Origin of the sequence: Pseudomonas sp. IPO3774 (assembly GCF_013386835.1) — a bacterium.
Lineage (GTDB): Bacteria > Pseudomonadota > Gammaproteobacteria > Pseudomonadales > Pseudomonadaceae > Aquipseudomonas.
Genome location: NZ_JACAQY010000029.1, coordinates 113,378 through 154,406, shown reverse-complemented (window position 1 = coordinate 154,406; position 41,029 = coordinate 113,378). Strand labels below are relative to the sequence as shown.

The following is a 41,029-nucleotide window of genomic DNA, read 5'->3' as shown; positions in this document are numbered from 1 at the left end:
CTTGAGGACCGTGTCAGCGCTTGAGTTTGCGCTTGTTGCGATATTGGTCGATCACCACCGCCACCACGATGATCAGGCCCTTGATGATGTCTTGGATGTACGCATCCACGCCGACGAAGGTAAACCCGCTGGCCATCACGCCGAGAATCAACGCGCCGATCACGGTGCCGGTGATGCGCCCTACCCCGCCCGCCAGGCTGGTACCGCCGATCACCGCAGCGGCAATCGCGTCCAGCTCATAGGACATGCCCATGCCCGCCTGCCCGGTGGCCGCCCGTGCCGACGCCACTACACCGGCCAGGCCCGCCAGCAGGCCGGCGATGCTGTAGACGATGATCAGGTGGCGCTTGACGTTGATGCCCGAGGTGCGCGCCGCCTGCATGTTGCCGCCGATGGCGTAGGTGTACTTGCCGTACTTGGTGTAGCGCAGGGCGATATGGAAGATCACCGCCACCACCAGGAAGATCACCACCGGCATCGCGCCGTGGCCGATGGCCGTGTAGGAGTCCGAGAGCATGCTCACCGGCTGGCCTTCGGTGTAGTAACGCGCCAGGCCACGGGCCGAGACCATCATGCCGAGGGTCGCAATAAACGGTGGAATCCCGGTGACCGCAATGATACTGCCGTTGATCGCCCCCGCCAGCAGCCCCACGCCCAGGCCCATCGCCACCGGTATCCACACCGGCAGGTCAGTCAATGACGGAAACACCGCACGGGAAAAGTCGGAAGTCTGCGCCAGGCTGGCGGCGATCATCGCCGACAACGCCAGCACCGAGCCCGAGGACAAATCGATACCGGTGGTGATGATCACCTGGGTCACGCCAATCGCCAGCAGGCCGATGATCGACACTTGCAGGATCATCAATACAAGGCGCTGGGAGTTCATCAGGAAGCTCTGGTCGCGCACGATCCAGCCGAACAACTCAAACACCAGGCCGATGCCAATCAGCACCAGCAGGATGCTCAGCTCGGTGGGCATGCGTCGACGGTGCTTGACCGGCGCCGCAGCGGGCTTCTTTTCCTCGGGTTTGCTTTCCAGTATCGCGTTCATAACCACTCACCTTTTTTATCGCGTTGCGCCGGCCACAACGGGCCGGCGCCGTCTGTTCGTTAGTGGACCGCCGTCATACCGGAAGCCAGTTGCATGACTTTTTCCTGGGTCGCATCCGCGCGGTCCAGGGTGCCCATCAGGTCGCCTTCGTGCATCACCATCACCCGGTCGCTCATGCCCAGCACCTCGGGCAGCTCCGAGGAAATCATGATCACCGCCATGCCTTCGCTGGCCAGGTAGGAAATCAGCCGGTAGATCTCGGCCTTGGCGCCCACGTCGATACCGCGAGTGGGTTCGTCGAGGATCAGCAGCCGTGGGTTGGTCATCAGCCAGCGGGCCAACAGGGCTTTTTGCTGGTTGCCACCGGACAAGGTGTCGATGCATTGCTCCAGCGACGGGGTTTTCACCCGCAGCTTGGTGCACATGTCTTCACACAGGGCACGCAGGGCTTTTTGCTGGATAAAGCCATTGCCGGAGTAATGCGGCAGCACAGCCATCTCCATGTTTTCCAGCACCGACAGGCAGGGGAACAGGCCGCTGAGCTTGCGGTCTTCGGTCAGCAGCGCGAAGCCCTTCTCGATGGCCATGTGCGGGTCGGTGATGCGCACGGTCTTGCCGTCCAACTGGATCTCGCCGCCGGAGCTTGGGGTGATGCCGAAAATGGTTTCGGCCACATTGGTCCGCCCGGAGCCCATCAGCCCGGCGATACCGAGAATTTCGCCGGCGTGCAGGTCGAACGACACGCCCTGGAATACCCCATCCAGGCGCAGGTCGCGCACCGACAGCAGCAGATTGCCGATGGGCTTGTCGCGCACCGGGAACAGCTGGCTCAGCTCACGCCCCACCATCATCGAGATCAGGCTGTCGCTGTCCATGCTGTCGGCCCGCTGCAGGCCGATATAGGCGCCATCGCGGAACACCGCCACTTCATCGGCGATGGCGAACACTTCGTTCATTTTATGGGTGATGTAGATGATGCCTTTGCCCTGGGACTTGAGGTCGGCAATGATCGAGAACAGGTGGGCCACTTCCTTGTCGGTAATGGCGGAGGTCGGTTCATCCATGATCAGGATGTCGGAGTCATAGGACACCGCCTTGGCAATCTCGACCATCTGCCGCTCGGCAATGCTCAGGTTACCGACGTGTTCCTCCGGGTCGAGATTGATCCGCAGCCGCGCCAGCAGTTCGGCGGTGCAGCGGTGCATTTCCCGATGGTTGACCATGTGCAGGCCGTTGAGCTGTTCGCGGCCGATCCAGATGTTCTCGGCGATGCTCATGTGCGGCATCAGGTTGAGTTCCTGGTGGATCATCGCGATCCCGGCCTTCTGCGCTGCCAGCGGTGTTTCGAATTTGATCGGCTTGCCACGCAAGCGGATTTCACCGGCGTCGGGCTGATAGATGCCGGCGATGATCTTCATCAGTGTCGACTTGCCCGCGCCGTTCTCGCCCATCAGCGCCAGCACCGAGCCGGGGCGCACCCGCAGCTGCACATCGGCCAGGGCCACGACGCCGGGAAAGCCTTTGCTGATGTTGGAGATCTCCAGCAGATAGGGTTCTTCCAGTACCAAGGGCTGGATACCGGGAGGCTGGGAAGCAGTCGCTTGAGCAAACATATCGGGTACTCCGTCAGCAGGGCCGCCGTGGCTGCCCTGCCGGTTTATTGTTGTTATTAAGGGCTACTTGAAGTCTTTGACGTTGTCCGGGGTGATCAGCTTGAACGGGATCACCACGTTCTGCTCGACCGGCTCGTGCCTGGCCATCTTGCGCGCCGCTTCCACCGAACCCACGGCCTGGCCATTGGCGTCCTGGAACGCCGACGCGGCCATGTCGCCCTTGGTAATCGCGTTCAAACCGTCCGGTGTGCCATCCACCCCGGCGATCAACACGGTGCCCGGCTTGGTGCCCGCCGACTTCAACGCCATGGACGCACCGATGGCCATCTCGTCGTTGTTGGCCAGCACCGCGTTGAATTCACGGCCTTGGGTCAGCCAGTCGTTGACCAGGGTCATGCCCTTGTCACGCAGCCAGATGCCGGTCTGTTCCTGCTCGATGGTGATGCCTGGGTATTTGGCCAGGACTTCCTTCACCCCCTTGGTGCGGTTGGTGGTGGAGTTGTTCGCCAGGTCACCCAGCAGGATCACGATCTTGCCCTTGCCGTCGAGCTTTTCGGCGATGTACTGCATTTGCAGGCGACCCGCCTCGACGTCATTGGAGGTCACGGCCACGATGCCTTTGGGCAGATCCGTCTGGTCGGGACGACGGTTGACGTACACCAGCGGAATGCCCGCTGCGAGGGCCGCTTTACTGATATTGGCGGTAGACGCCGTGTCGACCGGGTTGACGATGATGGCGTCGACTTTCTGGCTGATAAAGTTCTCGACCTGGCTCAGTTGCTTGACCACATCGGCGCGGGCGTCTTCGAACTGCAGCTGCACGCCGTCACCCTTGGGGTAGGACTTGGCTTGCTTGTCCATGTCCTCGCGCAGGTAAGTCAGGAAGGTGTCATCGAACGCCGACATGCTCACGCCCACCTTGATATCGGCCGCCGTGGCAAAACCACTGGCGAGCATCATGGACAGGGCCAGCGCGGTAAAACGGATCGGGGTCTTCATGAACGGTCTGTCTCCAATTTCTTGTTGGTTTTGTGGACGTTGCGTTTTTCAGAGCGAAGCGGTCGGCAGTCGAACGATCGGCGCCCCCGGAATGCAGCACACCAGGGAACCCTTGCTTTCGACGCACAGGACATTCAGGAGGGAAAAGTAAAACGGCCGGGCGCGGGGCAGACCGCGTGGCTGGAGGGCAGGACGTAAAACTCGCAGTACAGCGTTGAAGATTTTCATCTGACGGTACCTGGTTGTTTTGATCTTGTTTTTGTCGAGTCGCCCGAATCGAGTCCGAACGTACTTTATGCAACCTGGAATGACTTTATTGGAAAATAATTTCCATATCAACCTGTTTTAGAATTTTATTCTATTTTTCATCCATGAGGCTCCATAGCCGCCATTTCCACTACCTGCTGGCGCTCTGAACTCAGGCGCGCGGCGTCCAGTACGCGGGTGGTTGCCAGCGCATCCAGGACGTTCACCGGCAACTCGCCGTGGCCTTCCACCGCGCTTTGCAGCTGACTGTAGAACTGATTCCAACGGCCCTTTTCCGACGGCACCCGCTCACGATCCGGCCCCTGCTCGAACCAGCCCCAGCGTCGATGTTCTTCAGCGCCCCAGTGCTCGCCTTCGGTTTTCGGGGTCTTGCCGGCCAGCAGCGCCTCTTCCTGGCCGTCCAGCCCTTCGATGGTGTAGCAACCGGCCGTGCCATTCACCCGAAACCGCGGGGCCTGGCTGTTTTGCAGGGCGCTGCCCCACAGGTGTGAAATCACCCCGTTGGCGTGGGTCAGCGATACAAAGAAGCCGTGGTCCACGCTCCGCTCATCGGCGGTGTAGTGCAACTGCGCGAACACCCGGTCCACCGGGCCGAACAGTTGCATGGCCTGGTCCACCAAGTGGCTGCCCAAGTCCCGCAGGAAGCCGCCGCCGCTGGCATTGCCCACCGAGCCCGGGTTGTAGCGCTCCACCCGGGATTCAAAGCGGGTGACGGAGCCCAGGGCTCCGGCGTCGATCAGCTTGCGCAGGGTCAGGAAGTCCGAATCCCAGCGCCGGTTCTGGTAGACGCTGAGCAGCACGCCCTGGCGCTCGGCGGCGGTGATCAAGGCCTGGGCCTGTTCGGCATTGCTGGCAAAGGGTTTGTCGCTGACCACCGCCACACCGTGTTCGATGGCCTCCAGCACCAGGGCCGGACGGCCCTTGAGGGTGGTGGAGATCACCAGCACGTCGACACCGGCCTCGGTGATCTGCCCGATACTGTCGAAGGCCTTCACTCCGGGGTGATCCGTCGCCAGTTGCTGGCGACGTTCGGGTGACCGCGTCACCACGCCGACAAAGGTCGCCCCCGGCAGGCTGGCTATCAGGGGTGCATGAAATACACGGCCGCCTTTGCCGTATCCAACCAGTCCGATTCGCATACAAATACTCCTTGGTTAATTGTGGCGAGGGAGCTTGCTCCCGCTCGACTGCGTAGCAGTCGCAAGCTTTTCGGGGCAGCAAGCTCCCTCGCCACAGGGCAAGCCACAACGGTCTAACAGCACAACTCGCGGGTCACCCGCTCCAGCATCATCCGGTTGGACTCATCCGGCCGGTCTTCCCAGGCAAACACCGACACCGTGGCAATGCCGTCGAACTTGATTTCCCGCAGAGTGCCGAAAAACGCCTCCCAGTTCACCTCGCCCTGGCCGATGTCCAGGTGCTGGTGCACGGTGGCGGTGACGCCCGGCGGGTTGACGATGTAGCGCAGGTTGGACGAAGCGCGGTGGTTGTAGGTGTCGGCGATGATCAAGTGGCTGAGTTTGGAGCCTGCGTACTTGAGCATCGAGGCGATATCGCCCTTGCCGTCGTCATAGAAGAACGTGTGCGGCGCGGCGTAGAGGTAGTTGATCCAGTCGCGGTCGAGGCCGCGAATGATGTCCACCGACTCGTTGTTGCGCTCGCAGAAGTCGTACGGATGCGCCTGGATATCCAGCTTGATGCCTTCGCGCTCGAACTCCGGCATCAGCTCGTCCATGGAGCGCATGAACTGGTTTTCGCACACCAGCGGGTTGTCGGACTGGCCGGTGAATTCGGTGTTGACCAGCTCGCAGTCCATTTCCACGGCGATCTGGATCGCGCGCTTCCAGTTGCGCACGGCGGCAACCCGCAGGCCTTCGTCGGCGGCGGCCCAGTGGTACATGGGCAGCAGGGATGAGAGTTGCACGCCGGCGTCGCTCAGGGCCTTGCGAAATTCCTTGATGCGCGCGCGGTCGACCCGGGGGGCCTTGTAGAACGGCAGGAAGTCTTCCCGGGGCGAGAGTTCGATGTGCTGGTAGCCGAGCTCGGCGGCCTTGTCGACCATTTGGCCGAGGGGCAGGTGGCGGTACATGTAGGGGTCTAATGCGATGCGCATGCTTGAGATCTCCCGAATTTGAGGTAGGAACTCGGTCAAATGTGGGAGCGGGCTTGCTCGCGAATGCGGTGGGTCAGTCGATGCAAATGTTGACTGAAAGGCCGCATTCGCGAGCAAGCCCGCTCCCACACTGACTGCGTTACATCAGTGAGGATTGTGGTTAGCCGTAGAAATGCGGACGGGGTGGCAGGCCCACTTTCACAATCTGCCCACTGTTCTGCGCCTCAATACACGCATCCGCCGCCACCGCCGCTGCAAAACCATCCCACGCCGACGGCCCCCCCACTTGCCCTGCCCTTACACCGTCGATAAACGCCTGCAGCTCAACGTCATACGCCGCGATGAACCGGTCTTTCCAATCCATCAGGATCGCATTCGACAACTTGGCCCCGCTGCGCATCTGCACCTGGGACGGCTCCGGCAATTTCGCAATACCGGTCTCCCCCACCACTTCGCACTGGATGTCGTAGCCGTACTGGCAGTTCACAAACACTTCCACATCGATGCGCGTACCCTTGGCGGTTTCCAGCAGCACGATCTGCGGGTCACGCAGATGGGCCAGCGCCTTGCTCGATTTACGCGGGAACACCACCTGCACCGACACGTAGTCATCGGCCAGCAACCAGCGCAACACATCCAGCTCGTGGATCAGGGTGTCGGTGATCGCCATGTCGGTCTTGTAGTTCTCACCCACCCTCGGATTGCGGTGGGCACAGTGCAGCATCAGCGGCTCGCCGATCTGGCCGCTGTCGATCACGGCTTTCAAGGCGCGATAGCCTTGGTCATACGGACGCATGAAACCCACCTGCACCAGGCGCTTGCCGTGGGCCACTTCGGCCTCGACGATCTTGCGGCAGCCTTCGGCAGTCACTGCCAAGGGTTTCTCGCAGAACACGGGTTTGCCGGCCGCAATCGCCGCCAACACAAATTCTTCGTGGCTCGGGCCCCATGAGGTCACCAGGATCGCCTCGACCTGCGGCGAGTTGATCAGCGCATGGCCGTCCGGGTACACCTCGGCGGTGAGTTTCAGGTCAGCGACAACCTTGGCAGCTTGCTCAAGGTTGATGTCGGTCACGGCGACTACCTGGCTGTTGAGCAAGGTCTGGCTGCAGCGACGAATGTGATCCTGGCCGATGGCGCCAGTACCGATAACACCCAACTTCAAAGACATGAAAACACTCCTCTTGTTATTAGTACTGCCGGGCCTTGGCCAGGCGTTCATTGAGTTGTTTGGCCACCGCATCGGTGCGCGCGCTGGTGGACACCTGCGCCACACCGACGCGCCACCACGACAGGTATTTGTGGATCATGGTTTTCGGCAGGACCTTGATATCAATCAGCGTCGACACGGTTTGCGTGCGCGCATCGGCCAGCGCCGCCTGCAACTGCTCCACGGTGTTGACCTTGTAGGTCTTGCAACCATAGGCCGCCGCACTCATGGCGAAGTCCACCGGCACAAAACCGCCGTCGAGCTTGCCGGTCTCGGGGTTGCGGAAGCGGAACTCGGTGCCGAAGCTGTCCATGCCGTGTTCCATCTGCAAATTGTTGATGCAGCCGAAGGTCATGTTGTCCAGCAGCACCACGTTGATCTTGCGCCGCTCCTGGATCGAGGTGGCCAGCTCCGAGTGCAGCATCATGTACGAGCCGTCGCCCACCAGTGCGTACACCTCGCGCTCGGGCTCGGCCAGCTTCACGCCCAATGCGGCGTTGACCTCGTAGCCCATGCACGAATAACCGTATTCGACGTGGTAGGTGTTGACGCCCTTGCTGCGCCAGCTGCGCTGCAAGTCACCCGGCAGGCTGCCGGCAGCGGCGACGATGATTGCGTCGTCGGCCAGGGCTTCGTTGAGCTCACCGAGTACGCGGCTTTGGGTCAGGCAGGAACCGGTCAGCTCGATAAACTCACGCAGCACCGCCGGGTCCATGTGGTCGTTGATTTCAGGGACGAAGTTTTCAGTCTGGTATTCCGCCTGGTAGATCCGGTCGACCTCGACGTCCAGTTGCGCCTTGGCATCCCGTGGTTGATCGCCCCAGCTGGAACGATAGTCGCCCAGGGCTTCAGCCAGAGCTTCCAGGCCGACCTTGGCATCCGCCAGCAGCTGCACGCCATCGAGTTTCAGTGCATCGCAAGGGCTGATATTGAGGTTGAGAAACTGCACCTCGGGATGCTTGAACAGTGACTTCGACGAGGTGGTGAAATCGGTATAGCGCGTGCCGATACCAATGATCAGGTCGGCTTCCGGTGCCAGCAGGTTTGCCGCCAGGCAGCCGGTTTCACCGAGGCCGCCGAGGTTCAGCGGATGGCTTGAAACCACCGCACTCTTGCCCGCCTGGGTTTCCGCGAACGGAATATCGAAGCGCTCGGCGAAGGCTTGCAGCGCGGCATTCGCCCCGGAGTATTTGACCCCGCCACCACACACGATCAGCGGTTTGCGCTTGCCCTTGAACGCCGCCACGGCATCCCCCAGCATCGCCTCGGTCGCCGGGCGACGGTCGATACGGTGCACGCGTTTTTGCAGGAAGTAATCCGGGTAATCCCAGGCTTCGCCCTGTACATCCTGCGGCAGGGCCAGGGTCACGGCGCCGGTTTCCGCCGGGTCGGTGAGCACGCGCATGGCGTGGATCGCCGCCGTCATCAGCTGTTCCGGGCGGTTGATGCGGTCCCAGTATTTGCTGACCGCACGAAACGCGTCGTTGGTGCTGATGCTCAAGTCGTGGAACTGTTCGATTTGTTGCAGTACCGGATCGGGCTGGCGACTGGCGTAGACATCACCGGGCAACAGCAGCAACGGAATCCGGTTGGCGGTCGCGGTCGCCGCGGCGGTCAACATATTCGCCGCACCCGGCCCCACCGAGGAGGAGCACGCGTAGATCTTGCGGCGCAAATGCTGCTTGGCAAAACCAATCGCCGCGTGGGCCATGCCTTGTTCGTTGCGGCCCTGATGCACCACCAGGTCGCCGCTGTCCTGCTCCAGGGCCTGGCCCAGGCCCAGCACATTGCCGTGGCCGAAAATCGTGAAGATGCCCGCGACAAATTTGCTCTGCACACCGTCGACTTCGATGTACTGGTTATCCAGAAACTTCACCAGGGCCTGGGCCATGGTCAATCGGGTTGTGGTCATGAGGTGCCCCTTATCGTTTCTGCAGGTGGGCGATACTCGCCCCCAACGCCTGCTTGATATCTGCCAGGCCGTGCACGCTTTCGGCGAACGGTTCGAATGACAGGTGGCCGCTGTAGCCGGTGCTGAGCAGCGTGTCGATCTGCGCGGCATTGCCGAGGATGTCAGCCTCGCCCACCAGCACGCGGTGGCCGTCGCGGATCGAGTTCAGCGGTGCGTCGGCATCTTCCACACCGGAGATATGCACCAGCCCGGTCAGTTCGGGGAAGAACTCATCTTCACTGGCCAGGTGGTGGTGGAAGGTGTCATGCACCACGCGGAACACATCCAGCCCGCCGATGGCCTTGATCGCATCCACTGCCACGCGCTTGCGGCGCAGGGAGCATTCTTCAAACCCCAGGGGTTCGACAAAACCGAGAATCCCGTATTCCCGCAGGATCGGCGCCAGTTCACTCAAGGCGGTGCGCAAACCGGCCGCGCGCTGGGCTTCGTTGCGCGAGTCGGCGCGGTCGTTCAACGGGCACATCACCAACGCCTGCGCGCCGCATTCGCGGGCATAGGCCGCCAGCTTGATGGCCTGGGCGCGGCGTTCGTCATTCCACACATCGAAGGGGTACAGCGCGTTGATCGACAGCACCGTGATGCCATGCACCGCGCACAATTCGCGCACGCGGCTGGCAGGGGTGCCGTCTTCAATCTCGACGCCCTTGAGGTCGTTGCGGATCTCGATGGCGTCGCATTTCAGGGTCACCGCCAGCTGGATAAAATCCGCCAGGGAAAGGCTGGGGGCGACCATGCGGTTCAGGGCAAAACGTAGAGGCGACTTCATTATTGTTGTGCTCCACACTCGAAAACGTTACTTGGCAGTTGGCATGCTGAATTCAGGGCCCTTGGCGATGCTGTCGGGCCAGCGTTGCATGACGCTCTTGTAGCGGCTGTAGAAACGAATGCCTTCTTCGCCATAGGCGTGGTGGTCGCCGAACAGCGAGCGCTTCCAGCCACCGAACGAATGCCAGGCCATCGGCACCGGAATCGGCACGTTGATGCCGACCATCCCGACCTTGATGGTGCGGGCAAAGGCACGGGCAATGCCGCCGTCGCTGGTAAAGCACGACACGCCGTTGCCGAACTCATGGGCGTTGATCAAAGCCACGGCGCTGGCAAAATCCGCCACCCGCACGATGCCCAGCACCGGCCCGAAAATCTCTTGCTGGTAGATGCTCATTTCGGTGGTGACGTTATCGAACAAGGTCGCACCGACGAAGAAACCACCCTCCGCGCCCGGCACCTTGAAGCCACGACCGTCGACGATCAGCTTCGCGCCCTGGGCCACGCCCTGGTCGATAAACCCTTCGACCTTGGCCTTGTGTTCGGCGGTAACCAGCGGGCCCATCTCGCTGTCTTTTTGCATACCGTTGCCGACCTTCAACTGGTCGATACGCGGCAGCAGTTTTTCGATCAGCCTGTCGCCGACATCGCCCACCACCACGGCAATCGAGATCGCCATGCAGCGCTCGCCGGCCGAGCCATAAGCCGCGCCGATCAAGGCGTCAGCCGCCTGATCCAGGTCGGCGTCGGGCATCACGATCATATGGTTCTTCGCCCCGCCCAATGCCTGCACACGCTTGCCGCGCTGGGTGGCCTGCTGGTGGATGTACTCGGCAATCGGGGTGGAACCGACGAACGAAATCGCCTCGATATCCGGGTGCTGCAACAGGCCGTCTACCGCGCTCTTGTCACCCTGCACCACGTTGAACACACCGTCGGGCAGCCCGGCTTCGGTCAGCAGGCGGGCCATCAGCAAACTGGCGGACGGGTCGCGCTCCGACGGCTTGAGGATGAAGCAGTTACCGGTGGCCAGCGCCAACGGGATCATCCACAGCGGCACCATCACCGGGAAGTTGAACGGGGTGATGCCGGCGCACACGCCCAGTGGCTGACGCAGGTTCCAGTTGTCGATGCCGCCGCCGATGTTGTCGCTGAAATCGGTTTTCAACAGGTTTGGCGCACCGCAGGCGAACTCGACGATCTCGATACCACGGGTGACTTCGCCCTTGGCGTCGGAGAACACTTTGCCGTGTTCGCGGCTGATGATTTCAGCCAGCTCATCGTGGTGCTGGTCGAGCAATTCCTTGAACTTGAACAGCACCCGCGAACGGCGCAGGGATGATTGCTCGGACCACGCCGGGAAGGCTTTCAGCGCCGACGCCACGGCCTCATCGACGGTCTTCTGGCTGGCCAGCCCGACGCGGGCCTGGACTTCGCCGGTGGCCGGGTTGAACACATTGCTGAAACGCTCACTGGCGCTGTCGTGCACCTGGCCGTTGATGTAATGGCCGATTACCGGGGCGTTGCTCATTATTGTTCTCCGTCGAAAGTGCTTAAAGATCCAGCAGCCAGCTGTGCTGCGGGTCGTTATGGAAATGCCAGGCGCGCTTGGGGCCGGCCATCACGTTCAGGTAGTAGGACTCGTAGCCATACGGCACGCTGACGGGGTGATACCCCTTGGGCACCACCACCAGGTCGCTGTTTTCCACGGCCATGGCCTGGTCGATGCTGCGGTCGTCGGTGTAGACGCGCTGGAACACAAAGCCCTGGGGCGGGTTGATCTGGTGGTAGTAGGTTTCTTCGAGAAAGCTCTGGTGCGGCAGATCGTCGGTGTCGTGCTTGTGGGGCGGGTAGCTCGACGAGTGACCGGACGGCGTGCGCACTTCCACCACCAGCAGCGAATGGGCAGGCTCGCTGTCGGGCAGGATGTCGCACACATAGCGGGTATTGGCGCCCTTGCCGCGTACGCTGCGCTTGCATTGCTCGGGGCGGATCAGGCGTGGTGCCAGGCCGGCGTCAGTCGAGCCGGGAGCGGCGCAGACGGCAATTTGCACGTCGCTCAGCGCAGTGACCTGAGCGTCGGTGCCTGGCGGCAAATAAGCGGCAAAGGGCGACTTGTCTTCGAACACCGAGTGGCGATCACCGAGGTTTTCCCAGTTGAAGCCTTCGCCCTGAATCGTCACCCGGCCGCTGAGCAGCACCAGGCACAGTTCCTTGTCGCCGGCGGTGACTGGCAAGGTTTCGCCCAGGCTCAGGCGGTAGGCGGCGAACCCCACGTATTCCAGGCGCCCTTCGTCCAGGGCGACCATGGTTTGCCCGCGCTTGCTGCTTTTGACCAACAGGCTCATTGTCCAGTCCTCTCGCTCAACAGTGCGCGCAGGGTGTCGTAACCCTTCTTCGCATAGATGTAGCTCGGCGCCACGGCAGGATCCTGCTCGGCCTCCACTACCAGCCAACCCTGGTAATTGGCGGCCAGCAGCACGTCCAGCAGCGCGGCGAAGTCGATATCGCCGTCGCCGGGCACGGTGAAGGTGCCGTTGACGATGCAATCCGGGAAGCTCCACATCTGGTTGCGTGCCAGTTGCACCACCGGCTTGCGCACATCCTTGAAGTGCACGTGGCAGATGCGGGCGATGTGTTTGCGCAGCACCTCGATAGGCTCGCCGCCACCCATGTAGCAGTGGCCCGAATCAAACAGCAGGCCGACTTCCGGGCCGGTGCGGCGCATCAGTTGGTCGATGTCTTCCGGGGATTCGACGTAGGCGCCCATATGGTGGTGGTACGCCAGGCGCACGCCCTGGGACAGGGTGAAACGCGCCAGTTCGGTGAGTTTGTCGGCGTATTCCTGCCAGGCCTGTTCGCTGTGGAAGCGCGGGCGTTCGATCAGGCGCACCGGCGAACCCTGGATCGAGTCGGCGACTTCTCCATACACCAACACGCTGGCGCCGTTTTCACGCAGCAGTTCGACGTGGCTGGCGATGGCTTCGATTTCTTCCGCCACCGAGCGCCGGGCCAGGCGACTGGAGTACCAGCCGGAGACCAGTGCCAGGTCGTAGGGGCGCAATACATCGCCGACACCTTTGGCGTCCTTGGGGAATTTGCCGTTGAGTTCAAAGCCTTCGTAGCCGATGTCCTTGCCTTCGCTGAGGGCCGTGCTCAACGGCGTTTCACCGCCCAGGGCCGGCAGGTCGTCGTTGCTCCAGGAGATCGGGTTGATGCCAATTCGGATAGCGGGCATGGCTGCACCTATTATTGTTTTTTCAGAGTTGCCTGAGATCTGCTTTATGTGGGAGCGGGCTTGCTCGCGAAGGCGGTGGTTCAGTTGGTGTATCAGTCGACTGACACTCCGCTTTCGCGAGCAAGCCCGCTCCCACATTTGACCGTGTTTAACTTCGAGAACTGCGCCAAGCATTAATCAACTGCTCAAAGATGCACTGCACCTGCTCAATCAAGGCTTGATCGTCAATCTCCCCCGCCAGCCAGGCTCGGCTCGGTTCCTGGAAGATCGTGCGACCCACGGCGAAACCGCGGCAGGTCTGGCTTTGGCTGGCTTGCTGGAAGCCATCGGCCAGGCATTCGGCGGAAGCGTTCAGGCCCAGCAGCACCACGCCCCGGCAGTAGGGATCGCGCTCCTGGATCAGCTCGTCGAGCTTTTTCCAGTCTGCGGCCGACTGCGCCTCGATCTTCCACCACGCCGGGTAGATGCCCAGGTTGTACAGGCGCTTGAGGCTGCGATAGAGCACGTCCGGATAGGTGGACGGGTGATCCTTGGGGGGCACGACTTCCAGCAGCAGCTCATGGCCGCTGACCAGGGACGCCTGATACAGGGCCTTGAGTTGCGCTTCCTGTTCCAGGCGCAGCAATGGCTCGTCATCGGGGTGAAATTGCACCAGGCACTTGATGATCTGCTCCCGGGGCCAGGCAATCAGGTTGCTGCCCACCGAGCGCCCGTGTTCAAAGGCCAGCGGCCGTGAGTTCTGGACTTCCACCGGGCGGGCGATCCACCAGCCGCGACCGCTGGCGGCGTTCAGCGCGTCCTGGCCGAAGCGTTGGTCGGCCAGAATCCCGACGTCAGCCTCAACGCCCTGCTCCGCCAGTTTGCTTTCAACCCGTTCCACGGCCTGGATGAACAGTTGCTTCAGGGCGCTGATGCGCGCCAGGTCCTGGCCGCCCTTTTGTGCCAGTTCCACCAACTGCCAGCGGTGGTCGAAGGCAAATACAAACAGCTGCTTCCAGACCTTGCGCGGCACGCTGACCTGGTGCAGGCGTTGCAGCACCGCGTCCTGGTCCGGGCGGGTAATCGGCACCGGGCTGTTGAACAGGTAATCAAGTTCGGCGCGGGTCGGCATGGCCGGCGCGCAGGCATGGCGCGACACCACCAGGCCGCCGCAGGCATTCGCCAACTGGCTGCAGCGCTCGTCGCTGGCGTCTTCAAGCCAGCCGCTGAGGAAGCCGGACATGAAGGCATCGCCGGCGCCCAGCACGTTGAGTACTTCCACCCGTACCCCGGGGTAGATCGCGCCGTCTTCAAGGCGGGCCGGGATATCGCCGTGGATCACCGTGCAGCCCTGGGGGCCAAGCTTGACCACCAGGGTGGCCGAGGTCAGGCCACGCACCGTGCGCAATGCCGTGAGCAGATCTTCACTGCCACCGGCAATCAGGAATTCTTCTTCGGTGCCGACGATCAGGTCAAAACGCGGGAGGATTTTCTGCACGTGCTGGCTGACATTCTGGTCGGCCACAAACCGGGTTTCGCCATCGGCCTTGCCGGCCAGGCCCCAGAGCACCGGGCGGTAGTCGATGTCGAGCACGCGTTTGACGTTGTGCTTCTCGGCGTAGTCCAGGGCCTGGATGCTGGCCTTGTACACGCCGTCGGTGGAGAAGTGGGTACCGGTGATCAGCAACGCCTTGCTGGAAGCAATGAACGCTTCACTGATGTCTTCGGCGCGCAGGGCCATGTCGGCGCAGTTCTCGCGGTAGAACACCAGGGGAAAGGTTTCGCGGTCCTTGAGGCCCAGCAGCACCAGGGCGGTGAGGCGCTCCGGGTCGACCTTGATGCCGCTGACGTCACAGCCTTCGCGGGCCAGGGACTCCAGCAGGAAACGCCCCATGTGGTCGTCCCCTACCCGGCTCAACATCGCCGACTTGAGCCCCAGCCGCGCAGTGCCGAACGCGATGTTGGCGGAGGAACCGCCGAGGTACTTGGCGAAGCTCGAGACATCCTCCAGCCGTGCACCCACTTGTTGTGCGTAAAGGTCGACGCCCAGGCGTCCCAGGCAAATCAGATCCAATTGACGCCCACTGGCAAAACGAGTCTGGCCCATGCTGGCTCCTGTTATTTTTATCAGCCTGCGTGTGCCGTCGCGGTGGCGGCATACGCTCTTGGTGCAAGCAGACTAGAACGTCTGGTGACGCCAATCAATATTTATTCTATAAATATTTTTTGTGGAATATATTTTCCAATACGCCATCATCGGTATGTTCCAGCCGCAGTGCATCGTTTCAGCTGCACCGTGGGGCGGGATGCCGAGGTATTTTTTTGCGCCTACCCTGTAGACTTGCGCACATCGACTTATTGTCAGGGGCGCCTCGACGCGCCCTATAAGAACAAGCCAGAAGGATTCCCTATGTCCCAGAGCGCCCCGGAAGACGCACTCGCCAGCCCGCCGCTGAACGCCGAGCGGTTGTTGCAGCTGATCACCGATGAATACGAGAGCCTGCCGCGCCAGCTCAAGCGCATCGCCAGCTACATGAGCCAGCAGAGCGACCGGATCATGGTCGACCGCATCAGCGACATCGCCCGTGAATGCGAAGTGCACCCGTCGGCCATCGTGCGGTTTTCCCAGCGTTTCGGGTTCAGTGGTTTCAGTGAAATGCAGGCGCTGTTCCGCGAGGCCTACACCCACAAGACCACGCCGGTGCAGAACTACCAGCAACGCATCCGCAGCATGATCGCCAACAAGTCGCAGAAAGCCAGCGGCGGCGACCTGGCGCGTGAGTGCGTGAATGCCACCCTCTCCGGGATCGAGCGCCTGGGGCTGGAACTGGATGACGCAGCCTTCGACAAGGCCGTGGACCTGGTGGTGAATGCCGACAATATCTACGTGGTGGGCGTGCGCCGCTCGTTCGCCGTGGCGGACTACCTGGTGTACAACCTGCAGCACACCAACAAGCGCATCCATCTGGTCTCGGGGTTGGGCGGCAGCTATCGCGAGCAGATGCGCAGTGTGCGGGCCAACGACCTGGTGATTGCCATCAGCTTTACGCCGTACGGCAAGGAAACCCAGCACTGCCTGCGGATTGCCCAGCACCATCAGGCCAAGACCCTGATCATTACCGACAGCAACCTGTCGCCCCTGGCCAAGCGGGCGAGCACGGTGTTGCTGGTGAATGAAGGCTCGTCGTTTGCGTTCAGGTCACTGAGTGCGACGCTGTGCCTGTGCCAGGCGTTGTTCATTGCCGTGGCGTATCGGCTGGAATTGAAGGTCGATGAGATTCATGAGCAGGTGGGATTCGACGACTGACTGCGACCGTTCAGCCACCAAAGATCAAATGTGGGAGCGGGCTTGCTCGCGAATGCGGTCTGTTAGTCAACATCTCCATCGACTGTTCCACCGCATTCGCGAGCAAGCCCGCTCCCACATTTTTGACCGCGTTCACTCAGGCTTAGCGCAGTGCCCGGCGCAACACCTTGCCCACCGTCGTCTTGGGCAACTCCTGCGTACGAAACTCGACAAACCGCGGCACCTTGTACCCCGTCAAATACTCCCGGCAATGCGCCAGAATCTGCTCCTGGGTCAAACTTGGGTCCTTGCGCACCACGATGATTTTGACCCGCTCGCCGGTCACCCCATCCTCAACCCCGATCGCCGCCACTTCCGCCACGCCCGGATGCAACGCCACCACGTCTTCGATCTCGTTGGGGTACACGTTAAACCCGGACACCAGGATCATGTCTTTCTTGCGGTCCACCAGGCGGATGAAGCCCTGCTCATTCATCACCCCGATGTCCCCGGTAGACAGCCACCCTTCGGCATCCAGCACCTCGGCGGTTTCCGCCGGGCGTTTCCAGTAACCCTGCATCACCTGCGGGCCGCGTACTTGCAGTTCGCCCTGCTCGCCCAGTTCCGCCAACTCACCGTCCTCACGAATGAACCGCACCCAGGTCGACGGCAACGGCACGCCGATACTGCCGGTGAATTCCATCTCGCGCATGCGTGAGATGTCGATGGGGCTGATGCTCACCACCGGCGAACATTCAGTGAGGCCGTAGCCTTCGATGATCGGCAAGCCGGTGACTTCCTTCCAGCGCTTGGCCACAGCGGTATGGGTGGCCATGCCGCCGGCGATCACCATGCGCAAATCGGAAAAATCCCGGGCGCAGAACTCCTTGTTTTCCAGCAGGCCGTTGAACAGCGTATTCACCCCGGCAATCCCGTTGAAACGCTCCTTGCGCAGGATCATCTGCACCCGCTTCACATCCCGTGGGTTGGCGATCAGGATGTTGCGCCCGCCCAGGCACATGAACATCAGGCAGTTCACCGTCAGGGAAAAAATGTGGTACAGCGGCAGCAGGGTGACGTTGGTTTCCTGCTGGTTCTGATCGAGCTGATCACCGACCCACGCCTTGGCCTGCAACAGGTTGGCGATGATGTTGCGGTGGCTGAGCATGACGCCCTTGGCATCGCCGGTAGTGCCGCCGGTGTATTGCAGGAAGGCCAGGTCTTCGCGGTTCATCGGCACGGCGAGATGGGTTTGCCCGCGTCCCTGTTTCAACACCTGGTTGAAACGCACGGCCCCCGGCAGGTTGAAACGCGGCACCTGCTTCTGCACGCTGCGCAGGATAAAGTTCATCGCCGCGCCCTTGAAGGTGCCGAGCAGGTCACCGATGGCCGCGATCACCACACGTTTGACGGTACTGGCGGCCACCACCTTCTCCAGGGTGTGGGCGAAGTTTTCGAAGATCACCAGGGTCTCTGCGCCACTGTCCTTGAGCAAATGCTGCAGCTCCCGGGCGGTGTACAGCGGGTTGACGTTGACCACCACCGCGCCCGCGAGGATCGTGCCCAGCAGGCAGATCGGGTACTGCAAGCAGTTGGGCATCATCAGCGCCACCCGGTCGCCCTTCTTCACACCCTGGGCTTGCAGCCACGCAGCAAAGGCGATGCCCTGCACCTCCCAGTCGGCGTAGGTCATTTCGGTGCCGATGCTGACGTAGGCCACGCGGTCGCGGAATTTGTGCAGGTGCTCCAGGAACACCTCGCGCAACGACGGGTAGTCTTCGATGCCCGCATCGATGTCTGCCGGTACGCCGGGCAGGTAAGCGTTCAACCAGAGGCGTTCGGTCTGTTCCAGGCTTACAGCGTTCATGGCAGTCTCCTTGTTGTTTTTATGGTGGGAACTACTTTTCGACGATAGCGGTAATGCCCAACCCACCCGCCGCGCAGATCGAAATCAGGCCGCGGCCGCCGCCACGCTGGTGGATCGCCTTGGCCAGTGCCGCGAGTTGCCGGCCACCGGTGGCGGCGAAGGGGTGGCCGCAGCCGAGGGAGCCGCCGTTGACGTTCATTTTGCTGCGGTCGATGCTGCCCAGCGGCGCGTCGAGACCCAGGCGGTCGCGGCAGTAATCCGGATCTTCCCAGGCCTTGAGGGTGCACAGCACCTGGGCGGCGAAGGCTTCGTGAATCTCGAACAGATCGAAGTCGGCGAACGTCAGGCCCTCGCGCTTGAGCATGCGTGGCACGGCGTAGGCCGGGGCCATCAACAGGCCTTCGGTGCCGTCGACGAAATTCACCGCAGCGGTTTCACCGGTTCGCAGGTACGCCAATACGGGCAAGCCGCGCTCGGCGGCCCATTCCTCGCTGGCCAGCAGCACCACCGACGCGCCGTCAGTCAGGGGCGTGGAGTTGCCGGCGGTGAGCGTGCCGTTCTGGCGGTCGTAGGCCGGGGACAGGCCGGCAAGTTTCTCCAGGCTGGCGTCGGCCCGCAGGTTGTTGTCCCGGGCCAGGCCGCGATACGGGCTGATCAAATCATCGAAGAAACCATGCTTGTACGCCGCATCCAGCCGCTGGTGGCTGGTGAGGGTCAACTCGTCCTGGGCCAGGCGCTTGATCTGCCAGCGCTTGGCCATTTCCTCGCAGTGTTCACCCATGGACAAGCCGGTGCGCGGCTCGCCATTGCGCGGCAGCAGCGGCTTGAAGAACATCGACGGGCGCACACCCATCAAGGCCTTCAACCTGGCGCCAGTGCCCTTGGCGCGATTGGCTGAAAGCAAGGTGCGGCGCAGGGACTCGTTGATGCCGATGGGCGCGTCGGAGGTGGTGTCGGAACCACCGGCAACGCCCACTTCGATCTGCCCAAGGGCGATCTTGTTCGCCACCAGCAACGCCGCTTCCAGGCCGGTGCCGCAGGCTTGTTGCAGGTCGTAGGCCGGGGTTTCGGGAGACAGTGTGGTAGACAGCAGGCTTTCCCGGGCCAGGTTGAAATCCCGGGAGTGCTTGATCACCGCACCCGCGGCAAACTCGCCCAGGCGCAGGCCGTGAAGGTTGTAGCGGTCCACCAGGCCTTGCAGGGCGGCGACCAGCAGATCCTGGTTGCTGTCATGGGCGTACACCGTATTGGAGCGGGCGAACGGGATACGGTTGCCGCCGATAATCGCCACGCGGCGCGTCGGGGCCGGGTTGAAACTGTAGTCACTCATCGATCGGTCTCATTCCAGATAAACAGCCCACGCATATGGGGTTTGTCACCGGCGAAATTACGCACTTCAAACTCACGGCGCGGGCCGGTTGGCGGAACGTTCCACAGCGCCACCTGGCCGGGCAGGAAGATCGGCAGCTTGAAGTCGCAATGGGCCTCGGCCTGGTCCAGTCCGCCGGGGGGTTGCTGGGCGGCCAGGGCGCGGCCAAGGGTCCACATGCCGTGGGCGATGGCCCGGCGAAAACCGAACAATCGGGCGCCGATCACCGAGGTATGAATGGGGTTGAAATCCCCCGAGACCCTGGCGAAACGCCGCCCCAGATCCGCCGGCAGCACCCAGCGTTGAGTGCGCAGCAAACCATCTTCCTGCAAGGGCAACGCGTCGTCCCACGGCTCGCCAACCGGCGCGTTTACGTCACGGCGCAGGTACAGGCTGTCGCTCTCCCATATCAGGGCGCCCGCGCTGTAGCCACGGGTGGCGATGCTCAGCGCCTGGCCTTTCGGATGGGCGACCCAGCGTTCGCAATACACCTCCAGGCGCAAGGCCTGGCCCGCCTCCAGCCGTCGATGCTGGCGGATGCGATTGGCCAAATGCACCATGCCGCTAGCCGGGTACGGGAAACTCGGGCGGGTCAGCAGCATCAGGTGCAAGGGGAACGCCAGCACATGGGGATAGGACAGCGGCACGCCTTGCTCATGGCGGAAACCACAGGCCCGACCGTAAGCCGCGATCCCTTGGGCAGACAGCTCGACGGCCGAACGCACCAGGCGTTCTTTCGGTAACGTCGGCTCGCCTTCCAGCTTCGGTTTGCGCAGCCCCAATACCCCGTCCAGCAACAGCCGCGAGCGCGAGGGCGGCGGGTCAATGATCTGCGTCACATAGTCCATGCTCAGGCTCCCAACAGGCTTTGGCCGCAGACCCGCACCACCTGGCCATTGACCCCGCCGGATGCCGGATGCGCCAGCCAGGCGATGGTTTCTGCCACGTCGATGGGTTGCCCGCCCTGGGACATCGAGTTCATCCGCCGCCCCACTTCGCGAATCATCAGCGGGATCTTCGCGGTCATCTGGGTTTCGATAAAGCCCGGTGCCACGGCATTCACCGTCACTTGCTGCGCCGCCGCCTGCGGGGCCAGGCCTTGTACCAGGCCGATCACCCCGGCCTTGGAGGTGGCGTAGTTGCTTTGCCCGAGGTTGCCGGCGATACCGGAAATCGATGAGACACACACGATCCGCCCGCCCGGATTCAGGCCCTGGCTTTCCAGCAGCGCCGTGCTCAGATGCAACGGTGCTTCCAGGTTGACCGCCAGTACGCTGCGCCACGCGGTCTCAGTCATCTTGGCGATGGTCTTGTCGCGGGTAATCCCGGCGTTGTGCACCACCACGTCGAATGCACCGTGTTGGCTGACATGGGCGTGCAACTGCTGCGCGGCATCGGTGGCGGTGATGTCCAGCGCCAGTGCGGTGCCTGCAACACTGCCGGCCGCCTTTTGCAGCGAATCCTGGGCCTGGGGCACATCCACGCAGACCACATGGGCTCCATCGCGGGCCAGCACCTGGGCGATTGCCAGGCCGATGCCACGGGAGGCGCCGGTGACCAGGGCACGGCGGCCGCCGAGGGGTTTGTCCCAGTTGATTTCGGTTGGGCTATCGACGGTTTTTTCGAGGCGCACCACCTGCCCCGAGACATAGGCCGAGCGCCGCGACAGGAAGAACCGCAGGCTGCTTTCCAGCCCGTCCTCGGCACCCGGTGCGACGTAGATCAACTGCACGGTGATCGCCCGGCGCAACTCCTTGGCCAACGAACGCACCAGGCCCTCAAGGGCACGCTGGGCAATGGCCTGGGGCAGGTCCTTGCACAACTCCGGCGCGGTGCCGAGCACCACCACCCGGGCGTGCTGCCCAAGGCGCCTGGCGTTGGCGTGGAAGAACTCGTAGAGCTCGTCCAACTGCTTGAGGTCGGCAATGTCGCTGGCGTCGAACACCGCGCCCTGGACCTTGACCGTGGAGGGTGCCTTGAGGGTCGCAGCGGTGGCGGTCACTGTATCGGTGGCGGTGAAGATGCGCTGGATTTGCGCCCCCAGGCGCCCTACCCCCGCGACGATTACCGGGTTGGCCAGGCCTTGCTGGCCGCTGCGGTGACGTTGCAATGCCAGGGGTTGGGGCAGCCCGGCAGTGCGGGCCAGCCAGGCTCCCCAGGGGGAATTGACGAAAGAAAGGTAGCTGTCACTCATGGATAAACTCACTCACAACACGGTGTTGCCATGGAAACCCGATCCTTGTAGGAGCTGGCTTGCCTGCGATTGCGGTGTGTCAGCCAACACATCTGGCACTGAACCAACGCTATCGCAGGCAAGCCAGCTCCTACAGGGGTCGTGTTCCTCCAGTTCCAGTCAGTTGACCGGTGCGTTTTCGCCTTGGTTGGCGCGGCGTCTTGCGCTCGGTTTGGCGGCCTGTTCCAACGCCTGCTGGCGCTGTTGCAAGGCTTCCAGCAAACCGAAGTCCTGCGGGAAGTCGTCCACCTGGATCGCGTGATCGCCATATTCCACATAGCGCGCGAGCAAGCTGTCGTCTTCCTCGCTGATCAGGTCCAGCGCCCGCGCCTTGACTCGCCACGGAGTAAACGCCGCACTGGAAATCGGCATTGGCTCGATCAGGCCTTGCTTGATCGCCCCCTTGAGCCGCGCCTCGATCAGCTCCACTTGCGGCAACAGGCGCAAGGCCAGCTCGCCGTAAGCCAGCTTGTCGATTTCCGGCCGAGGAATGTAGGAATTGCCCAGCAAGCGGTCGCGGGTTTCCCCCGGCACCTGCACCAGTTCCGCCACTTGGGCCAACAGGCGATCCGACGGTTTGCGCTGTGGAATACCGAACGGGAACGTCAAGCCACGCACCACCGCCGCCGCCGCTTTCGACGGGTAGTTGTCGAGCACTTCGGCCAGGGCCTCATGGGCGCGCAGCAACGCGTCCTGGGCCGCCCAATGCACCAGCGGCAAATCTGCCTGTGGCCGGCCATCATCCTCAAAACGCTTGAGTACGCAGGACAGGATGTACAGCTGGGACAGAATGTCTCCCAGCCGTCCGGTGATGCTTTCCTTGCGCTTGAGGGCACCGCCCAGCACGCCCATGGAAATGTCCGAGATCAACGCCAACACCACCGACAGCCGATTGGCCTGGCGGTAGTAGGACGCCAGCGCCGGATCGGTCTTGCCCGGCACGGAAATCAGCCGTCCGCCCGTCAGCGAATACACTGCGGCACGCACGGTATTGGCCAGCACGAAGCTCAGGTGACCGAACATCGCGCTGTCGAAGTCCACCAGGGCCTTGCGGCGGTCCGTATTGCGCGCCGCTTCCATCTCGCGGAACACATACGGATGGCAGCGGATCAGGCCCTGGCCGTAGATGATCAGGCAGCGAGTCATGATGTTCGCGCCTTCCACCGTGATGGCGATGGGGCTTTGCTGGTAGGCCCGGGCGAGGAAATTGTTGGGGCCCATGCAGATGCCCTTGCCGGCCACGATGTCCATGCCGTCGTTGACGATGATGCGTGCCCGTTCGGTAACGTGATACTTGGCGATGGCCGAGATCACCGAGGGTTTTTCACCGGCATCCAGTGACGCCACCGAGACCTTGCGCACCGCGTCGCAGGCATACAAATGCCCGGCCATACGCGCCAGGGGCGCCTGCACGCCTTCGAACTTGCCGATGGGCAGGCCGAATTGCTTGCGCATCGCCGCATAAGCGGTGGTGCCGCGCACAGCCACCTTGCCCAGGCCGACGTTGGCCGACGGCAGGGAAATCGCCCGGCCAGCCGCCAGGCATTCCATCAGCATGCGCCAGCCGTTGCCGACTTGCTCGCGGCCGCCGATCACCCATTCCAGCGGGATAAACACATCCTTGCCGGTGGTCGGGCCGTTCTGGAATACCGCGTTGAGTGGCCAGTGACGCCGGCCGCTGTTCACCCCCGGATGGGTGGTGGGGATCAACGCGCAGGTGATGCCCAGGGAACCCGGCTGGCCGAGCAGACCGTCCGGGTCTTCGGCGCGGAAGGCCAGGCCGAGCACCGTGGCGATTGGGCCGAGGGTGATGTAGCGCTTGTCCCAGGTCACACGGAAACCCAGCACTTCCTCACCTTCGTGCATGCCCTTGCAGACGATGCCGAGGTCTGGAATCGCGCCGGCGTCGGAGCCGGCATACGGGCTGGTCAGGGCGAAGCACGGGATGTCTTCGCCCCGTGCCAGGCGTGGCAGGTAGTAGTTGCGCTGGGCGTCGGTGCCGTAGTGCAGCAGCAGTTCGGCCGGGCCCAGGGAGTTGGGCACCATCACTGAAATCGCCGCCGCCGAGCAGCGGGTCGAGAGCTTCATCACCACTTGCGAATGCGCATAGTGGGAGAAGCCTTTGCCGCCGTACTGCTTGGGAATGATCATGCCGAGGAAGCCGGCATCCTTGGTGTACTGCCAGCCTTCGGGGGACATGTCTTGCCAGACCTGGGTGGTTTCCCAGTCGTTGGACATGTCGCACAGGGTCTCCACTTCGTTGTCGAGGAAAGCCTGTTCTTCAGCGCTGAGGCTGGCCGGTGCGGCTTGCAGCAGGCGTTCCCAGCGCGGTTTGCCGCTGAACAGCTCGGCGTCCCACCACACGGTGCCGGACTCGATGGCAGCACGCTCGGTGTCGGACATCGCCGGCATGATGCCGCGAAAAAGGCCCAGGGCCTTGCTGGTCAACAGCGCGCGGCGCAGGGGCTTGATTGTCAGCAGCAGCGCGGGCAACACCACCAGCACCGCCACCACGCCGGCGCCGAAACCGGCGACTGCGTTGAACAGGTAACCGACCGCCAGCCAGACCAGGCCGGCACCCAGCCAGAGGGTGGCAGCGGCTTGTCGATACGCCAGGGCGATCGCTGCTGCGAGTCCCGCCAATAACCAGATAACCATGGGGATACCTCTACTCAATTCAGGGTACGGCAAACGCCCGGGCAGATCGGAATGACCTGTGACGTAAAGCCACACTACAAACTTGAAAAGATAAATTCAAATTTTGTTTTGAAATTTTTATTTAATGCTTGGGCGAAAAAAATAGCGGCTGAACGGGGTCAGCCTTGCAGGTTAAGCGCAAGGATTCGACATCGGGCGCCAGGGCTACCCATCAATAGACGACAGCGTGGAGCCGGGCAGCAAGATGCGCTGGCTGCCCTTCTCCACGACTGCCCTCGACAACCTTAGAACTTATAGGTTGCCGACAAGCTGACCACATCCCCCGAGGATTCAGCCTCGCCGTCCAACTGCGCCGCACCGAGACGATCAACGTTCTTGGTCTTCAGGTTGACCTTCTGCACGAACTGGTGCGAGTACGCGGCATCCACCGACAGGCCAGGAATAGCCTTGATGTCATAACCGGCACCAAATGCCAGGAAGTAACGGTCACCGTCCGGGATTCGCGGGTCCCGGGTAGAGTTGCGGGTAGGTGTCTGGTCGTAAGCCACACCGGCGCGCAGGGTGAGTTCGTCGGTGGCTTTGTAGTCGCCGCCAATCGAGGTCATCCAGGCGTTTTTGTAGTTGTAGGGAATGGCAACAATGGTGGTGCCCTGGGATTTGAGCGTCAGGTCCTGGAAGGAAGACCATTCAGTCCAGGTAGCACTCACCCCCAACGTCCAGCGGTCGTTGAACTGGTGAACCCAGTCAACCGAAGCGGTAGCCGGGATATCCAGTTGGGTACTGGCGTGGGCACCGTCCGGGAACAGCTTGAGACCTGGGTAGGCGATTTCAACCAGAGTTTCGCCGTTCGGACCGATCGGATTGGTCATCGCGTTACGGCCGACGGCATCTGTATAGATGTTGTATTTGCCGGTCATCTTGTTTTTGATCTTGGCGTGATAGTTCAAGCCAAGTGTGTCTTGCAGCGTCGGCTTCCAAACCACGCCACCAAACCAGCCCACAGAGATGTTATCGACTTTCACGCGCATCAAGGAATGCCCCAGCCCCGTGGGGAGACCCGCGCCGCCAAGTCCTGGAGACACATCCGCAGCGGCCAGCAAATCAACGTTCTGGCTGACGAACCCTTGACTGCGCTGGACGATGGCACCACCACCGACCGAGAACTGATCATTGACCTTGAACGACAGGGAACCGGTCAGACCGATGGTCTCGATTTTGGTATCAACCGCGAAATCCCGCAGTTTGGAGTCTTCGTTCCAAGTGGTTTTCATACCCTGTGGCACGACTTGGCTCAGACCAAAGGCGAAACGGTCGCCCATGGGAATCACCAGAAAGCCCGTCGGCAGCCAAGCGGTGAAACCGCCTTGCCCACCATTGTTAGTGTTGAGGACCGGGTCGCCCGTATTGCCCAGGTCATCCAGTACGGGCGTATTGGTCACCGGGTTGCCCGCGTAGTCATAGGCCTGGCCGGTGTATTTGATCTTGATCCGAGCATAGTCAACGGTCTGCTGCGCGATGGTTGAATCGATAAAGGCCATGGCTGCCGGATTGTTGTACGCGGCACTGGGGTCATTTTTGAACAGTGAACCACCACCAAACGCACGACCCCATCCTGGCGCACCGAAGGTCGGTGTGGAGAACCCACCCGCCTGCACTTGCCCCGTGGTCATCAGCCCCCCCAGCAGGGCCAGTCCCAGTAACGTGTGAGCGTGTTGTTTCTTATTGTTCATGCGGTACTCCTTATTATTATTTACACCCGGCCCCTGCCGGTGGGTCGTGTAACCACAGAACGTCTTTCAAAGAACGCCTGTCCTGGAACGGTGTAACGGTGTATCGGTATTCAGGAATGGGTGGTGAGCGAGCCGGTCAGCGTGGCGTTCAACGACACCAAAGTGCAGTAGCCACTCATGGCTTGATTGGTTGCGCTCAACACGTGGGTAGAAACGTCGACGGCAGCTTCAACACAACACTGCCTTTGGTTACGCTGAACGGACCCGGCGGGCTGAAACCCGCCGCAACCGCAATGAATGAGGCAACGCCCAGAGCCGCTGACATCGAACCCAGGCGTGCTGTTTTCACAAGGCTTTGCATTGTCATGTTCCCCAGACAATAAATACCGTATCCAACCGGTGCCTCACACGAGGCACCGGTCTTTCAACGGGGTGATCAGCCCTTTACGGAGTCGCGCTTACGGGTTAACGGTCAGCGTTGGGGCAACAACACTCAGCGAAACCACGGTGCAGTTGCCGGTCAGCGCCTGATTGGCTGCCGAAAGCGTTTTGGTGCCTGGAGTCCAGGTAACAGCGATGGTGGTTGGCCCGCAGTTGGTGGCCGGGATCGAGGTGATCTTGTAGCCGACGTTGGTTACGCTACCGGTGGTACCCGTTGCAGCCGTCAGTACCCAAGGCAGGTTGGTCAGCGTTGGCAGGCCACACAGACCGCCACCGGTCAGGGATGCGCCATTGATCGAGGCCACGCCACCGCTAACGTTGCCGGTAAAGGTGATGCCGCAGGTCACGGCTGCACCGAAGGACGAAGGCGACTTCACGACGATGGTGCCAGCGTTGGTCGAGAACGGACCATCCGGGGAGATGGAAGCCGCGCTGGCCATGGAAGCTGCGCCGAAGCACACTGCGAAAGAAGTTGCACAAACGAGGGTTTTCAAGCTTTTCATTATTTTTCCTCACATGTTATGGCGAGTCATTTCGCCAGGGGTAATGGCCATGATCGAGAGGTCACGGTGAATCTGCAGAACTTCCCTTTCCAGCCAAATTTCAATTCAATTACCGCTACAACATCCCACTGTTACTCAACAACTTTGAAACTCGGCGGCATCTTGATCGACACCGTCTTGATCTTGCAGTCTTCGCCGATAGGCACATTCGACGCTTCCAGCTTGCCGGTGGCGTTATCCCAGGTTCCATCGGCAGTAGAAGGCCCGCACTTGCCGCCCAAACCAAAGGCATGCACATCCACGGCGATCTTCGACATCGAGCCGCTCCTGGTATCTTTAGCCACCAATACCCACGGCAAGTTGATGGCTTCGACCCGGCTGCACTTGAGGCCGCCGTCGAACTCAACTTTGTCGACATTTACTGACGACCCATCCGCCGCCACTTTGCCGGCGACCTTGATGGTGCAATCCGCGCTGATCAGCGCGCCTTTGGAAAAGCTGATGGGGCCCTGGGCAGTAAACGCGCTGCCGGCAGGTTCGATACGGGCGGCCTGGGCCTGGTGGTAAACGATCAGGCCCAGCGCGGCCAATACAATGTGCGTGGTGAACTTGGCAGGGTTTTGCATGGTGTACGTCCTTCCCTTCATTTTATTTTTTGTTCGGGTCAAACAACTGTCTTGCAACTAAGCCGTACTCGAAACCGGTAAAGCCTGGGCGATGAAAACCTGCGCGATACACAGATCCCGAGTACACCCTACAACTGACTGCTTTCGTTAGAAGGGTCTGGTGGTGTTGCTGTACTTCTCCAGGTACTTCAAACGCTGTGAAGGTTGAAGATTGGTCAGGGTAATATCCCCGGCGTAATGATTAAGTACCCGGTGATCCATGCGTCGTCGCCACAAGTACGGTACATACGCCCAGACAATCATGCTGGCATAACCGTATGGGAGTTGCGGCGATTCATCAAAATGACGCAGTGACTGATAACTTCTGGTTGGGTTGGCGTGATGGTCGGAGTGCCGCTGCAGTTGGAACAGAAAGATATTGGTGACAATCCGATTACTGTTCCAGGAATGGCGTGGCGAGCAACGCTCATAACGACCGTTGGGCAACTTCTGGCGTTTCAGGCCGTAGTGCTCGACATAGTTCACCACTTCCAGCAGCGAGAAACCGTAGATGCCCTGGATGATCAGGAATGGAATCACTGCCGCGCCCAGCCAGGCAATCATCGCGCCCCACAACACCACGCTGTACATCCAGGCGCTGAGTACGGCGTTCTTCCAGTGCCAGGCCGGCAGGCCGAGTTTGCGCAGGCGTTCACGCTCCAGGTTCCACGCCGAGCGGGCGCTGAACCATACCGAGCGCGGCAGGAAAGCCCAGAAGCTCTCCCCCAACCGCGAACTGGCCGGGTCTTCCGGGGTGGCAACGCGCACGTGGTGGCCACGGTTGTGTTCGGTGTAGAAGTGCCCGTAGAAGGTCGGCGCCAGGGTGATCTTGGCCAGCACGACTTCCAGCAGGCGCGGCTTGTGCCCCAGCTCATGGGCGGTGTTGATGGCGATGCCGGTGGCAGCGCCAGTGGACATTGCCATGCCCAGGTAGGTGAACCAGCTCACCTGGCCATGCAGCTCGGTGCGCGCGGTGATGAACGCGGCGGTTTTCGCCAGCCAGCTCGACGGGTCCAGGGTGGCGGTGGCATGCAACAGGCCACCACTGATAATCCAGTCGATACCGCCTGCGGCCAGCCACCCGGTGACCACCAGGGATGAGATGACAAACAGCACGCCGGTGTAGACGATCCAGCGGTAGTAGCTTTGGGATTCGAGGTTGCTGACGGCGGACTCGGGCGGGTTACTGACGTCTTCACCCAGCAGGCCGTCGATCAGCGGGATCAGGCCGAAGATCACCAGCACACCGACCCACCACAGTTGTTGCACGCCGGTAGTGATGGCCAGGGCACCAGAGAGAATTGGGGTTGCCAGGGGCATGATGCCGAGCCACCACAGGTGGCGCTTGCCGTCGGTCCAGACGTTCGGGGCAGCCAGGGTCTGATTCATGGCAGCCTCCGCACGACGCAGGTAGGCAGGGAGCAAAAATCAACACTGGACAGGTACACGGAGCGGTGACTGCCCCGAGAATTCAACCATGCGATAAAAGGCGTTTTTTTCATTATTTTATTCGCTCTTAGGCATTTCAAAAATTGTTTCAAATTAGACATTGAAATAATTTTTTTAAATAAATAGCGCGGAATCGTTAGGTCGTCAACTAGTTTCTTGAACCCTTTTGAACGTGACCGGGCAGTCTCTTTTTCAGCCGTTTGGTCAGGTGTCTAGGGCAAGCATTGACGAGTTCGAACCGCGAGTTCAGTCGCACAATTATTTACTCGCCAACGCAAACGGCGGGTGCAACACCGTGGCGCTTTCCGGCGGCCGGACGCGCTTGGCTATCTGCTCGACCACCGCCGCGACACGCTCGGTGGCCGTGATCGGCAACATATGCCCGCGCCCTTCCACCAGCTGCAGCTTCAGGCCCGGCACCAGGCTGGCCAGGGCCTGCCCGTGTTTGCGGAAATCCAGCACCTTGTCCTGCGCGCCATAAATCAGCCCGATCGGCAACGTCAGCTGTGGGTAGCGCTTGACCATGTCCGGCAGGAAATCGTTGACCAGGTTGATCTCGGTGGAGGCGGCATAGAAGTTCTCGGGCCGCATGCCCAACAAGCCGCCGCCACGGGTGGCGAAGTCTTCCGGGGCCGGGTCGGGGGCAAACACGCCCTTGACCACCGAGCCTTTGGTCAGCAATCCGATCGGCATGGTCAGGGTGTGCGACATAAAGCGTCGCAGCCATCCCGGGCGTATCGCCAACGACATAAACACCAGCGGCAGCAGGCGCTGGGGATGGGTCAGGGGCGCCACCAGGATCAATCCGGACACCGCGTGGGGATGGTCCAGTGCCAGTGCCAGGGAGATCGCCCCGCCGAGGGAATGCCCCAGCACCAGCGGCTTATCCAGGTCCAGCGTCTGGATAAAGCTGGCGACTTGCCGGGCCTGGCCAGGCAGGTCCGCGGCCGTGCCGGCATGCCGGGTGGAATAACCCGACCCCGGACGATCCAAGGTGATCACTCGAAAGTGCTCACGCAATTGGGCAGACAAGGCGTACGTCAAGTTGCGACTGCTGCCCATCAGCCCGTGGATCATCACCAGCGGTGGGCCCTTGCCCTCGTCTACATAATGAAAGCGCTCGCCGTTGATCTCCAGAAAGCGCCCGTTGATCGGAACAGCAGCCTCTATACGCCGTGTCATCCGGGCACTGAAGGCCCACAACACTACGCTTAACCCTACACACACACCCGCAGCGACAACCCACTCGACAGCCATAGCTCGGTCCTCTGCATCCCTGCGTTGCTGGCGGCCCGACCGGTATTGGTCAAGGCCTCAGCCATCGTCCACCCTGGACCTTAACTGTGTGCGTACAAGCTCTCGTCCGTCGGATAAGTCGCACATGAGGAACTGGGTCGTAGCCTAGACGATATTTTCAGGTAGATTATTTAAAATCTTTTTTAAAATAAATAATTCAATTTTCCTTTGCAATGGTGTTCTATCTAAAAAGCCAAAACAAAAACAAGGAGCACATCCGATGTCGACACCCGTAAGGCGCCACCGGCCCACGAGGGACAGCCTATGAATGCCCATGACACCATCGACATCGCCATCATCGGTTCCGGATTTGCCGGGCTGTGCATGGCGATCAAGCTCAAGGAAGCCGGGTTCCACGACTTCTTTATTGCCGAACAGGCCGATGCTCTCGGCGGCACCTGGCGGGACAACCACTACCCCGGTTGCGCCTGCGACGTGCAATCCCATGTCTATTCGTTTTCCTTTGCGCCCAACCCGGACTGGACCCGGCAATTTGCGCCACAGGCGGAGATTCGCGCCTACCTGGAGCAGTGCGCCCGGCGCTTCGAACTGGCGCCGTTCCTGCGCTTTGGCATGGGCCTGGAGAAGGCGGTATTTGATGAGGCGCAACAGCGCTGGAGCCTGAGCTTCAGCAATGGCCGCCAGGTCAGTGCGCGGGTGCTGGTGTCGGGAATGGGCGGCCTGTCGCGCCCGGCACTGCCGGATATTCCGGGCCTGGACAGCTTCAAGGGCAAGCGCTTCCACTCCCAGCAGTGGGACCACGAGTATTCATTGAAGGGCAAGCGCGTGGCGGTGATCGGCACCGGCGCCAGTGCCATTCAGTTCGTGCCGCAGATTGCGCCGCAGGTGGCCCACCTGGACCTGTTCCAGCGCACCCCGCCGTGGATCATGCCCAAGCCCGACCGGCCGATTTCACGCTTCGAGCGCTGGGCATTCAAGCACCTGCCGTTCACCCAGCGCCTGGTACGCGGCGCGTTCTATTGGGCACTGGAAGGTCGCGTGGTGGGCTTTGCCCTGCACCCGCGCCTGATGACAATGGTGCAGAAAATCGCCGTGCGCCACCTGCACAAACAAGTGGCCCGCCCTTCCCTGCGCAAGACCCTGACGCCGGACTACACCATCGGCTGCAAGCGCGTGCTGATCTCCAACGACTACTACCCGGCCCTGTCCCGCAGCAATGTGCAGGTGGTAACCGACAACGTGCTGCGCATCGAGGCGGACGGGGTGATCACCGCCGACGGCATCAAGCACCCGGCTGACTGCCTCATCTTCGGCACCGGCTTCCAGGCCACCGATCCGCTGCCCCGCAACTGCATCATCGGGCGCCACGGCATCGACCTGATGGACACCTGGCAAGACGGCGCCCACGCCTACCTGGGCACCACGGTGCCGGGTTATCCGAACCTGTTCCTGATCGTCGGCCCCAACACCGGGCTGGGGCATAACTCGATGATTCTGATGATCGAGGCGCAGGTCACCTACATCCTCGATGCCCTGCAGCAAATGCAGCGTCATCGCATCGCCACGGTGGACGTCAAGCCGGCGGTGGAACTGGCCTACAACGCCAGGCTGCAGGAAAAACTCAACGGCACCATCTGGTCCACCGGCGGCTGCAAGAGCTGGTACCTGGACCCACGCACCGGCAAGAACACCACGCTGTGGCCCGGCTCCACCTGGCGTTTCAAGCAGGTCACCCGGCATTTCGCCCTCAAGGACTACGTCGCCAGCCTGGTGCCGATACCGTCCACCGCGCGCCCGGCCGCAACGCCCCACACCACCGCAGAAGGGAGCCTGTCATGAAGTCATTCAACGGCCGCGTGGCGGCCATTACCGGCGCCGCTTCCGGCATGGGCCGCGCCTTGGCCCTGGCGTTGGCGCGTGAAGGCTGCCACCTGGCGCTGGCGGATAAAAACAGCCAGGGCCTGGAGCAGACCGTCGCACTGATCAAGGCCCAGGTGCTTGCACCGGTGCTGGTCACCTCGCAGGTGCTGGACGTTTCCGAGCGCCAGGCCGTAGAAGACTGGGCCGCCCGATGCGCCGCCGAACATGGCCAGATCAACCTGATCTTCAACAACGCCGGCGTCGCGCTGTCGAGCACCGTCGAAGGCGTGGACTACACCGACCTGGAATGGATCGTCGGGATCAACTTCTGGGGCGTGGTGTACGGCACCAAGGCCTTTTTGCCGTACCTCAAGGCCAGCGGCGATGGGCATGTGGTCAACACTTCCAGCGTGTTCGGCCTGTTCGCCCAGCCGGGCATGAGCGGCTACAACGCCACCAAGTTCGCCGTGCGTGGTTTTACCGAGTCCTTGCGCCAGGAACTCGACCTGCAGAAAAGCGGGGTCTCGGCCACCTGCGTGCACCCTGGCGGGATCCGCACCGACATCTGCCGCAGCAGCCGGATCGACGCCAACATGACCGGCTTCCTGATTCACAGCGAACAGCAGGCCCGAGCCGACTTCGAAAAGCTGTTCATCACCGACGCCGACCAGGCCGCCAAAGTGATCCTGCAAGGCGTACGCAAAAACAAACGCCGCGTGCTGATTGGCCGCGACGCCTATTTTCTGGACCTGCTCGCGCGCTGCCTGCCTGCCGCCTATCAAGCGCTGGTGGTGCTCGCCAGCAAACGCATTGCGCCCAAGCAACGCAATGCGCCCTCGCCCGTCCTTGAAACCAACGAAGAGCACCGTCTCTGAACTGGAGTACCGACCATGCTGCCGATTCGCCGCGACCTCCGTTTTGCCCTGCCGGCCGAACGCATCAAGGACTGGCATGAACAAGGCCCGTTCATTACCCACTTTTTCAACGCACTGTCGTTGCTGTTTCCCCAGGGCGAACTGTTCTTCATGGACAGCGTGCGTCACTACCGCCAGCGCATCGAAGACCCGGAGCTGAAGAAAGAAATCCAGGGCTTCATCGGCCAGGAAGCCATGCACAGCCGCGAGCACGTGGCCTACAACGATCTGCTGCAAGCCGCAGGGCTGCCGGCGAATACCCTCGACCGTCGGCTGAAGATGATCCTCGACGCGCAAAAGAAATACCTGCCCGCCTCCTTCAACCTGGCGGTGACCATTGCCCTGGAGCACTACACCGCGATGCTCGCGGAAATCCTCCTCAGCGACCCGTCGCGGTTCGGGGATTCGGTCAAGGGTTACCAGCAGATGTGGTACTGGCATGCCCTGGAAGAAACCGAGCACAAGGCGGTGGCGTTTGATGTGTGGAACAGCGTGATCAAGCCCGGGCCCAAGCGTTATCTGCTGCGCACTTCCACCATGCTCATCACCACGGGGCTGTTCTGGCTGACGATCCTGGACTTTCACCTGCGCCTGTTGTTTGCCGACCGGCGTTCGGGCGGGCATTTGAAGGGCTTCTGGCGGATGCTCAAGTTTCTGTACGGACCCAAGGGCGTGTTCCCGCGCATGGCGCTGCCCTGGTTGCATTACTTCAAGCCCGGGTTCCATCCCTGGGACCACGACAACCGGGCACGCCTGGCGGGCATTGACCGCCTGGTGGAGGAGATCGAGCAGGCCCATAAAGGTTATGGGCCCGCGTGAGTCCGCTTAGCGCTGGGTCGGGATCCGAATATCGCCATCCCGGCACTGGCTCTTGACGCTGCGCGGGCAGCCGGCAAACGCCAGGTCCTTGGTCAGGCACACCCGCACCTCGGTCAGCACGGCACCCTTGCAGATCACCGCAAGGCCATGGTTGCCCATGGCCGGGTTGCTCTCGCGAAACAGCGCTTCGATGTCCCGCGCGCCCAGGCCGCTTCGGACATTGAAGGGCTCAAGCTGCTGCGGGATCTTGACCACGCTGAGCGCTGCATCGGTCTTGTCCAGGTAAGCCGAAGCCTCAAGGCCGCTGCAGGTGCCGTGCTTGGCCCATTCATGCCTGAGCAGTTTGGGCGACGGGAACAGTGTCCTGCCCCGGGCGAAGTCTGCATCCGACAAGCGCGACTGCGGCTCACACGACGCCGGCCAGCCGCCCTTCGCGTACTGCGGCCACAGCCCATGCAGGACAAAACCGTAGCCCTTGCCCGAACACTGCTGGTCGTCCGGGTGCGTCAGGCAGAAGGTCGGCGACCAGGACAGCGACAACACATAAAAGTCAAACTCCCCGGCCTGCCCCTGGGCCCGTGGTGCTGCTGTCGCGGCCCCGGCCAACGCCAGGCAAAGCACAATCCAGGCTGCTTTCATTTTCATCCGTTCATTCCTTAAAAAGACAAAATTAAAGCACCGCTAGACCGCCAGGTTGGGGTTACGTTGTAGCACCCGGTCCATGACCCGGTCGGTCTTCAACGCCTCGATCGCCAGTGCCGGGTGTTTGCTCTCGCCGCGAATATGCGCATTCATCCCCAGCACGTGATGCCATTGGATATGCGCATGGTTGGGCACCTCCAGCACCTCGCTGGTCTCGCCCTCAAGCCGCAACGGCGCCTCATCGAACACCGAAAACGTGATGCGGCCCTTGCTGCCGATCATCTCTACCCGGTCTTCGCGCCGGTCGGCGACAAAGTTCCAGCAGCCCATGCCCAGCGCGCCCGAGGCGAACGTCCAGCAGGCGGTGACGGCATCTTCGGCGGCGTAGCGCCCGGCCTGGCGCGCGGTAAACCCGGCCACATCGACGATATCCCCGACCAGGTACTGGAACAGGTCAAAACCGTGGCTGGCCAGGTCGGCAAAATACCCGCCGCCGGCAATCGCCGGGTCGGTGCGCCAGTTGGCACTGCTGGCATCGTCTTCCGAAGGCGGCTTGCACAGGGTCCAGGTCAGATGACGCAATTCGCCGATGCGCCCGTCCTGCAGCCAGTCCCGCACCTGCTGGAAGCGTGGCAGGGAACGCCGGTAATAGGAGACAAACAGGTGCAGCCCGGCCTGTTCGAAGGTGCGCTGCATCAGCGCGCTTTGCTCGGCATTCAGGGACATGGGCTTCTCGACGCAGCAATGCTTGCCGGCAGCGGCCACCATCAGGCTGTATTCGAGGTGGCTGTCGGGCGGTGTGGCGATGTAGACCGCGTCTACTTCCGGGTCGTCGATCAGCCCCTGGGCGTCAGTGTAGAAACGGGCAATGCCGTGGCGTGCCGCATAATCGCGCACGGCCTCCTCGCGCCGCCCCATCACGGCCACCAGCGCAGAACCTGGCGCTTTGTAGAAGGCGGGTCCACTCTTGAGTTCAGTGACATCGCCACAGCCGATCATGCCCCAGCGTACGGTGTTCATCTGCATCTCCTTCAGGTGAGTTTTTTTCGATGGGGCAGTATCGGTGTTTTCCGGCCCCCTCTCCACCCTGCCGGATAAAGACTGAGCATGACAATTGCATTACACTTTTATGACAATCATCCAGCTGCGGGGGCACAGACGATGAAAATAAGGGCCACGGTGATCTGCGAGCACGACGGGCACATCCTGTTCGTGCGTAAAGCCCGCTCGAAATGGGCATTGCCCGGCGGCAAGGTCGAGCGCGATGAGCGGCCAGTGGGCGCGGCCGCGCGGGAGCTGGAAGAGGAAACCGGGCTGAACGTGGACGGTTTGCTGTTATTGCAGGAGCTGAAGGCCAGCGACACCCTGCACCATGTGTTCGAGGCGTCGGTGGTGAATATCGAAGATGCCCGGCCCCTGAGTGAAATCAAGGAATGCCAGTGGCATCCCTACAGTCGCCTGGATGACCTGGACACCACCCAGGCCACCCAGAAAATCGTCAAATCCTTCCTGCGCCGTCTCTAAGGCGCCGCCAGTTCCGGGCTTTGCCCGCTGCACAACAACGCCTGTCTTACCAGACCATTGGCTTTCTGCCGTTCGACAAAGGATTTGACGAACGCGGCAGCGGCTGCGTGCGCTACCGGTACCGCGACCGCCTGGCTAATGCTCATGAAGTCATCCTCCAGCAGGCGCCAGCGCTCATCCAGCCGGGTTCGCAGGTAATCCCGAACCCCGGCCGCGGCGTTCAGGCCTTGCTCGATAAACAGGTCTACGGCACCCGCCGAGGTCGGCGCGCGTACCAGTTCGGCATGCTGCACCGTGCGGCTCAGGTACAGGTCATACGCGGCACCCTGGCCGACGGCGATGCGTTGGCCCGGAGCATCGAGTTGGGTCACGCTGCCCAGGGGTGAATCCACCGCCACCAGGTACGTACCCTTGATGATCACGTAGGGCGCGCTGAAGGCGATTTCCTGCTCGCGCACCGGTTCGATGGCCAGGAATGCCACGCGCCAGCGGTCATCGCCCAGCGCGGCGAAGACCTTGCCCGCCGCATCAAAAGTGATCAACTCAAGGTCGACCGCCAACTCATCGGCCAGGGCCCTGGCCAGCGCCACCGACACGCCCTGGGGCTGGCCGTCCTCGCCACGCTGGGCCAGCACCGGGTTGCCAAAGTTGATGGCAGCCTTGAGCACACCCTCGGGGGCCAGTTGTTGCAGTACCTGCGGGTCAATCATTACGCGCTCCTAGAACAGTTCTTTGCACGGTCTTGCGAATGACGAAGGGCAAGACGCCGCCGTGTTCAAGGTAACCAACCTCCTGCAACGAGTCGAGGCGCAAGGTCAGGGGGGTACGCGTGGTTTCACCGGTGGCGCGGTCAATCTGCAAGGTGATCGGGTTCTCGCCGACCTGCAACGCGTCCAGGCCGAGGAAGCTCAGGGACTCACTGCCGTCGAGGTTCAAGTCCTGCACCGATGCGCCTTCATCGAACACCAGCGGCAACACACCCATGCCGATCAGGTTACTGCGATGGATTCGCTCGATGCTGCGGGCCACCACCACCTTGATCCCCAGCAGGGTCAGGACCTTCGCTGCCCAGTCGCGGCTGGAGCCGGCACCGTAGTTGATCCCGGCGAACAACACGGTGGGTGTACCGGCGTAGCTTTGCGCGGCGAGGTACAGCGGCAGGTAGTCGCTGCGGTCGGCATTCCAGGCCCAGACGCCCTGGCGCGGGGGCTGGTCGCAGGACAGCAGATTGTTCAGGCGCGGGTTGGTAAACGCGCCGCGCACCATCACTTCGTGGTTGCTGCGCCGGGTCGAATACTGGTTGAGGTCCGCCAGCGCTTCACCGCGCTCCCGCAGCCAGTGCCCGGCCAGGCTGTCGGCCGGAATCGTGCCCGCCGGGGAGATATGGTCGGTGGTGACGTTATCCCCCAGCACCACCAAAGCCCGGGCGTTGCTGATGGCCAAGGACGCGGCCGGCACCGGCGTTACCCCGGCAAGGTACTGCGGGCGGCGCAGGTAAGTGGAGGCCGGGTGCCAGGCAAACTGCACGCTGGCGTCGGCTTCCAGCGCCTGCCAATGGTGAGTGCCTTGCCACAGCAGTGCCTGGCGCTGGTGAAACAGCGCCGGGCGCACCACCGCCGCCACTTGCGCGGCCACCTCGGCTTCGCTGGGCATCAACTCATGCAGGAACACCGGCTGGCCGTGGGCATCCATCGCCAGCGGCTGGGCCGACAGGTCGGTGTCGATGCTGCCGGCAATCGCATAGGCCACGCACAACGCGGGCGAAGCAAGGTAGCCGGCAGGGACTTTCGGGTTGACCCGGCCTTCGAAATTGCGGTTGCCCGAGAGCACCACCACGCCTTTCAAGCCCTGCTCGGCGAACGTCTCGACATGGCGTTCGAGGCTGCCGGAATTACCGATGCAGGTCATGCAGCCAAAGCCCGCCAGGTCGAAACCCAGCGCGGCGAAATCCTCCAGCAAGCCGGCGGCTTCCAGGTAATCGGCCACCACCCGTGAGCCTGGCGACAGCGACGTCTTGACCCACGGTTTGCGCGTCAGCCCACGGGCGCGGGCGTTGCGGGCGAAGAGCCCGGCCTGGATCATCTGCGCCGGGTTGGCGGTGTTGGTGCAACTGGTGATGGCCGACATCACCACCGCGCCATGGGTGATCGGCACCTGGAATGACGGCTCGAAGAAATCCTGCTTTTGCGCGCATACATGCTGATGAAACGACGCCCCGGCCTGGGCCAGGGACTGGCGCTGATGGGGCTGATGCGGGCCGGCGACACTCGGTTCAACCTGCGCCAGATCCAGCTCGATCAACTCATCGAACACCGGCTCGGGATCGTCGTCCCGGCGCAACAGAGATTGCGCCGACATGTAGGCCGAGACCTTGTTGATCAAGGCCTGCGGGCGCGCACTCAGGGTCAGGTACGCCAGCGTCTCGTCATCAAACGGGAAAAACACCACGGTGGCACCGTATTCCGGCGCCATGTTCGCCACGGTGCCCCGCGCCGCCCAACTCAGGGACGCCAGGCCCGGCCCGGTGAACTCGACAAACTTGCCGACCATGCTGCGCCGGCGCAGCAGTTCAGTCACCGTCAGTGCCAGGTCAGTGGCCGTCACGCCGTCGCGCAACGCATTGGTGACGCGAATGCCCACCACCTGCGGATAAGGAATCGGCACCGGTTCGCCGAGCATCGCCGCCTGCCCTTCCAGCCCGCCAACGCCCCAGCCCAGCACGCCGATGGCATTGATCATCGGCGTGTGGCTGTCGGTGGCGACCATGCAGTCGGGGTGCAACAGCACGTGGCCGTTGCGCGGCGCGCTTTCCCACACCACCTGGGCGATGGACTCCATGTTCATCTGGTGGATGATCCCGGTGCCCGGCGGGATCACCTTGAAGTTATCCAGGCTGGCCTGGGCCCACTTGATAAAACGGTAGCGCTCGCTGTTGCGGCGAAAATCGATGTCCAGGTTGGCATCCACCGCGCCCGCCTCGGCGTAGTGCTCGACGATCACCGAATGGTCGATGGTCAGCACCGCCGGGATCGAAGGGTTCACCGCCCGGGGATCACCGCCCAGCTCGGCCACCACATCGCGCATGCCGGCGAAATCCGCCAGGGCCGGCAGGCACGTGGTGTCGTGGAACATCAGCCGGTTGGGCTGGAACGGCACCTCGCAATCCGGCCCTTCGCCGATGGCCCGCGCCACTACCTGTGGCAACGAAGCCGGGGCGCAGCGGGCAATGTTTTCCAGGAGAATGCGCACGGAATATGGCAGGCGCTGCAGTTGCGTCGGGGTCAGCAACTGGTGCAGGTCGATCCAGGCAAAGCGCTGGCCGTCGATGTCGAGGTGACTGAGATACTCACTCATAGCTGTTTGAATACCCGCTCGATACGCTCAAGGCCCCAGTCCAGTTCTTCGCGGGTAATGGACAACGGCGGTGCGATGCGCAGTACGTTTTCGTGGGTTTCCTTGGTCAGCAGCCCTTCGGCCAGCAGCGCTTCGCAGATGGGCCGCGCATCGCGGTCCAGTTCCACGCCGACCCACAAGCCACGCCCGCGAATCTCGCGGATGGCCGGCGAGTGCATGGCCTTCAGGCGCTCCACCAGGTAGTGGCCCAGTTGCGCGCTGTTATCGATCAAGCCCTCCTCTTCCAGCACCTTCAACGCTTCCAGGCCAATGGCCGCCGCTAACGGGTTGCCGCCGAAGGTCGAGCCGTGGCTGCCGGCGTCGAACAGGTCCATGATCGAATGATCAGCGACGAACGCCGACACCGGCATGATCCCGCCGCCCAGGGCTTTGCCGAGGATCAATGCATCGGGGCGAATGCCTTCGTGCTGGAAGGCAAACCACTTGCCGGTACGGCCCAGGCCGGACTGGATCTCATCGAGGATCAGCAAGGTGTTGGTCTGGTCGCACAGCTGGCGCAGTTCCCGCAGGAAACCTGCAGGCGGCACGCGAATGCCGGCCTCGCCCTGGATCGGCTCGATCAGCACCGCGCAGGTGTCGGCGGTAATGGCCTGGCGGAAACTCTCGATGTCACCGAAGCGCGCCTCGGTGAAACCGTTGCAGAATGGGCCGAAGTCGGCCTTGTAGTCCGCCTCCGACGAGAAGCCGACGATGGTCGAGGTGCGGCCGTGGAAATTGTTGTCGGCCACCACGATGTTGGCCTGATTGGCCGGGATGCCCTTGATCCGGTAGCCCCAGCGTCGCGCCGCCTTGATCGCGGTTTCCACAGCTTCGGCGCCACTGTTCATCGGCAGGGCCGAGTCGAAGCCCGTGATGCGGCACAAGGTCTTGAGGAAGTTGCCCAAGGGTTCGCTGTAGAACGCCCGGGACACCACGCTGATCTTGTCGATCTGCGCCACGGCGGCGGCGCGGATGCGCGGGTGGACATGGCCGTGGCTGACGGCGGAATAGGCCGACATCATGTCCAGGTAGCGCTTGTCATCATCGCCAATGGCCCAGACGCCCTCGCCCTTGACGATCACCACCGGCAAGGGGGAATAGTTGTGGGCGCAGAATTGGTTTTCGAGGGTGATTGCCGGGTTGGGGTGCATGGTGGGGATGTCCTGCCGAATAAATAATGAATGAACAACAAAGACCCAATGTGGGAGCGGG

General features: G+C 62.1%; 32 protein-coding genes. 5 read left to right on the top strand and 27 right to left on the bottom strand.

Translation table 11 applies throughout. The features are described from left to right. Positions 1-13 precede the first annotated feature (13 nt). From HYE77_RS17515 to iolC, 12 genes are all read right to left on the bottom strand, one after another. Entirely contained in the window at positions 14-1,051 is a 1,038-nt protein-coding gene (locus HYE77_RS17515) for an ABC transporter permease (RefSeq protein ID WP_003214704.1), read from the bottom strand. A 59-nt stretch (positions 1,052-1,110) separates the two neighbouring features. Next, a complete protein-coding gene (locus tag HYE77_RS17510; RefSeq protein WP_008437161.1) occupies positions 1,111-2,664 on the bottom strand; it encodes a sugar ABC transporter ATP-binding protein in 1,554 nt (517 codons plus the stop codon). Positions 2,665-2,727: 63 nt separating this feature from the next. Continuing rightward, positions 2,728-3,663 carry a sugar ABC transporter substrate-binding protein gene (locus HYE77_RS17505; RefSeq protein ID WP_177069054.1) on the bottom strand — a complete coding sequence of 312 codons (936 nt, stop codon included), beginning with the start codon at positions 3,661-3,663 and terminating at the stop codon, positions 2,728-2,730. Positions 3,664-4,028: 365 nt separating this feature from the next. Continuing rightward, positions 4,029-5,069, bottom strand: coding sequence for a Gfo/Idh/MocA family oxidoreductase (locus HYE77_RS17500; RefSeq protein WP_102369291.1), 1,041 nt, complete (start codon positions 5,067-5,069; stop codon positions 4,029-4,031). Positions 5,070-5,182: 113 nt separating this feature from the next. Next, a complete protein-coding gene (locus HYE77_RS17495; RefSeq protein ID WP_003214697.1) occupies positions 5,183-6,043 on the bottom strand; it encodes a sugar phosphate isomerase/epimerase family protein in 861 nt (286 codons plus the stop codon). Positions 6,044-6,203: 160 nt separating this feature from the next. Next, positions 6,204-7,214 (bottom strand): Gfo/Idh/MocA family protein, encoded by a 1,011-nt coding sequence (locus HYE77_RS17490; protein ID WP_008437157.1) that lies wholly within the window; start codon positions 7,212-7,214, stop codon positions 6,204-6,206. A gap of 19 nt (positions 7,215-7,233) precedes the next feature. Further along, entirely contained in the window at positions 7,234-9,165 is a 1,932-nt protein-coding gene (gene iolD / locus HYE77_RS17485; protein ID WP_177069053.1) for a 3D-(3,5/4)-trihydroxycyclohexane-1,2-dione acylhydrolase (decyclizing), read from the bottom strand. 10 nt (positions 9,166-9,175) lie between these two features. Next, positions 9,176-9,991: a TIM barrel protein gene (locus HYE77_RS17480; protein ID WP_177069052.1), complete on the bottom strand. Its 816-nt coding sequence runs from the start codon at positions 9,989-9,991 to the stop codon at positions 9,176-9,178. A 27-nt stretch (positions 9,992-10,018) separates the two neighbouring features. After that, positions 10,019-11,521 carry a CoA-acylating methylmalonate-semialdehyde dehydrogenase gene (locus HYE77_RS17475; protein WP_102605498.1) on the bottom strand — a complete coding sequence of 501 codons (1,503 nt, stop codon included), beginning with the start codon at positions 11,519-11,521 and terminating at the stop codon, positions 10,019-10,021. A gap of 22 nt (positions 11,522-11,543) precedes the next feature. Beyond that, complete coding sequence (gene iolB / locus HYE77_RS17470) at positions 11,544-12,338, bottom strand: 5-deoxy-glucuronate isomerase (RefSeq protein WP_177069051.1); 795 nt, start codon at positions 12,336-12,338, stop codon at positions 11,544-11,546. Further along, positions 12,335-13,228: a myo-inosose-2 dehydratase gene (iolE, locus tag HYE77_RS17465; protein ID WP_087694126.1), complete on the bottom strand. Its 894-nt coding sequence runs from the start codon at positions 13,226-13,228 to the stop codon at positions 12,335-12,337. Before iolE ends, iolB begins: the two co-directional genes overlap by 4 nt. 148 nt (positions 13,229-13,376) lie before the next feature. Continuing rightward, positions 13,377-15,314, bottom strand: coding sequence for a 5-dehydro-2-deoxygluconokinase (iolC, locus tag HYE77_RS17460; protein WP_177069050.1), 1,938 nt, complete (start codon positions 15,312-15,314; stop codon positions 13,377-13,379). Between the two features lie 303 nt (positions 15,315-15,617). Here iolC and HYE77_RS17455 point away from each other — a divergent pair, with 303 nt between their 5' ends. Then, positions 15,618-16,514 (top strand): MurR/RpiR family transcriptional regulator, encoded by an 897-nt coding sequence (locus HYE77_RS17455; protein WP_003214679.1) that lies wholly within the window; start codon positions 15,618-15,620, stop codon positions 16,512-16,514. A gap of 142 nt (positions 16,515-16,656) precedes the next feature. Here HYE77_RS17455 and HYE77_RS17450 read toward each other — a convergent pair whose 3' ends face one another. From HYE77_RS17450 to HYE77_RS17405, 10 genes are all read right to left on the bottom strand, one after another. Continuing rightward, positions 16,657-18,360 (bottom strand): AMP-binding protein, encoded by a 1,704-nt coding sequence (locus tag HYE77_RS17450; protein WP_008437152.1) that lies wholly within the window; start codon positions 18,358-18,360, stop codon positions 16,657-16,659. A gap of 31 nt (positions 18,361-18,391) precedes the next feature. After that, positions 18,392-19,690, bottom strand: coding sequence for an acetyl-CoA C-acetyltransferase (locus HYE77_RS17445; RefSeq protein ID WP_177069049.1), 1,299 nt, complete (start codon positions 19,688-19,690; stop codon positions 18,392-18,394). After that, entirely contained in the window at positions 19,687-20,577 is an 891-nt protein-coding gene (locus tag HYE77_RS17440; protein WP_003214672.1) for a MaoC/PaaZ C-terminal domain-containing protein, read from the bottom strand. The genes HYE77_RS17445 and HYE77_RS17440 overlap by 4 nt, the downstream gene beginning before the upstream one ends. Before the next feature lie 2 nt (positions 20,578-20,579). Continuing rightward, positions 20,580-21,923 (bottom strand): 3-oxoacyl-ACP reductase, encoded by a 1,344-nt coding sequence (locus HYE77_RS17435; RefSeq protein ID WP_177069048.1) that lies wholly within the window; start codon positions 21,921-21,923, stop codon positions 20,580-20,582. 159 nt (positions 21,924-22,082) lie between these two features. Further along, positions 22,083-24,620 carry an acyl-CoA dehydrogenase gene (locus tag HYE77_RS17430; protein WP_177041717.1) on the bottom strand — a complete coding sequence of 846 codons (2,538 nt, stop codon included), beginning with the start codon at positions 24,618-24,620 and terminating at the stop codon, positions 22,083-22,085. A gap of 284 nt (positions 24,621-24,904) precedes the next feature. Next, the gene (locus HYE77_RS17425; protein WP_177022785.1) at positions 24,905-26,350 is read right to left on the bottom strand and encodes an outer membrane protein transport protein; all 1,446 of its coding nucleotides are present in this window, start codon (positions 26,348-26,350) and stop codon (positions 24,905-24,907) included. 458 nt (positions 26,351-26,808) lie between these two features. Beyond that, a complete protein-coding gene (gene praB, locus HYE77_RS17420; RefSeq protein ID WP_177022784.1) occupies positions 26,809-27,294 on the bottom strand; it encodes an alkane oxidation protein activator PraB in 486 nt (161 codons plus the stop codon). A gap of 131 nt (positions 27,295-27,425) precedes the next feature. After that, positions 27,426-27,920, bottom strand: coding sequence for an alkane oxidation protein activator PraA (gene praA, locus HYE77_RS17415; protein WP_177019417.1), 495 nt, complete (start codon positions 27,918-27,920; stop codon positions 27,426-27,428). 147 nt (positions 27,921-28,067) lie between these two features. Next, a complete protein-coding gene (locus HYE77_RS17410; RefSeq protein ID WP_177069047.1) occupies positions 28,068-29,348 on the bottom strand; it encodes an alkane 1-monooxygenase in 1,281 nt (426 codons plus the stop codon). Positions 29,349-29,666: 318 nt separating this feature from the next. Further along, entirely contained in the window at positions 29,667-30,665 is a 999-nt protein-coding gene (locus HYE77_RS17405; protein WP_177008231.1) for an alpha/beta fold hydrolase, read from the bottom strand. Positions 30,666-30,968: 303 nt separating this feature from the next. Here HYE77_RS17405 and HYE77_RS17400 point away from each other — a divergent pair, with 303 nt between their 5' ends. The 3 genes from HYE77_RS17400 to HYE77_RS17390 are packed head-to-tail and all read left to right on the top strand — an operon-like array spanning position 30,969 to position 34,258. Continuing rightward, a complete protein-coding gene (locus tag HYE77_RS17400) occupies positions 30,969-32,504 on the top strand; it encodes an NAD(P)/FAD-dependent oxidoreductase (RefSeq protein WP_177069046.1) in 1,536 nt (511 codons plus the stop codon). Continuing rightward, positions 32,501-33,400 (top strand): SDR family oxidoreductase, encoded by a 900-nt coding sequence (locus HYE77_RS17395; protein WP_177069045.1) that lies wholly within the window; start codon positions 32,501-32,503, stop codon positions 33,398-33,400. Before HYE77_RS17400 ends, HYE77_RS17395 begins: the two co-directional genes overlap by 4 nt. A gap of 15 nt (positions 33,401-33,415) precedes the next feature. Continuing rightward, positions 33,416-34,258, top strand: a complete 843-nt coding sequence (locus HYE77_RS17390) for a metal-dependent hydrolase (RefSeq protein WP_003214649.1) — start codon at positions 33,416-33,418, stop codon at positions 34,256-34,258. A gap of 6 nt (positions 34,259-34,264) precedes the next feature. Here HYE77_RS17390 and HYE77_RS17385 read toward each other — a convergent pair whose 3' ends face one another. Together HYE77_RS17385 and HYE77_RS17380 are read right to left on the bottom strand one after the other, a co-directional pair. Next, on the bottom strand, positions 34,265-34,903 hold the full coding sequence (locus tag HYE77_RS17385) for a ribonuclease T2 (protein WP_003214647.1): 639 nt from the start codon (positions 34,901-34,903) through the stop codon (positions 34,265-34,267). A 36-nt stretch (positions 34,904-34,939) separates the two neighbouring features. Continuing rightward, positions 34,940-35,920, bottom strand: coding sequence for a Gfo/Idh/MocA family protein (locus HYE77_RS17380; protein WP_177069044.1), 981 nt, complete (start codon positions 35,918-35,920; stop codon positions 34,940-34,942). 141 nt (positions 35,921-36,061) lie between these two features. On the opposite strand from HYE77_RS17380, the gene HYE77_RS17375 reads away from it, so the two are divergent. After that, positions 36,062-36,424: an NUDIX hydrolase gene (locus HYE77_RS17375; protein ID WP_102369305.1), complete on the top strand. Its 363-nt coding sequence runs from the start codon at positions 36,062-36,064 to the stop codon at positions 36,422-36,424. Here HYE77_RS17375 and HYE77_RS17370 read toward each other — a convergent pair. The 3 genes from HYE77_RS17370 to rocD are packed head-to-tail and all read right to left on the bottom strand — an operon-like array spanning position 36,421 to position 40,968. Then, a complete protein-coding gene (locus HYE77_RS17370) occupies positions 36,421-37,134 on the bottom strand; it encodes a transporter substrate-binding domain-containing protein (RefSeq protein ID WP_177069043.1) in 714 nt (237 codons plus the stop codon). The two genes, HYE77_RS17375 and HYE77_RS17370, sit on opposite strands and share 4 nt — an antisense overlap. Continuing rightward, positions 37,127-39,778 (bottom strand): aconitate hydratase AcnA, encoded by a 2,652-nt coding sequence (gene acnA / locus HYE77_RS17365; protein WP_177069042.1) that lies wholly within the window; start codon positions 39,776-39,778, stop codon positions 37,127-37,129. The genes HYE77_RS17370 and acnA overlap by 8 nt, the downstream gene beginning before the upstream one ends. Continuing rightward, positions 39,775-40,968, bottom strand: a complete 1,194-nt coding sequence (gene rocD / locus HYE77_RS17360) for an ornithine--oxo-acid transaminase (RefSeq protein ID WP_087694138.1) — start codon at positions 40,966-40,968, stop codon at positions 39,775-39,777. The genes acnA and rocD overlap by 4 nt, the downstream gene beginning before the upstream one ends. Positions 40,969-41,029: the final 61 nt, after the last annotated feature.

Excerpts from the sequence above, each read along its gene's own strand:
- HYE77_RS17515 (WP_003214704.1), bottom strand. The coding sequence starts at position 1,051 with ATGAACGCGATACTGGAAAGCAAACCCGAGGAAAAGAAGCCCGCTGCG.
- HYE77_RS17510 (WP_008437161.1), bottom strand. The coding sequence starts at position 2,664 with ATGTTTGCTCAAGCGACTGCTTCCCAGCCTCCCGGTATCCAGCCCTTG.
- HYE77_RS17505 (WP_177069054.1), bottom strand. The coding sequence starts at position 3,663 with ATGAAGACCCCGATCCGTTTTACCGCGCTGGCCCTGTCCATGATGCTC.
- HYE77_RS17500 (WP_102369291.1), bottom strand. The coding sequence starts at position 5,069 with ATGCGAATCGGACTGGTTGGATACGGCAAAGGCGGCCGTGTATTTCAT.
- HYE77_RS17495 (WP_003214697.1), bottom strand. The coding sequence starts at position 6,043 with ATGCGCATCGCATTAGACCCCTACATGTACCGCCACCTGCCCCTCGGC.
- HYE77_RS17490 (WP_008437157.1), bottom strand. The coding sequence starts at position 7,214 with ATGTCTTTGAAGTTGGGTGTTATCGGTACTGGCGCCATCGGCCAGGAT.
- iolD (WP_177069053.1), bottom strand. The coding sequence starts at position 9,165 with ATGACCACAACCCGATTGACCATGGCCCAGGCCCTGGTGAAGTTTCTG.
- HYE77_RS17480 (WP_177069052.1), bottom strand. The coding sequence starts at position 9,991 with ATGAAGTCGCCTCTACGTTTTGCCCTGAACCGCATGGTCGCCCCCAGC.
- HYE77_RS17475 (WP_102605498.1), bottom strand. The coding sequence starts at position 11,521 with ATGAGCAACGCCCCGGTAATCGGCCATTACATCAACGGCCAGGTGCAC.
- iolB (WP_177069051.1), bottom strand. The coding sequence starts at position 12,338 with ATGAGCCTGTTGGTCAAAAGCAGCAAGCGCGGGCAAACCATGGTCGCC.
- iolE (WP_087694126.1), bottom strand. The coding sequence starts at position 13,228 with ATGCCCGCTATCCGAATTGGCATCAACCCGATCTCCTGGAGCAACGAC.
- iolC (WP_177069050.1), bottom strand. The coding sequence starts at position 15,314 with ATGGGCCAGACTCGTTTTGCCAGTGGGCGTCAATTGGATCTGATTTGC.
- HYE77_RS17455 (WP_003214679.1), top strand. The coding sequence starts at position 15,618 with ATGTCCCAGAGCGCCCCGGAAGACGCACTCGCCAGCCCGCCGCTGAAC.
- HYE77_RS17450 (WP_008437152.1), bottom strand. The coding sequence starts at position 18,360 with ATGAACGCTGTAAGCCTGGAACAGACCGAACGCCTCTGGTTGAACGCT.
- HYE77_RS17445 (WP_177069049.1), bottom strand. The coding sequence starts at position 19,690 with ATGAGTGACTACAGTTTCAACCCGGCCCCGACGCGCCGCGTGGCGATT.
- HYE77_RS17440 (WP_003214672.1), bottom strand. The coding sequence starts at position 20,577 with ATGGACTATGTGACGCAGATCATTGACCCGCCGCCCTCGCGCTCGCGG.
- HYE77_RS17435 (WP_177069048.1), bottom strand. The coding sequence starts at position 21,923 with ATGAGTGACAGCTACCTTTCTTTCGTCAATTCCCCCTGGGGAGCCTGG.
- HYE77_RS17430 (WP_177041717.1), bottom strand. The coding sequence starts at position 24,620 with ATGGTTATCTGGTTATTGGCGGGACTCGCAGCAGCGATCGCCCTGGCG.
- HYE77_RS17425 (WP_177022785.1), bottom strand. The coding sequence starts at position 26,350 with ATGAACAATAAGAAACAACACGCTCACACGTTACTGGGACTGGCCCTG.
- praB (WP_177022784.1), bottom strand. The coding sequence starts at position 27,294 with ATGAAAAGCTTGAAAACCCTCGTTTGTGCAACTTCTTTCGCAGTGTGC.
- praA (WP_177019417.1), bottom strand. The coding sequence starts at position 27,920 with ATGCAAAACCCTGCCAAGTTCACCACGCACATTGTATTGGCCGCGCTG.
- HYE77_RS17410 (WP_177069047.1), bottom strand. The coding sequence starts at position 29,348 with ATGAATCAGACCCTGGCTGCCCCGAACGTCTGGACCGACGGCAAGCGC.
- HYE77_RS17405 (WP_177008231.1), bottom strand. The coding sequence starts at position 30,665 with ATGGCTGTCGAGTGGGTTGTCGCTGCGGGTGTGTGTGTAGGGTTAAGC.
- HYE77_RS17400 (WP_177069046.1), top strand. The coding sequence starts at position 30,969 with ATGAATGCCCATGACACCATCGACATCGCCATCATCGGTTCCGGATTT.
- HYE77_RS17395 (WP_177069045.1), top strand. The coding sequence starts at position 32,501 with ATGAAGTCATTCAACGGCCGCGTGGCGGCCATTACCGGCGCCGCTTCC.
- HYE77_RS17390 (WP_003214649.1), top strand. The coding sequence starts at position 33,416 with ATGCTGCCGATTCGCCGCGACCTCCGTTTTGCCCTGCCGGCCGAACGC.
- HYE77_RS17385 (WP_003214647.1), bottom strand. The coding sequence starts at position 34,903 with ATGAAAATGAAAGCAGCCTGGATTGTGCTTTGCCTGGCGTTGGCCGGG.
- HYE77_RS17380 (WP_177069044.1), bottom strand. The coding sequence starts at position 35,920 with ATGAACACCGTACGCTGGGGCATGATCGGCTGTGGCGATGTCACTGAA.
- HYE77_RS17375 (WP_102369305.1), top strand. The coding sequence starts at position 36,062 with ATGAAAATAAGGGCCACGGTGATCTGCGAGCACGACGGGCACATCCTG.
- HYE77_RS17370 (WP_177069043.1), bottom strand. The coding sequence starts at position 37,134 with ATGATTGACCCGCAGGTACTGCAACAACTGGCCCCCGAGGGTGTGCTC.
- acnA (WP_177069042.1), bottom strand. The coding sequence starts at position 39,778 with ATGAGTGAGTATCTCAGTCACCTCGACATCGACGGCCAGCGCTTTGCC.
- rocD (WP_087694138.1), bottom strand. The coding sequence starts at position 40,968 with ATGCACCCCAACCCGGCAATCACCCTCGAAAACCAATTCTGCGCCCAC.